6 protein-coding genes and 2 pseudogenes (1 of these 8 running past the window's edge) are annotated in these 57,671 nt (G+C 74.5%); 3 read left to right on the top strand and 5 right to left on the bottom strand.

Features of this window, described 5'->3' with window-relative positions; genetic code table 11:
- From ACLJQZ_RS41180 to ACLJQZ_RS41160, 5 genes and pseudogenes are all read right to left on the bottom strand, one after another.
- Positions 1-1,444, bottom strand: a pseudogene (locus ACLJQZ_RS41180) (type I polyketide synthase) (its annotated part extends 1,499 nt beyond the left edge of the window); the annotation flags it as partial.
- A gap of 210 nt (positions 1,445-1,654) precedes the next feature.
- A pseudogene (locus ACLJQZ_RS41175) lies at positions 1,655-4,627 on the bottom strand (type I polyketide synthase); the annotation flags it as partial.
- An 81-nt stretch (positions 4,628-4,708) separates the two neighbouring features.
- A complete protein-coding gene (locus tag ACLJQZ_RS41170; RefSeq protein WP_410626317.1) occupies positions 4,709-24,802 on the bottom strand; it encodes a type I polyketide synthase in 20,094 nt (6,697 codons plus the stop codon).
- A gap of 374 nt (positions 24,803-25,176) precedes the next feature.
- Positions 25,177-45,357, bottom strand: coding sequence for a type I polyketide synthase (locus ACLJQZ_RS41165; protein ID WP_410626315.1), 20,181 nt, complete (start codon positions 45,355-45,357; stop codon positions 25,177-25,179).
- A gap of 23 nt (positions 45,358-45,380) precedes the next feature.
- Entirely contained in the window at positions 45,381-53,777 is an 8,397-nt protein-coding gene (locus tag ACLJQZ_RS41160) for a type I polyketide synthase (protein WP_410626313.1), read from the bottom strand.
- A gap of 424 nt (positions 53,778-54,201) precedes the next feature.
- Between ACLJQZ_RS41160 and ACLJQZ_RS41155 the strand changes: the two genes are divergently transcribed.
- The 3 genes from ACLJQZ_RS41155 to ACLJQZ_RS41145 are packed head-to-tail and all read left to right on the top strand — an operon-like array spanning position 54,202 to position 57,365.
- Positions 54,202-55,593: a glycosyltransferase gene (locus ACLJQZ_RS41155; protein WP_410626311.1), complete on the top strand. Its 1,392-nt coding sequence runs from the start codon at positions 54,202-54,204 to the stop codon at positions 55,591-55,593.
- Between the two features lie 25 nt (positions 55,594-55,618).
- Positions 55,619-56,608 (top strand): ATP-binding cassette domain-containing protein, encoded by a 990-nt coding sequence (locus ACLJQZ_RS41150; protein ID WP_410626309.1) that lies wholly within the window; start codon positions 55,619-55,621, stop codon positions 56,606-56,608.
- Positions 56,598-57,365, top strand: coding sequence for an ABC transporter permease (locus ACLJQZ_RS41145; protein WP_326949528.1), 768 nt, complete (start codon positions 56,598-56,600; stop codon positions 57,363-57,365). The genes ACLJQZ_RS41150 and ACLJQZ_RS41145 overlap by 11 nt, the downstream gene beginning before the upstream one ends.
- Positions 57,366-57,671 lie beyond the last annotated feature (306 nt).

Raw genomic sequence — 57,671 nt, 5'->3', positions numbered from 1 at the left:
TGTTGGCAGCGGCGTAGTTGCCCTGCCCGGCGGTGCCGGCCAGCCCGGCGAACGACGAGAACAGGACGAACGCCGCCAGGTCGCGGTCGCGGGTCAGGTCGTGCAGGTGCCAGGCCGCGTCGAGCTTCGGCGCGAACACCGTCTCGAGCTTCTTCGGCGTCAGCGAACCGAGGACGCCGTCTTCGAGGGCGCCGGCGGTGTGGACGATCGCCCGGACCGACGGCTCGGCGTCGAGCAAGCGGGCCAGTTCGTCCCGGTTGGACACATCGCAGGCGCGGTACTCCACCACGGCGCCGAGTTCCGCGGCGAACTCCGCCGCGCCCGGCGCCGTACCGCCGCTGCGGCTCACCAGCAGCAGCTCGCGGACGCCGTGTTCGGTCACCAGGTGCCGCGCGATCGTCCGGGCCAGCGCGCCGGTGCCGCCGGTGATGAGGACCTTGCCCGCGTCCCGCCAGACCTCCGTCGGAGAGGCGTCGCCGCGCACGCGGGCCAAGCGGCCGACGTGCGGAACGCCGTCGCGCAGCGCCACCTGAGGCTCGCCCGAGGCGAGCAGACCGGGCAGCATCGGGAGCAGGTCGCGGATGGACTGGTCGCCGGACTCGTCGAGGTCGACGAGCACGAGCCGGCCGGGGTTCTCCGTCTGCGCGGAACGCAGCAGGCCCCACGCGGCCGCCGCCGACAGGTCGGCGCCTTCGCCGTCGCCGGTGGCGCCGCGGGTCACGAAGACGAGGCGGGTGGTGCGCAGCCGGTCCTCTTCGAGGAAGGCCTGGACCTGGCCCAGCACCCATTTCGTCAGGAGGTGGGCCGATTCCCGGGGGTCCTCGGGCCGCACGTGCACCAGCGGGACCAGGATCAGCTCGGGTGGTTCCAGGCCGTCGTCGAGGGCGGCCGACAGCGTGCCGATGCCGAGGAACGTCTCGACCGCGCGGCCGAGGGTGTAGACGGCGCCGGTGAGGCCGAACTCGTCGGCGCCGGCGACGACCCAGCTGCCGTCGGCCAGGCGGCCGGGTTCCGGCGCGGGCACGGCCTGCCACTCCCAGCGGAACAGGCTGTCGCCGAAAGGGGATGCGACGGCGACAGCGTCCGTGGCGGCCGCGCGCAGCAGCAGCGAGCCGACCGACGCGACGGGCTCCCCGGTCGCGTCGGCGAGGTCGATGCGGACGCTGCCGGTGCCGGACGGCACGATCCGGACCCGGGCCCGGGACGCGCCGACCGCGTACAGCTCGACATCGGTCCACGAGAACGGGAGCCGGCTCTGGCCGCCGTCGCCGGTGAATGACGTGGCGTGCAGCGCGGCGTCGAGCAACGCGGGGTGCAGGGCGCACGCGCCCGCTTCGGCACGGTTGGCCTCCGGCAGCGCGACTTCGGCGTAGATCTCTTCGCCGAGGCGCCACACCGACTCCAGACCACGGAAGAGCGAGCCGTAACCGAAGCCGTTTTCGGCGGCCTGGTCGTAGAATCCGGTCAGGTCGACGCGCTCGGCGCCGGGCGGCGGCCACTCGGCGGGGAACTCCCCCGCCGTCGGCTGCTCGCCGGCGCGCAGGACGCCGTTGGCGTGGCAGGTCCACGGCTCGTCGCCGTCGGTGTCGGGCCGCCCGTAGACGGCGAGGGTCCGGCGGCCGGCCGGGGTCAGCGGGCCGAGCACGAGCTGCGTCCGCACGGCCTGACCTGGGGGAACGATCAGGGGTACGGCGAGGGTCAGCTCTTCGACGACCGGGCAGCCGGCCTCGTCACCCGCGCGGAACGCGAGTTCCAGGAACGCGGTGCCGGGCAGCAGGACCGAGCCACCGAAGGTGTGCTCGGCCAGCCACGGGTGCGTCGCCACCGACAGCCGCGAGGTGAAGAGAAAGCCTTCGGTGTCCGGCAACGCCGTCACCGCGCCCAGCAGCGGGTGGTTCGCCGCACCGAGGCCCAGCGCCGTGACGTCGCCGGCCGGGAGCAGGCTGGTCTGCGGCCAGATGTTCGTGCGCTGGAAGGGATACGTCGGCAGCGGGACACGGCTGCCGGCAGGCACGTTCCAGTCGACGTCGGCGCCGCGGACGAAGGCGGCTCCGACGGCGACCAGGAACCGGTCCAGGCCGCCGTGGCCGAGCAGGAGCGTGGCCGACGCCGTGGCGCCGGTGCCCGACTCCTCGAGGATCGCCTGCAGGCCGAGGCTCAGCACCGGTTGCGGGCTCACCTCGACGAAGTGCCGGCCGCCGCGCTCCAGGGCGGCGTGGACGCCGGAGTCGAAGCGGACCGTGCGTTCCAGGTTGCGGTACCAGTACTCGCCGTCCAGCTCTGGGCCGTCGAGCCACTTTTCGTCGGCCGTGGAGAAGAACGGGATTTCCGACGTCGTGGGGTGCAGCTCGCCGAGCAGGGACACCAGTTCGTCGTGCAGCACGCGCACCTGCGGGCTGTGCGCGGCGAAGTCGATGCCCTCGACGCGCCAGCGCATCATCCCGGCCGCCGAGAGGCGCTTCTCCAAGGTGGTCAGCGCGCCCGGCTCGCCCGCGACGGTCACCGTGCGGGGGCCGTTGACCGCGGCGATCGACAGCGTGCCGTCGAAGTCGCCGAGCAGGGCGCGGACGTCCTCTTCGGACGCCATCACCGACAGCAGGCCGCCGTGGCCGGCGAGCCGGTCGCCGATCAGGCGGCTGCGCAGGGTCACGATGCGCGCGGCTTCGGGCAGCGGCAGGGCGCCGGCGAAGCAGGCGGCGGCGATCTCGCCCTGCGAGTGGCCCAGGACCGCGGCCGGGCGGACGCCGTAGGAGCGCCAGAGGTGCGCGAGCGACACCATCACCGAGAACAGGACGGGCTGCACGACGTCGACGCGGTCGACCGAGGGCGCGCCGTCGGCGCCGCGCAGGACGTCGAGCAGCGACCAGTCGACGAAGGGGGCGAAGGCTTCGGCGCACTCCTCGATGTGACGCCGGAACACGGGCGCGGTGTCGAGGAGGCTCGCGGCCATCTCCGGCCACTGCGAGCCCTGGCCGGGGAACACGAACACCGGCCCGGCCGTGGTGGTCGCGGCGCCGGTGGCCGCGTACGGCGACGGCACTCCGGCCGCCAGCGCGGACAGGCCTTCGCGCAGGGTGGCGACGTCGGTGCCGGCCACGACGGCGCGATGGTCGAAGCGGCTGCGGGCCAGCAAGGTGCGGGCGATCGCGGCCGGGGGCTGCCCGGTGTGCTCGTCGAGGTGGGCCAGCAGGCCCGCGGCCTGGGCGGCCAGTGCTTCCGGCGACTTGGCCGACAGCACCCACGGCACCGCGGGCGGTTCGGCGGAAACGGCCGGTGCCTCGGCGGGCGGGGCTTGTTCGAGGACGACGTGGGCGTTGGTGCCGCTGACGCCGAACGACGAGACGGCGGCCCGGCGCGGGGCCCCGGTGCGCGGCCACGGCCGGGACGTCGTCAGCAGCTCGACGTCACCCGCGGCCCAGTCGACGCGGGATGACGGCGTCTCGGCGTGCAGGGTGCGCGGCAGGACGCCGTTGCGCATGGCCAGGATCATCTTCATCACGCCGCCGACACCGGCGGCGGCCTGGGTGTGCCCGATGTTGGACTTCAGCGAGCCCAGCCACAGCGGGCGGCCCTCGGGCCGGTCCTGGCCGTAGGCCGCGATCAGCGCCTGGGCTTCGATCGGGTCGCCGAGCGACGTGCCGGTGCCGTGGGCTTCGACGACGTCCACTTCGGACGGTGAGAGTTTCGCGTCGGCCAGCGCCTGGCGGATCACCCGCTGCTGGGACGGGCCGTTGGGGGCGGTGAGGCCGTTGGACGCGCCGTCGGAGTTCACGGCCGAGCCGCGCAGCACAGCCAGGACCTCGTGGCCGTTGCGCCGCGCGTCGGACAGCTTTTCGAGCGCGAGCATGCCGACGCCTTCGGACCAGCCGGTGCCGTCCGCGCCCTCGGCGAACGCGCGTGAGCGGCCGGTCGGCGACAGCGCGCCCTGGCGGCTGTACTCGATGAACACCATCGGCGTCGACATCACGGCGACACCGCCGGCCAGCGCCAGCGAGCACTCGCCGCGGCGCAGCGCCTGGGCCGCGAGGTGCATGGTGACCAGCGACGACGAGCACGCGGTGTCGACGCTGACGGTCGGGCCCTCGAAGCCGAACGTGTAGGAGATGCGGCCGGAGGCGACGCTGCCGGCGCTGCCGTTGCTCTGGTAGCCCTCGAGGTCTTCGGTGACGCCCTGCAGCGCGATCGCGTAGTCGTTGTACATCACGCCGACGAACACGCCGGTGTCGCTGCCGCGCAGCGTGTGCGGGTCGATCCCGGCGGATTCGCAGGCCTCCCAGGACGTTTCGAGCAGGAGCCGCTGCTGCGGGTCGGTGGCCAGCGCCTCGCGCGGGCTCATCCCGAAGAACGCCGGGTCGAAGCCGCCGGCGCCGTGCAGGAAGCCGCCCTCGGCGGTGGCCGACGTCCCGGGGGCGCCGGGTTCGCCGAGCAGGTCGGCCAGGGGCCAGCCGCGGTCCTCCGGGAAGCCGGAGATCGCGTCGACCCCGCCGTCGACCAGCCGCCACAACGCTTCGGGTGTGTCGACGTCGCCGGGGTAGCGGCAGCTCATGCCGACCACCGCGATGGGTTCACCGCCCGCGGATTCCGCCTCCACCAGCCGCTCGCGCGTGCGGGTCAGGTCGGCGGTCACCCGCCGGAGGTAGTCGAGGAGTTTGGCCTCGCTCATCGAACCATCCGTTCGGTCCGGCTGCGGCGTCTCGGTCGCCACTGGTCACCTCACACCCAGGTCGTTATCGATGAACGCGAACAGGTCGTCGGCGGTGCTGAGCTCCGGGACCGACGAGTCCCCGGCGTCGCGGGCGTCGCCCGAGCCGGTCCACTTGACGAGCAGGGCCTGCAGCCGCACGGTGATCGCGGCGCGGGCGTCGTCGTCGGCGTCGACCGCGGACAGCAGGTTTTCGAGCTTCTGGAGTTCCGCCAGTGCCGGGCGGGCGGCCGCGCCGTCGCCCAGCGCGGACGTGACGAGCAGATCCGCCACCCGCGTGATGGTCGGGTGGTCGAAGACCAGCGTCGCCGGCAGCCGTAGCCCGGTGCGGGCTTCGAGGCGGTTGCGCAGTTCCACCGACGTCAGCGAGTCGAAGCCGAGTTCGGTGAAGCTGCGGTCGGGCCCGACGGCGTCATCGTGGCCGAGCACGGCCCCGACCTGCTTGCCGACCAGCCCGATCGCGAACGGCAGCCGGTCGTCCTGGGGCAGTTCGGCCAGCCTCGTGGCCAGGTCCGCTCCCCCGGGTTCGAGGGCCGCGGCGGCCGCGCGCCGCGGTGCGGTAGTGACGAGACCGCGCAGGGCCGGCAGGAGCGGGTCCTGCCCGCGCAGCACGGCGAGGTCGAGCCGCAGCGCCGCTACCGCGGGTGACGCCGTGGCGAGGGCGGCGTCGAACAGCGCGACGCCCTCTTCGGTGGCCAGCGGGGGCATGCCGGACCGCTGCATCCGCGCCAGTTCGGCGTCGGTGAGCGCGCCGGTCATGCCGCTGCCGGCGTGCCAGGCGCCCCAGGCGATCGAGACGGCCGCCTGGCCCGCGGCGGCCCGCTGGTGGGCGAGCGCGTCGAGGAAGGCGTTGGCGGCGGCGTAGTTCGCCTGCCCGGCCGCGCCGAGCGTGCCCGCGATCGAGGAGAACAGGACGAACGCGCTCAGGTCGCGGTCGGCGGTGAGTTCGTGCAGGTGCCAGGCGGCGTCGACCTTCGGCGCGAACACCGTGCCGAGCCGCTCGGGCGTCAGGGCACCGAGGACGCCGTCGTCGAGAACGCCGGCGGCGTGCACGACGGCGGTCAGGTCCGGCACCGTGCCGAGCACGGCGGCCAGGGCCGCGCGGTCGGCGGCGTCGCAGGCCGCGACGCGGACGTCCGCGCCCAGCTTGGCGAGTTCGTCGACGAGGTCACCGACGCCCGGGGCGACGTCGCCGCGGCGGCCGAGCAGCAGCAGGTGCCGCACGCCGCGTTCGGTGACGAGGTGCCGGGCGAACGTCGCGCCGAGCCCGCCGGTGCCGCCGGTGATGAGGACGGTGCCGTCGGGGTCCCACAGCGCGGGTCCGGCGGTGGCTTCGGCGGCGGCCAGGCGGGCCGTGTGGAGGTGACCGTCGCGCAGCGCGACCTGGGGTTCGCCGGCCGCGAGAGCGCCGGCGACGGCAGCCGACGGGAGGTCGCCGTCGTCGAGGTCGAGCAGGACCAGGCGGCCCGGGTTCTCCAGCTGGGCCGCGCGCAGCAGGCCCCAGACGGCGGCCTGCGCGAGGTCGACGTCTTCGGTGCCCACCGCGACGCCGTGGCGCGTGACGACGACGAGAACCGCACCGGCGGCCCGGTCGTCGGCGAGCCACTGCTGGGTCTGGAGCAGGACGTCGGTCGTGACGGTCCGGACGGCGGCAGGCACCGGCATGCCAGGCGGGGCCGCGGTGACCGGCAGCAGCACCACCGGCGGCACGGGCTCGGCGGACTCCAGCAGCGCCGCCAGGCTCGGGTACTCGACGGCTCCTTCGGCCGTCAGGCCCGGTCCGGCGATCGCCGACGTGCCGGCGGTTACCAGCGTCGCTTCCGGCAGCAGTGGCCAGGTGAGCCGGTAGCCGGTCGTGGTGCGCGCCGGGGCGGCGATCCCGGTCGGGACGGCCCGCAGCGCCAGCGACTTCACCGCGACGACGGGCGTGCCGTCCACAGTGGACGCGGTGAGGGCGATGGCGTCGCCCTCCTGCGGCGTGATCCGGACCCGCAGGCCGGTCGCGCCGGCCGCCAGGAAGGACGCGCCGGACCAGCTGAACGGGAGCCGTCCGGCGCCGTCCGCGGACAAGCGGGTGAGCGACGCGGCGTGCAGCGCGGAGTCCAGCAGCGCGGGGTGGACGACGAACGACGCGGCTTCGTCGCGGTCGTCCTCGGCGAGGGCGACTTCGGCGTAGACGTCTTCGCCGTGGCGCCAGGCGCGGGTCAGGCCCTGGAACATCGGGCCGTAACCGAGGCCGCGCTCGGCCATCGTGTCGTAGAAGCCTTCGAGGTCAACGGCTTCGGCGCCGTCCGGCGGCCAGGTGATCGGGTCGGTGGGCTCGACGTCGGCGGCGGGCACCAGCGTGCCGCTCGCGTTCCGGATCCAGGCCGCGTCCGGGTCGCCGTCGGCCCGCGAGTAGATCCGCAGCGAGCGACGGCCTTCGTCGTCCGCTCCGGCCACGGCGACCTGCAGGACCACGCGGCCCGCGTCCGGCACGACTAGCGGCACTTCCAGGGTGAGCTCGTCGACCTGCGGGCAGCCCGCCTGGTCGCCGGCGCGGACGGCGAGTTCGAGCAGCGCGGTCCCGGGGACTACGACGGCGCCGCCGACGGTGTGCCCGGCCAGCCACGGCTGCGCCGCGACCGAAAGCCGGCCGGTGAACAGCAGCCCACCGGTGTCGGGCAGCTCGACGGCCGCCCCGACCAGCGGGTGCCCGGCCGCCCACAGCCCGGCGGCGGAGACGTCGCCCGCTTGGGCGAGCAGGCCCTGCGGCCAGATGTGCTGGTGCTGGAACGCGTAGGTGGGCAACGGGACGGTTCGCGCGGGGCCGAACACCGCGGGCCAGTCCGCGGTGACGCCGGCGACGTGCAGCCGCCCGAGTGCCTCGGTCGCCGCGGTGGCTTCGGGCCGGTCACGGCGCAGGAGCGCGACAGTGGTCTGGCCGGCGTCGAGCGACTCGGCGGCCATGGCCGCCACGGTGCCGTCCGGGCCGATCTCGGCGAAGACGGTGACGCCCAGCTCGGCCAGGCGGCGCACGGCGGGCCCGAACCGCACCGGGCGGCGGACCTGCTCGACCCAGTGGTCGGCGGACGCGAGGACTTCGGCGGTGACCAGGTCGCCGGTGACCGTCGAGACGATCGGCACCGACGGCGCGGCGGCCGTCAGCCCGGCGACGACCTTGCGGAAGTCGTCGAGCATCCCGTCCATGCGGGGTGAGTGGAAGGCGTGGCTGACACGCAGGCGGCGGATCTTGCGGCCGTCCGCGGCGAACCGCGCGGCGATCTCCTCGACGCGCCCGGCCTCGCCGGACAGGACGACCGACGACGGCCCGTTGACCGCGGCGAGGGCGACCTCGTCCTCGCGGCCGTCGAGCAGCGGCCGGACCTCGTCCTCGGTGGCCTGGACGGCGACCATCGCGCCGCCTTCGGGCAGCTGCTGCATGAGCCGGCCGCGCGCCGCGACCAGCGTGCAGGCGTCGTCGAGGCCGAAGACACCGGCGACGTGGGCGGCGGCGATCTCGCCGACTGAGTGCCCGGTCAGGTACTGCGGCTCGACGCCCCAGGAGCGGACCAGCCGGTAGAGGGCGACTTCCAGCGCGAACAGCGCCGGTTGCGCGTAGCGCGTCTCGTCGAGCGCGGCGGCGGCTTCGGTGCCTTCCTCGGCGAAGAGCAGTTCGCGCAGCGGGCGGTCGAGTTCGCGGTCGAGCCGCGTGACGACCTCGTCGAGGGCGTCGGCGAACGCCGGGAAGGCGTCGGCCAGCTCGCGACCCATCCCGGCCCGCTGGCTGCCCTGGCCGGCGAAGAGGAACGCCGGCACGGCTTCCCCGGACGTCCCGGTGACGAGACCGGCCGAGGAGCCACCGCGGGCCAGAACATCAAGCCGCGCTTGAAGTTCTTCACGGGTGCTGCCGACGATGACGGCCCGCTCGGCGAAGTGCGTTCGGGTGGTGGCGAGCGCGAGGCCCAGGTCGGCGGCGGACGCGGGGTGGGCCTGGGTGTGCGTGAGCAGCCGTTCCGCCTGGTCGCGCAGGGCGTCCGGGGTGCGGCCGGAGAGCAGCCACGGCACGACCGCGGGTTCCGGCCGGACGTCCACCGGCGCGGGTGCGACGGCGGGCGGCTGCTCGATGACGGTGTGGGCGTTGGTGCCGCTGATGCCGAACGACGAGACGGCGGCGCGGCGCGGACGGCCGCGGTCGGGCCAGGCGCGGGACTCGGTGAGCAGCGCGATCGTGCCGTCCGACCAGTCGACGTGCGTGGACGGTTCGGTGACGTGCAGGGTGCGCGGCAGCGTGCCGTGCCGCATCGCCTGGACCATCTTGATGATCCCGGCGACGCCGGAGGCGGCCTGGGTGTGGCCGAGGTTCGACTTGATCGACCCGAGCAGCAGCGGGTCGGCGTCGCCGCGTTCCCGGCCGTAGGTGGCCATCAGCGCCTGGGCCTCGATCGGGTCGCCGAGGGTGGTGCCGGTGCCGTGGGCTTCGACGACGTCAATGTCCGAAGTGGACAGTCCGGACGCGGCCAGCGCCTGGCGGATGACGCGTTGCTGCGAGGGGCCGTTCGGAGCCGTGAGGCCGTTGGAGGCGCCGTCGGAGTTGACGGCCGAACCCTTCACCACGGCCAGGATGTCGTGGCCGTTGCGGCGGGCGTCGGACATCCGTTCCAGCACCAGGATTCCGGCGCCTTCGGACCAGCCGACGCCGTCGGCGGTGTCGGAGAAGGACTTGCAGCGGCCGTCGGCGGACAGGCCGCGCTGGCGGCTGAAGCCGATGAACGTGCTCGGGGTGGACATCACCGTGACGCCGCCGGCGAGTGCGAGGGAGCATTCCCCGTTCTGCAAGGCGCGGGCCGCGAGGTGCAGTGCGACCAGCGACGACGAGCACGCCGTGTCCACGGTCAGCGTCGGGCCTTCCAGGCCGAGCGCGTAGGCGACGCGGCCGGAGGCGACGCTGGGTGCGCTGCCGTTGCCCTGGTAGCCCTCCGTGTCCGGGCTGCCCTGCAGCAACATGCCGTAGTCGGAGTACATGACGCCGACGAACACACCGGTCCGGGACCCGCGCAGCGACGCCGGATCGACGCCGGTCCGCTCGACGGCCTCCCACGACACTTCGAGCAGCAGCCGCTGCTGCGAGTCCGTGGCCAGGGCTTCACGCGGGCTCATGCCGAAGAACGCCGGGTCGAACTCCCCCGCCTCGTGCAGGAAACCGCCGCTGCGGGTGTAGGACGTGCCGGGGTGGTCGGGGTCCGGGTCGTAGATGCCTTCGACGTCCCAGCCGCGGTTGGCCGGGAAGTCCGAGACGGCGTCGACGCCGCCGTCGACGAGGCCCCACAGGTCCTCGGGCGAGGTGACCCCGCCCGGGTAGCGGCAGCCCATGCCGACGATGACGATCGGGTCGTCGTTGACGGCCTTCGCCGGGACGACCACCTGGGCGGGCACGTCGGCCTCGCCGGCGATCTCGCCGATGAGGAACGCGGCCAGCGCGGCGGGGCTCGGGTAGTCGAAGGTGAGTGTCGCGGGCAGCCGCAGGCCCGTCGCGGCGTCGAGGCGGTTGCGCAGTTCGACCGCCGTCAGCGAGTCGAAGCCGAGTTCGCGGAACGGGCGGTCGGCGGAGATGCCGGCCGACGTGCTGTGCCCGAGCACCGCGGCGACCTGCCCGCGGACCAGGTCGAGCACCGCGCGGGACCGTTCGGCCGGGTTCATCCCGGCGAGGGGGTCGTCCAGCCGCGGCAGATTGGCCGCGGTCTGACGCACCGGCGTCCGGACCAGGCCGCGCAGCAGGTGCGTGACCTCGGGCTGGACGCTGAGCGCGGCGAAGTCGAGCCGGACCGGCAGCACGGTGTCGAGGCCGGTGGCGCAGGCCGCGTCGAACAGGGCCAGGGCCTGTTCGGGTTCGAGGGCGGGCATGCCGGACGCGGCCATCCGCCGCAGGTCGGTGTCGGTGAGGGTGGCGGTCATGCCGCCGGCGCGGGACCACGCGCCCCAGCCGAGCGACAGCGCCGGGAGGCCGGCGGCGCGACGGCGCCGCACGAGAGCGTCGAGGGCGGCGTTGGCCGCGGTGTAGTTCGCCTGCCCGGCCGCGCCGAAGGTGCCCGCGACCGAGGAGAACACGACGAACGCGGCGAGGTCGCCGGTCAGGTCGTCGAGGTGCCAGGCGGCGTCGAACTTCGGCGCGAACACCGTGTCGAGCCGCTCGGGGGTGAGGGAGCCGAGGATGCCGTCGTCGAGGACGCCGGCGGCGTGCACGACCGCGGTCAGGGGATGCGCGGCCGGGATCTCCGACAGCACTCGCGCGAGGTCGGCGCGGTCGGCGACGTCGGCCGCGGCGGCCGTGACCTCGGCGCCCGACTCGGCCAGTTCGGCGATCAGGTCCGCCGCGCCCGGGGCGTCCGGGCCGCGACGGCTGACGAGCAGCAGCCGCCGGGTGCCGTGGGTGGTGACGAGGTGCCGGGCCAGGGTCGCGCCCAGTCCCCCGGTGCCGCCGGTGATCAGGACGGTGCCGTCGCCGTCCCAGGCGATCGGCGTGACGTCGTCGCGGCGCGGGGCGCGGGCGACGCGGGCGGCGGTGATCTCCCCGGCCCGCACGCGCACCTGAGGCTCGCCAGTGGCGAGGACGGCGGCGAGAGAGTCGGTGTTGTCCACGTCAGCCAGGACGAACCGGCCCGGGTTCTCCCGCTGCGCCGAGCGCACGAGGCCCCAGACCGCGGCGGCCGCGAGGTCGGTGTCGGCCTCGGTGGTGACGAACACCAGCCGTGAGCCGGTCAGTTCGGGAGCCGCCGACCAGGCCTGCAGCAGGGCGAGCGCGTCGGCTGTCGCGGCACGGACGCCCTCGGGATCGCCGGTGTGGGCCGGAACCGGGTAGACGACGACCTCGGGTGCCGCCGCGACGACCGCGGCGAAGTCCGGCAGGTCGACGCCGAGAACGGCCCAGGCCGGGCCCGCTTCGACGTCCGGGCGGGGCACCGGGATCCAGTCGAGGTGGTAGAGCGAGTCGGCGTCGTGGCCGACCTTCGCGACGGCCGCCGGCCGCAGCACCAGCGAGTCGACGGTGGCGACCGGGTCGCCGGCCGCGTCACGCAGTTCGATGGCGACGGAGTCCTCGCCGCGCCGGGTGATCTTGGCACGAACGACCGCAGCGCCGCTCGCATGAAGAGTGACGCCGCTCCAGGCGAAGGGCAGGCGGCCACCGTCCACCTCGGTCAGTCCGGCGTGTTCGGAGGCGTGCAGGACGGCGTCGAGCAGCGCCGGGTGGACGCCGAACGCCGCCGCGTCGCGCTCGGCTTCCTCGGGCAGGACGACGTCGGCGAAGACCGCGTCCTGGCCGCGCCAGACGGCCTTGAGGCCGCGGAACAGCGGGCCGTAGGCGAACCCGCCGGAGGCGAGGCGCTCGTAGAAGCCTTCCAGGGAAACGGGTTCTACGTCGGCCGGCGGCCAGGTGCGGTCGCCGTCGGTGGGCTGCGTCGTGCCGGTGCCGAGGCGGCCGCTCGCGTGGCGCGTCCACGGCTGCTCGCCGCCGCCGGCGGGGCTGGAGTAGACAGCGAGGTCGCGGTCGCCCGCGGACCCGGCCGGGCCGACGACGACCTGCAGGCGCACGGCGCCCTCGGACGGCAGGACCAGCGGGACTTCGAGGGTGAGCTCGTCGACGCGGGCGCAGCCGACCTGGTCGGCGGCGCGGATCGCGAGGTCGAGGTACGCGGTGCCGGGCAGCAGGGCCGCGCCGAGCACGAAGTGGTCGGCCAGCCACGGGTGCGTCCGCAGGGAAAGCTGGGCGGTGAACAGGAAGCCACCCGAGTCGGGCAGTTCGACACCGGCGCCGAGCAGCGGGTGCCGGGCGGCGGCCAGGCCGACCGAGCCGAGGTCGCCGGGGACCGCGCCGGTGGTACGCGGCCAGTAACGCTCGCGCTGGAACGGATACGTGGGCAGGTCCGGGCCGGGACCGGCGGCCGGGCCGAAGAAGGACGTCCAGTTCACGGCCACACCCGCCACGTGCAGGCGGCCCAGCACCCGGACGAGGGCGGTCTCTTCGGGCTGGTCGCGGCGCAGCAGCGGGACGCACGCGACGTCGGCGTCGAGGGATGCGGCGGTGGCGGCGGACAGCGAGCCGTCGGGGCCGAGTTCGACGACGGCACCGGCGCCGTACTCGCCGAGCGCGGTGACGGCGTCGGCGAACCGGACGGGCCGGCGCACGTGGTCGACCCAGTACTCCGGTGAGCGCAGTTCGGTGGCGTCGGCGAGGCGGCCGGTCACGGTGGACACGATCGGCAGCCGGGGCTCGCCGAACTCCAGGCCCGCCAGGACGGCGGCGAAGTCCTCGAGCATCGGGTCCATCAGCGGCGAGTGGAACGCGTGGCTGACCGCGAGCTGCCGGACGCGGAACCCCGCGGCGGTCAGGGCGGTGCCGCTCTGCTCGACGGCGTCGGCGGTGCCCGCGATGACGACGGCGTCGGGGCCGTTGACGGCCGCGATCGACGTGCCGTCGGCCAGGAGCCCGCGGACGTCGGCCTCCGGCGCGCGCACCGAGGCCATCGCCCCGCCGGCCGGGAGCGCGGCCATCAGCCGGCCGCGGGCGGCGACGAGCGTGCAGGCGTCGGCGAGGGACAGGACCTCGGCGACGTGGGCCGCGGCGATCTCGCCGACGGAGTGCCCGACGAGCCAGGACGGCTTGACGCCGAAGGATTCCAGCAGCCGGAACAACGCGACGCTCAGGGCGAAGGTGGCGGGCTGGGTCCAGTCGGTCCGGTCGAGCAGCGCCGCCTCGGGCGTGCCCGGCTCGGCGAACAGGACTTCCCGCAGCGGGCGGTCCAGGTGCGGGTCGAGGTGGGCGCAGACGGCGTCGAGCGCGTCGGCGAACACCGGGAACCGCTGGTACAGCTCGTGGCCCATGCCGGGACGCTGGGCGCCTTGACCGGCGAAGACGAACGCGCTCTTGGCCCGCGACCGCGCGGGCGCCGCGGCTGGGGTCTCCCCCGCGGCGAGGGCGGCCAGTTCGGCCAGGGGGTCGTCGCCGACGATGGCCGCGCGGTGTTCGAACGCCGTGCGCGTGGTGGCCAGCGCCCGGGCGAACCCGGCGGGCGCCGGCTCGGTGGACAGGAGGTCGTGCAGCTGCCCGGCCTGCGCGGCGAGGGCTTGCGGGGTGCGCGCGGACAGCAGCAGGGGCACGGTCGCTGGTTCCGCTGTGACGGGAGCTTCGAACGCGGGCGCCTGCTCGAGGATCGCGTGGGCGTTGGTGCCGCTCAGGCCGAACGACGAGACACCCGCGCGGCGCGGGCGGCCGGTCTCGGGCCAGGTCTGGTGCTCGGTCAGCACCTTCACGGCCCCGGCGGTCCAGTCGACGCGGCTCGAGGGCTCGTCGACGTGCAGCGTCCGCGGCAGTTCGCCGTGGCGCAGGGCCAGGATCATCTTGATGACCCCGGCGACGCCGGCCGCGGCCTGGGTGTGGCCGAGGTTGGACTTGACCGCGCCGAGCCACAGGGGTTCGCCGTCGCGATCGCGGCCGTACGTGGCGAGCAGGGCCTGGGCCTCGATCGGGTCGCCCAGGACCGTGCCGGTGCCGTGGGCCTCGACCGCGTCGACGTCCGATGTGGACAGTCCGGCGTCGGCCAGGGCCTGGCGGATGACGCGCTGCTGGGCCGGGCCGTTGGGGGCGGTGAGGCCGTTGGACGCGCCGTCGGAGTTGACGGCCGTGCCGCGCAGCACCGCCAGCACCGGGTGGCCCAGCTCGCGAGCCGTGGACAGCCGCTCGACGACGAGCATGCCGGCGCCTTCGGACCAGCCGGTGCCGTCGGCGGCGTCGGCGAAGGGCTTGCAGCGGCCGTCGGCGGCGAGGCCGCCTTGGCGGGCGAACTCGGCGAAGGAGTTCGGGGTGGACATCACGGTGACGCCACCGACGAGCGCGGCGCCGCACTCGCCGCGGCGTAGGGCCTGCGCGGCCCAGTGCAGCGCGACCAGCGACGACGAGCACGCGGTGTCGACGGTGACCGACGGGCCTTCGAGGCCGAGGGTGTAGGACAGCCGCCCGGACATCACGCTCGCGGTGTTGCCGGTGGCGAGGTGACCCTGGACGTCTTCGCCGGAGGTGGCGAGCAGGTTCACGTAGTCCTGGCCGTTGGTGCCGACGAACACGCCGGTGTCACCGCCGCGCAGGGTGGCCGGGTCGATCCCGGCGCGCTCCAGCGCTTCCCACGAGACTTCCAGCAGCAGCCGCTGCTGCGGGTCCATCGCGACGGCTTCGCGCGGCGAGATGCCGAAGAAGTCCGCGTCGAAACCCGCCACGCCGTCGAGGAAACCGCCGGTCAGCGCGTACTCGTACCCCGAGGCCAGCATGCCCAGGTCCCAGCCGCGGTCGGCCGGGAACGCCGTGATGCCGTCCTCGCCGCCGGCCAGCAGGCGCCAGTAGTCCTCGGGCCCGTCGACGCCGCCGGGGAAGCGGCAGCCCATGCCGACGATGACGATCGGGTCGTCGTCGGCCGCCGCGCCGCCGGTCACCAGGCGGACCGGCGTTTCGAGGGTGCCGGCCAGCTCGCCGAGCAGGTACTCGGTCAGCACTTCCGGGGTCGGGTGGTCGAAGACCAGCGACGGCGGCAGGTCGAGCCCGGTCGCCAAGGTCAGGGTGTTGCGGAGTTCGACCGCGGTGAGCGAGTCGAAACCGAGGTCGCGGAACGCGCGATCGGCCGCGACACCGCCGGTCCCGGCGTGCCCGAGGACCAGGGCGACCTGTTCCAGCAGCAGGCCGAGCAGGAAGTCGAAGCGGTCGTGCTCGGGCACGGCCGCCAAGCGGGCGCGAAGGCCTTCGTCGCCGCGCGGCGACGAGCCGCGCAACGCCGCCAGGACGTCCTTCGCCGCCGGGATGCCGCTGAGCAGCGGGCTCGGCCGCAGCCCGGAAAGCACGGGTGCGTACCGGGTCCAGTCGATGTCGGCGACGGCGATCGTGGTGTCGTCGTGCCCGAGCACCCGCTCCAGCGCGGCGCCCGCGCGGTCCGGGTCCATCGGCGCGAGGCCACCGCGACGGGCCCGCTCGGCGACACCGGCTTCGAGCATGCCGTCGCCTGCCCACGGGCCCCACGCGACCGAGGTCGCGGTCAGGCCGAGGCCGCGGCGGTGCTCGGCGAGCGCGTCGAGCGTCGTGTTCGCGGCCGCGTAGACCGCCTGGCCGGCCGACCCCAAGGTGCCGGCGACCGACGAGAACAGCACGAAGTTCGCGAGGTCCGCGGTGCGGGTCAGCTCGTGCAGGTGCACCGCTGAGGTGACCTTGGCGCGGTGCACGGCGGCGAACCGCTCGGGGGTGAGCGAGTCGAGGACGGCGTCGTCGAGCACACCGGCGGTGTGCACGACCTCGATCAGCGGCCGGTCTTCGGGGATGGTGGCCAGCACGGCGGCGAGGGCGTCGCGGTCGGCGACGTCGCACGCGGCGATCGTCACCTCGGCGCCCAGCTCGACCAGCTCGTCGCGGAGTTCCGTCGCGCCGGGCGCGCCGGCGCCGCGGCGGCTGAGCAGCAGCAGGTGGGTGCGGCCGGCGCGGGCCAGCAGCCGGGCCGTCACGGCGCCGAGCGCGCCGGTGCCGCCGGTGATCAGGGTGGTGCCGCCGGTGACGTCGGCGCGGGACCGGCGGGTGGTAGCCGGAGCGGCGACGAGGCGGCGGCCGAACACCCCGGCCGGGCGGATCGCCAGCTGGTCCTCGCCGTCGGCACCGGCCAGCGCGGCGGAGAGACGTCCAGGCACCTCGGCGTCGAGGTCGCCCGGGAGGTCGATCAGGCCGCCCCAGCGCTGGGGCAGTTCGAGTGCCGCGGCACGGCCCAGGCCCCAGACGGCGGCCTGAGCGGCGTGGGCGACCGGCTCACCGGGCGAGACGGCGACGGCTTCGCGGGTCACGCACCACAGCGGCGCGCCGATCCCGGCGTCGCCCAGGGCCTGCAGCAGCGTGGTCGTCGCGGTCAGCCCGGCCGGGACGCCGGGGAAGCCGGATTCGTCCAGCGCCAGCAGGGAAAGCACCCCGGTGACGGCGTTCGGCAGCAGTGCGGCGACCTCGGCGCGGTCCAGCGCCGGGTCGAGGGCCAGGGGTTCGGTGCCGAAGTACCCGGCGACGGTCGTGACCCACGGGTTGTCGGCCAAGGCAGCCGGGACGACGACGAGCCACGAGCCGAGGGTGCCGGAGCGGCCGGGGTTGACCGGGGTCCAGGTGGCACGGTAGCGCCATCTGTCCACAAGGGACTCGTCGGCGCGCGACCGGCGGTAGGACGACAGCGCGGGCAGGATCGCGCCGAGCGAGGCGTCGTCGACGTCGAGGCGGGCGGCCAGGCCGGTGACGTCGTGGCGGTCCACGGCGTCCCAGAACTCGGCGTCGCCGCCGCCGGCCGGCTGGGCCGGGGCGGTCGGCGGCCAGAACCACTCGTGCTGGAAGGCGTAGGTCGGCAGGGCGACGCGGCGGGCGCCGGTACCGGCGTAGAAGGCGGGCCAGTCGACGCGGACGCCCTCGACGTACAGCTGCCCGAGGGCGCCGCTGAGCGTCTCGACGTCGTCGCGGTTGCGGCGGGCCACGGCGACCGCGGGCACGTCGGGGAGGATCTCGGTGACCATCGCGGACAGCACGGCGTCCGGCCCGACCTCGATGAACAGGCCGGTCCCAGCCTCGCGCAGCCGGGTGGTGACGGCGCCGAAGCGGACGGGTTCGCGGACGTGGGCGACCCAACGTTCCGGGTCGGTGACGTCGCCGTCGGCGATCAGCGGCACCGTCGGGGCGCTGAAGGTCAGTCCCGCCACGACCTCGCGGAACGCGGGCAGCATCGGGTCCATCAGCGCCGAGTGGAACGCGTGCGAGACCGTCAGCCGCTTGGTCTCCTCGAAGTGGCTCGCGGCGGCGAGCACGGCCGCCTCGGCGCCGGAGAGCACCACCGAGCGCGGCCCGTTGACGGCGGCGAGCGCGACGTCGTCGCCCAGGTACGGCGCGACCTCGTCTTCGGTGGCGCGGACGGCGACCATCGCGCCGCCCGGCTCGAGCTGCTGCATCAGCGACGCGCGCGCCGTGACCAGCGTGCAGGCGTCTTCGGCGGACAGCACCCCGGCGACGTGCGCGGCGGCGATCTCGCCGACGGAGTGCCCGGCGACGAAGTCGGGCCGGACGCCCCAGGCGGCGAGCAGCTTGGCCAGCGCGACCTCGACCGCGAACAACGCGGGCTGGGCGAACTCGGTGCGGGACAACGCCTCGGCGTCTTCGGACCACAGGACGTCCCGCACACGGGCGTCGAGGCGGTCGAGCAGCTCGTCGAGGGCGGCGGCGAAGACCGGGTACCGCTCGTACAGCCCGCGGGTCATCCCGGGCCGCTGGGCACCCTGGCCGGTGAAAACGAACGCCGTCTTCGGGATCGACTTTGCTTCACCCAGGCTGACCAGCGGAGACGGCCGCCCGGCGGCCAGCGCGGCCAGGCCGTCGGCGGCCGACGCGGCGTCGGTCGCGCGGACGACGGCGCGGTGGTCGAACGCCGACCGCGTGGTGGCGAGCGAGAACCCGAGGTCGGGCAGCGAGGTCGCGCCGACGACGTCGAGCAGCCGGGCGGCCTGGTCGCGCAGCGCGTCCGGGGTGCGGCCGGTGACGACCAGCGGCACGCAGGCCGGTTCGGTCGCTTCGACGACGACGGCGGCGGCCGCTGCGGCGGGCGGCTCTTCGATGATGGTGTGGGCGTTGGTGCCGCTGATGCCGAACGACGAGATGCCCGCGCGGCGGGGGCGGCCGGGCGAGGGCCACGGCTGGGCGTCGGTGAGCAGCTCGACGTTCCCGGCGGCCCATTCGACGTGCGTCGAGGGCTCGGTGACGTGCAGGGTGCGCGGCAGCGTCTCGTGGCGCATGGCCTGGACCATCTTGATGATCCCGGCGACGCCCGCGGCGGCCTGCGCGTGCCCGATGTTGGACTTGATCGAGCCCAGCCGCAGCGGGGTCTCGCGGTCCTGGCCGTAGGTGGCCAGCAGGGCCTGGGCCTCGATCGGGTCGCCCAGGGTGGTGCCGGTGCCGTGCGCCTCGACGACATCGACGTCCGAAGTGGACAGTCCGGACGCGGCCAGCGCCTGGCGGATCACCCGCTGCTGCGAGGGGCCGTTGGGGGCGGTCAGGCCGTTGGACGCGCCGTCGGAGTTGACCGCCGAGCCGCGGACCACGGCGAGGATCTCGTGGCCGTTGCGCCGCGCGTCGGACATCCGTTCCAGCACGAGAATGCCGGCGCCTTCGGACCAGCCGACGCCGTCGGCGGTGTCCGAGAAGGACTTGCAGCGGCCGTCTTCGGCGATGCCGCGCTGACGGCTGGAGGCGATGAACGAGCCGGGCGTCGACATCACGGTGACGCCGCCGGCCAGGGCCAGGGAGCACTCCCCCTGCCGCAGGGCCTGCGCGGCCCAGTGGAGCGCGACCAGCGACGACGAGCACGCGGTGTCGACGGTGACCGTGGGGCCTTCGAGGCCCATCGTGTAGGCGATCCGGCCCGAGGCGACGCTCGGCGCGCTGCCGTTGCCTTGGTACGCCTCGGCTTCCGGGCTGCCCTGCAAAAGCATCCCGTAGTCGGAGTACATCACGCCGACGAAGACGCCGGTGCGGGAACCGCGCAGCGAGACCGGGTCGACCCCGGCGCGCTCGACGGCTTCCCAGGAGACCTCGAGCAGCAGGCGCTGCTGCGAGTCCGTGGCGATGGCTTCGCGCGGGCTCATGCCGAAGAACGCCGGGTCGAACTGCCCCGCGTCGTGCAGGAAGCCGCCGCTGCGGGTGTAGGACGTCCCCGGGTGGTCGGGATCGGGGTTGTAGAGGCCTTCGACGTCCCAGCCGCGGTTGACCGGGAAGCCGGACACCGCGTCGACGCCGCCGTCGACCAGGCCCCAGAGGTCTTCCGGCGAGCCGACGCCGCCCGGGTACCGGCAGCCCATGCCGACGATGACGATCGGGTCGTCGGACACCGGCCGCAACGTCGTCGGCGTGTCCGTCGTCGCTTCGGCGGCGCCGGTCAGTTCCCGGTCGAGGTGGGTGGCCAGGGCTTCAGGGGTCGGATAGTCGAACACGAGCGTCGCGGGCAGGCGCAGGCCCGTCGCGGCGTCGAGGCGGTTGCGCAGCTCGACCGCGGTCAGGGAGTCGAAGCCGAGGTCCTTGAACGCGCTGCGGACGTCGACGGTGTCGGTCGCCGCGTAGCCGAGCACGAGGCCCGCTTCGGCGCGGACGAGGTCTTCGAGGACGCGGGCCCGGTCGGCCGGGTCCAGCGCGCCGAGGCGTTCGGCCAGCGCGGACGCCGGCACCGCGCCGGCCGCCGGTCGGCCACCACCGGGCACGAGGCCGCGCAGCAGCGGCGGGATCCCCGGGCGACCGCGCAGGGCGGCGAGGTCCACGCGCATCGGCAGCACGGCGGGTTCGTTCTCGGCCAGCGCCGCGTCGAACAACGCGAGGCCCTGGGCGGGATCGAGGGACGGCAGGCCGGCGGCGGCGAGGCGCCGGTGGTCGGCGTCGGACAGGTGCGCGGCCATGCCCGCGTCACCGGCCCAGGCGCCCCAGGCCAGCGACAGGCCCGGAAGCCCTAGCACGCGACGGCGCTGGGCGAGCGCGTCGAGGAAGGCGTTGGCGGCGGCGTAGTTGCCCTGGCCGGGGCTGCCGAGCACGCCGGCGGCCGAGGAGAACAGGACGAACGCGCCGAGGTCGTGGTCGCGGGTCAGCTCGTGCAGCGCCCAAGCCGCGTCGACCTTGGCACGGAAGACGGTGGCGACGCGCTCGGGCGTCAGGGTTTCGATGACGCCGTCGTCGAGGACGCCGGCGGTGTGCACGACGGCGCCGAGCGGGTGCTCGGCCGGAATATCGGCCAGCAGGGCGGTCAGGGCGTCGCGGTCGGCGGCGTCGCACGCCACCACCGACGCCTGTGCGCCGAGCGCGGCCAGGTCGGCGACGAGGTCGGCCGCGCCGGGGGCGTCCGGGCCGCGGCGGCCGGCGAGCAGCAGGTGCCGGACGCCGTGCTCGGTGACCAGGTGCTTCGCGACCAGACCGCCCAGTCCCCCGGTGCCACCGGTGACGAGCACCGTGGCGCCGTCCGGGATCCGCGGCGCGGACGGCTCGTCGCCGACGGGCAAGCGGGCCAGCCGCGGCAGCACGATGCCGCCGTCGCGGATCGCGGCCTGGGACTCGCCGGAGCCGAGCAGCCGCGGCAGGACCGCGGCCAGGTCGTCGGGATCGGTGACGTCGACCAGCACGAACCGCTCGGGGTGCTCGGCCTGGGCCGCGCGCACGAGGCCCCAGACCGCGGCGGCGGCGGGGTCGACGTCGTCGTCCGGGAGGACCGCCTCGGCGCCGCTGGTGACGAACACCAGCCGTGAGCGGGCGAAGTCCTCGTCGGCCAGCCAGCTCTGCAGCAGTTCGAGGGCCCAGGAGGTGGCGGCGTGAGCCGCGGCCGCGTCGCCCTCGCCGGTGGGCGGGAGCGGGGCCAGCACGACGGCGGGCGGGGTGTCGGCGGCGATCCGGATCGTGCGCAGGTCGTCGAACACGGCCGGGGCGGAGAAGCCGAAGTCCGCGCCGTGGCCCAGGAGCACCCAGTCCGCGTCGTCGGCGGGCTTGGTCATCGAGACGGCGGGGACCGGCGTCCACACCGTGCGGAACAGCGAATCGTGGCGGGTGGCGCGGACTTCGCCCGCGCTGACCGCGCGGAAGGTGAGCGACTCCGCCGCCAGCACGGGGTTGCCCGCGGTGTCGGTGACCTCGACGGACACCGCATTGTCGCCCGCCGGGGCGAGCCGGGCCCGCAGTGTCGAGGCGTGCGAAGGGTGCACGCCGACGCCGCGCCAGGAGAACGGGAGGCCGTCACGGTCTTCGTAGTGGGCCGACGCGTGCAGGACCGCGTCCAGCAGCGCCGGGTGCAGGCCGAACGACGACGCCTCGGCCTCGTGCTCCGGCGGCAGCGCGACCTCGGCGTAGATCTCCTCGCCGACGCGCCAGGCGGCGCGCAGGCCGCGGAACGCCGGGCCGTAGTCCAGGCCCTGGTCGACGAGCCCGTCGTAGAAGCCGTCGAGGACGATCGGCTCGGCTCCGGCGGGCGGCCACTGCGGGCCGACCGTGGCGACCACGGCGCCGCCGACACCGAGGCGGCCGCTCGCGTGCCGCACCCAGGTCTGGGCGTCGCCGTCGTCCTGCTGCGAGAAAACGCTCAGCGAGCGGCTGCCGTCGACGTCGGGCGGGCCGACGACGACCTGCAGCCGCACCCCGGTCGTCGCGGGCAGGACCAGCGGGGCCGCGAGGGTCAGCTCTTCGACGCGCGCGCAGCCGACCTGGGCACCGGCGCGGCCGGCCAGCTCCAGGAACGCCGTGCCGGGCAGGAGTTTCGCGCCGAGCACGACGTGCTGGCCCAGCCACGGCTGGCGGTTCACCGACAGCTGGCCGGCGAACAGGAACCCGCCCGATTCGGGCAGCTCCACGGCGGCGCCGAGCAGCGGATGCCCGGCCGCGTCGAAGCCGAGCCGGCTGAGGTCGCCGCCGGTGCCGGCTTCGAGCCAGTAGGTGCGGCGCTGGAAGGCGTACGTCGGCAGCTCGATCGTCCGGGCGCCGGTGCCCTCGTGCCACGCCGTCCAGTCGAACTTGCCGCCGCGGACGTGCCAGCGCGCCAGGGCGGAGAGCAGTGTGGTGGTCTCGTCGCGGCCACGGCGTGACGCCGGGATGCAGTCGGTGTCGAGCGTGGGGTCGAGCAGCTCGGCCGTCATCGCGGACAGCGTCGCGTCCGGGCCGACCTCGAGGAACGTGCGGGCGCCGCGCGAGACGAGGTCCGCGACGGTGTCGGCGAACCGGACGGCGTCGCGCACGTGCGCGACCCAGTAGTCCACAGTGGACACGTCGCCGTTCGCGGCGAACGGGATCGTCGGGGCGGCGAACTTCAGCCCGAGCAGCACCCCGCGGAACTGGTCGAGGATCGGGTCCATCAGCGGCGAGTGGAACGCGTGGGACACCTTGAGCCGCTTGGTCTTCTCGAACTGCGCGGCGACGGCCAGCACCGCGTCCTCGGTGCCGGAGAGCACCACCGCCTGCGGGCCGTTGACGGCCGCGATCGCGACGCCGTCGGTCAGCAGCGGCAGCACGTCGGCCTCGGCGGCCTGCACGGCGACCATCACGCCGCCGTCCGGCAGGGCCTGCATGAGCCGGCCACGGGCGGAGACGAGGGTGCACGCGTCGGCCAGGGACAGCACCCCGGCGACGTGGGCCGCGGCGATCTCGCCGACCGAGTGGCCGGCGACGTAGGCGGGCCGCACCCCGAGGGATTCGAGCAGGCGGTAGAGCGCGACTTCGAAGGCGAAGAGGGCGGGCTGGGCGACGCCGGTGCTGTCCAAAGCGGACTCGCCGTCACCGGTCAGCGCGTCCCGGACGGCCGGGTCGAGCAGCGCGAGGATCTCGTCGAGGGCCGCGGCGAACGCCGGGAACGCGGCCGCGAGGGTGCGGCCCATCCCGGCCCGCTGCGAACCCTGACCGGTGAACAGGAACGCCGCATCGCCGGTGTGCAGGGCCGAACCGGTGTGCACCCCGGGAACGACGTTTCCGGCGGCGAGCGCGCGCAGGCCGTCGAGGAGCTCCTCGCGAGTGGTGCCGGTGACGACGGCCCGCTGCGGGAACGCGACGCGGGTGTCCGCCAGCGAGCAGGCCACGTCGAGGGCGGTGACGTCGGCGTGGTCGTCGAGGTGCGTGAGCAGACGCGCGGCTTGATCGCGGACCGCGTCCGCGGTGCGCCCGGAGATCGGCCATAAATATCCGGCGGGCGCGCGCTGCGGCTCGGCGGCTTCGACGGGGGTGTCGCCGGGTTGTTCCAGGATGATGTGCGCGTTCGTGCCGCTGATGCCGAACGACGACACGGCCGCGCGGCGCGGCTTCCCGGTCTCCGGCCACGGCCGCTGCTCGGTGAGCAGCGAGACGGCGCCGGCGGTCCAGTCCACATGGGACGTCGGGGCGTCGACGTGCAGGGTCTTGGGCAGGACGCCGTGGCGCATCGCCATGATCATCTTGATGATGCCGCCGACGCCGGCCGCGGACTGCGTGTGCCCGACGTTCGACTTGAAGGACCCCAGCCACAGCGGCCGGTCGGTCGGCCGGTCGCCGCCGTAGGTGGCCAGCAGGGCCTGGGCCTCGATCGGGTCGCCGAGCACCGTGCCGGTGCCGTGGGCCTCGACGGTGTCGATGTCGGCGGGCGCGAGGCCCGCGTTGTCGAGGGCCTGGCGGATCACACGCTGCTGCGACGGGCCGTTGGGGGCGGTGATGCCGTTGGACGCGCCGTCGGAGTTCACCGCGGACCCGCGAAGCACGGCGAGCACCTGGTGCCCGTTGCGCCGCGCGTCGGACAGCCGCTCCAGCAGCAGCATCCCGGCGCCTTCGGAGAACCCGGCGCCGTCGGCCGCGTCGGCGAACGACTTGCAGCGGCCGTCGGAGGCGAGGCCGCCCTGCCGGTCGAACTCGCCGTACAGACCGGGCGTGGCCATCACCGTGACGCCGCCGGCCAGCGCCAGCGAGCACTCGCGGGCCCGCAGCGAGCGGGCGGCCCAGTGCAGCGCGACCAGCGACGACGAGCAGGCGGTGTCGACTGTGACGGCCGGGCCCTCGAGGCCGTAGAAGTAGGCGATCCGGCCGGAGATGACCGAGCATTCGGTGCCGGTGACCAGGTAGCCCTCGACGCCGTCGGGCAGCGCGGCGAGGCCGCGGCCGTAGTCCTGGGACGCCGCGCCGACGAACACGCCGCCGGTGCTGCCTTCGAGGCTCCCGGGGTCGATCCCGGCCCGCTCGAACGCTTCCCAGGCCAGCTCCAGCACGATCCGCTGCTGCGGGTCCATCGCCAGCGCTTCCCGCGGCGAGATGCCGAAGAACGCCGGGTCGAAGTCGCCGGCCTGGTGCAGGAACCCGCCCTGGTGGGCGCTCTCGGGCCAGCCGCGGCCGTCCGGGAAGCCGGACACCGCGTCGACCCCGTCGGCGACCAGCCGCCACAGCTCGTCCGGGGATTCGACCCCGCCCGGGTAGCGGCAGCTCATCGCGACGATCGCGACGGGCTCGCTCGACGTCGAGAGGAGATTCTGGTTCTGTCGCCGCAGCTGCTGGTTCTCCTGCACCGCGACGCGCAACGCCTCGACAACTCGATCGGACCCGGCCGGCATAGTCTTCTCCACGGTGAGCGCATCGGTGTTGACGGTTACCTGGGTAGCGCCACCGCGTCGGCGTTCTCCTCTGGACCGGCGGCGGGCGAACGTCCTTCTTGGCGAGTGAGTCAACCGCACGGCAGACCCGGAAACGTCTAGTTGTTGCCCGTCACCGGGGCCGCCATCCGGCCTAGACCCGCTGCTCCGGTCCCGTCCGCCCGCGCCGTGTTGGCCACTCCGGTCGCCGTGTTGGCCACTCTCGTCGCCGTGTTGGCCACTCCGGTCGCCGTGTTGGCCACTGGCGGCCGACCGAGGTGACCGGAACGGCCAACACACCGGCCGGAGTGGCCAACGCACTGACCGGAACGGCCAACACGGCGGTCGGACGGCTCTTAGTCCTGTCCGCCCAGCACGAAGCGGACGAGATCGTCCGCATCCATGTCGCCGATATCGCCGTCGTCGCCGGTGTCCGCCGCGGATTCCTCGTCGTAGGTCCGCTCCGACCGGTCGACCGCCTCCACGAGCAGGTCCATCAGGCCCAGCGAGCGGAGCTGGTCGAACGAGACCGCCGCCAGGAACTTCCGGACGCGGGTCTCCTCTTCGGACAGCGGGCCGTCGTCGACGTCACCGAACAGCTCGCGGTGGAGGTGCCCGGCGATGGCGTTCGCGGTCGGGTAGTCGAACACCAGCGTCGAGGCCAGCCGCACGCCCGTCCGCTCCGCCAGCACGTTCCGGACCTCGACGGCGGCGAGCGAGTCGACACCCATCTCCCGGAACGCCTGCGCCGGCTCGATGTCCGACCCGTCGCTGTAACCGAGCAGCTCGGCGGCGATCGACCGCACCAGCGTCAGCAGCGCCTCGCGCCGCTCCGCCGGTTCCAGGTGGGCCAGTTCCTCGTGCAGGGTCGCCTCGGCCACGACGGCGTCGCGTTCGACGATCGTGTCCGCGCCCAGCGCCTGCCGGACCTCCGGCAGCTCGCTCAGCAGCGCGCTCTGGCGGGGCAGGGTGAACGTCTGGGCGAAGCGGCTCCAGTCGAAGTCCGCGGCCAGCACGGAGCCCTGGAAGCCCAGGGCGCGGCCGAACGCCGTCATCGCCTCGGCCGGGGCCAGCGGGACCAGGCCGTGGCGCTGCATGTGGTCGAGCATGTCGCCCTGCATCGCCATCCCGGTCTCGCCCCACAGGCCCCAGCCGAGCGAGGTGCCGCGCAGCCCGCGGCGCACCCGGTCCTCGGCCAGCGCGTTCAGGTAGGCGTTGGCCGCGGCGTAGGCGCTCTGCTTGCCGCTGCCGAGCATGCCGGCGACCGACGAGTACAGCACGAAGAAGTCGAGCTCCCGGTCCCCGACGAGCTCGTCGAGCAGCCGGGCCCCGGCCACCTTGGACTTGAGGACGGCTTCGACGTCGTCCAGGGTCAGGGCGACGACGTCGGCGCCGCCCTGCGGGACGCCGGCGGAGTGGACGACACCGCGCAGCGGGTGCTCGGCCGGGATCGCGTCGAGCATCGCGGCGAGCTGGTCGCGCTCGGCGACGTCGCAGGCCACGACGGCCGCCTCGGCGCCTCGCGCGGCCAGGTCTTCGACCAGCTCGGCGGCACCCGGCGCGTCCGGGCCGCGGCGGCTGGTCAGCACCAGCCGCTTGACACCGGCGTCGGCGAGCCAGCGCGCGGTCTCCGCGCCGAGCGCGCCGGTGCCGCCGGTGACCAGGACCGTGCCGGGCCCGGCCAGTGCCGGGGTGATCACCGGGGTCTCGGCCGCGGTGGTGCGGCGCAGCCGCCGGCCGAGGATCCGGCCGGTCCGCAGGCACACCTGGTCCTCGCCGTCGATCCCGGCGAGCACGAGCGGCAGGTTCTTGAGGTCGGCCTCGCTCGGTTCGGCCGTGAGGTCGACCATGCCGCCCCAGGCCGCGGACAGCTCCAGCGCGACGGTGCGGCCGAAGCCCCACACCGCGGCCTGCTCGACGGTGTCCGGCGCCGCCGGATGGTCCTCGACGCCCAGTGCCTCACGGGTCAGGCACCACAGCCGGACCCCGGCGCCGAACCGGTCGACCTCCTGGACCAGCGCCTGGACCAGGACGGCGGTGAGCGTCATCCCGGCCGGAGCGGTCGGCGCGCCCGGCAGCGGTTCGGAGCGCAGGGCCAGCAGCGACACGACGCCGTCGAACGAGCCGGGCAGCGCCTCGATCCGGGCCGCGAGGGCGACCGGGTCGGGTTCGACGACCGGCAGCACCGTGACGTCACCGGGCAGCGCGCCGAGCACCCGGCCGACCCACGGCTGGTCCTCGGTGCCCTCGGCCACGACGGCGAGCCACCGGCCCGGCACCGCGGCTTCCGCCGGCACCTTCAACGGCGTCCAGTCGATCCGGTACCACCAGCGGTCGATCGCGGCGTCGCTGCGCAGCTTCTCCCGCCACGACGTCAGGGCGGGCAGGACGGAGTCCAGGGCCGTCCGGTCGACGTCCAGCACCGAAGCCAGGGTGTCGACGTCGGCGGCGGCGACCGTGCTCCACAACCGCGCGTCCGCCGCGCTCTCCCCCGCTTCGGGCGCGGCCTTCGGCTGGGCCTCGGGCCAGTAGTTCTTGCGCTGGAAGGCGTAGGTCGGCAGCGGGACGCCGGTGGTGACACCGGCGCGGTCGAAGTAGGCGCGCCAGTCGATCGTGACGCCCTGGGCGTGCGCCCCGGCGACCGCGGTCACCATCCGGCGCCAGTCACCCTCGCCGGTGCGCAGGGTCTCCTGGAACACCAGCGGCTCGCCGGTGGGGTCCATGGTCTGCTCCAGCGCCATCTTCAGCACCGGGCTCGGGCTGGGCTCGATGAACGCCGCGGTCCCGTCGGCCACCATCGCGGCGGACGCGTCGCCGAACAGCACGGTCTGGCGGATGTTGCGGTACCAGTACCGGGCGTCCAGCTCGGCGGTGTCCAGCAGCTCGCCGGTCACCGAGGAGTAGAACCGCACGGTGCTGCTGCGCGGCGTGATCGGGGCCAGCTGCTCCAGCAGGTCGTCCTCGAGCAGTTCCACCTGCGGCGAGTGTGCGGCGAAGTTCACCCCGGCCAGGCGCCAGCGCATCATGCCGGCCGCCGAGAGGCGCTTCTCCAACGCGGTCAACGCGCCTTCGTCGCCGGAGACGGTGACCAGCTTCGGCCCGTTGACCGCGGCGATCGAGACCTCGTCACCGAGGTCCGCCACCAGGGCACGGACGTCGTCGGCCGGCGCCACGACCGACAGCATCACGCCGGTGCGGGCGAGCTTCTGCCTGATCAAGCGACTGCGCAGGGCAACTACCCGGGCGCCGTCGGACAGGCTCAGGGCACCCGCGACGCAGGCCGCGGCGATCTCGCCCTGCGAGTGCCCGACCACGGCGGCGGGCTCGACGCCGAACTCGCGCCACAGCGCGGCCAGCGACACCATCACCGCCCACAGCGCGGGCTGGACGATGTCGACCTCCTGCAAGGCCTCGTCGTCCTCCAGGACTTCGAGCAGCGACCAGTCGACGAACTCGGACAGCGCCGCGGCGCACTCGGCCATCGTCCCGGCGAAGACCGGGGACGCGGCCAGCAGGTCGCGGGCCATCCCGGCCCACTGCGAGCCCTGGCCCGGGAAGACGAACGCCGGGGCGCGGGTGCCGAAGGTGCGGCCGGTCACGACGTCCGGCGCGGCTTCACCGGCGGCGACGGCGGTGAGCGCGGCCGTCAGCCCCGCCCGGTCCTCGCCGACCAGGACGGCCCGGTGCGCGAACGCCGACCGCCCGGCCAGCGCGCGGCCGATCGCGGCCGCGTCGGCCTGCTCGGGCAGGTGCGCCAGCACCCGTTTCGCCTGGCCGCGCAGGGCCGCCGACGTCCGACCCGAGAGCACCCACGGCACAATCGCCGGCGGCGTCTCCGGGGCCGGCACAGGGGCCGGCTCGGGGGCGGCTTCGAGCACGGTGTGGGCGTTGGTGCCGCTGATGCCGAAGGACGACACCGCCGCGCGGCGGACGCGGCCGGCGTCCGGCCACGGCCGGGCCTGCGACAGCACCTCGACGCCGCTGTCCTGCCAGTCCACGTGGGACGACGGGGTGGCCGCGTGCAGCGAGCGCGGCAGGACGCCGTGGCGCATGGCGAGGACCATCTTGATGATCCCGGCCACGCCGGCGGCGGCCTGCGTGTGCCCGATGTTGGACTTCACCGAGCCGATCGGCAGCGGGTGCTCCCGGTCCCGGCCGTAGGTCGCGATGAGCGCCTGCGCCTCGATCGGGTCACCGAGCTTGGTGCCGGTGCCGTGCGCCTCGATCGCGTCGATGTCCGAAGTGGACAGTCCGGACGCGGCGAGCGCCTGGCGGATGACCCGCTGCTGCGACGGCCCGTTGGGCGCGGTGAGGCCGTTGGACGCGCCGTCGGAGTTGATCGCCGAGCCGCGGACGACCGCGAGGATCTCGTGGCCGTTGCGCCGCGCGTCGGACATCCGCTCCAGCAGCAGCATCCCGACGCCCTCGGCGAAGCCCAGGCCGTCGGCGTCGTCGGAGAACGCCTTGCAGCGGCCGTCGGTGGCGAGGCCGCGCTGGCGGCTGAACCCGACGAACGTGCCGGGTGTGGCCATCACGGTCGCGCCGCCGGCCAGCGCCAGCCCGCACTCGCCGTTGCGCAGCGCCTGCGCGGCCAGGTGCAGGGTGACCAGCGACGACGAGCACGCCGTGTCGACGGTCAGCGTCGGGCCTTCGAAGCCGAACGTGTAGGCGACGCGGCCGGAGGCGACGCTCGGCGAGCTGCCGTTGCTCTCGTAGCCGTCGGTGTCGGCCATGTGGTTCAGCGTCAGGCCGTAGTCGTTGTACATCACGCCGACGAACACGCCGGTGCGGCTGCCGCGCAGGGTGGCCGGGTCGATCCCGGCGCCCTCGACGGCCTCCCAGCCGGTCTCCAGCAGCAGCCGCTGCTGGGCGTCGGTGGCCAGCGCCTCGCGCGGGTTCATCCCGAAGAACTCCGGGTCGAACTCCCCCGCGTTGTGCAGGAAGCCGCCTTCACGGGTGTAGGTCGTGCCGGGGTTGTCGGGGTCCGGGTGGTACAGCGAGGCGATGTCCCAGCCGCGGTTGGCCGGGAACGCGGTGATCGCGTCCCGCTCCTCGGTCAGCAGCTGCCAGAGGTCTTCGGGCGAGGAGACCCCGCCCGGGAACCGGCAGCTCATGCCGACGATGACGATCGGGTCGCCCGCGACGGCGGCGGGCACGGCGGTTTCGTCGGTCACCGCGCCGGAGCCGAGCAGCGCTTCCAGGAGGTGCCCGCCGAGCGCGGCGATGGTCGGGTAGTCGAACACGGCGGTGGCGCTGAGCCGGACGCCGGTCGCGCCGTCGAGCCGGTTGCGCAGCTCGAGGGCGGTCAGGGAGTCGAAGCCGAGCTGCTGGAACGTCTGGTCCGCGTCGAGCCCGCCGGTGTCGGCGTGCCCGAGGACCTGGGCGACCTGCACGGTGATCAGCTCGCGCAGGGCCCGGACGCGCCCGGCCTCGTCGAGCGCGCCGAGCCGGCGGACGAGACCGACCGCGGCTTCGCCACCCGCCGCTGCGGCGGACCGCCGCAGCGGGACGCGGATCAGGCCGCGCAGGATCGGCGGCACCTCGCCCATCGCCCGCAGCACGGGCAGGTCGAGGTGGACCGGCGCCAGGTCGGGCACGCCCGCGGCCAGGGCCGCGTCGAACAACCGCGTGCCCAGCTCCGCCGGGATCGCCGGGGTGCCGGCGCGGGCCATCCGCGCGAGATCGGCGTCGGTCAGCGCGCTCGTCATGCCGCTGCCCGCGGCCCACGGACCCCAGGCGAGGGAGGTGGCGGGCAGGCCTTCGGCGTGACGGCGGCGGGCGAGCGCGTCGAGGAACGCGTTGGCCGCCGCGTAGTTCGCCTGGCCCGCGGTGCCGACGGTACCGGCGACCGACGAGAACACCACGAACGACGTCAGGCCGAGGTCCCTGGTCAGCTCGTGCAGGTTCCACGCGCCCCGTGCCTTGGGCCGCAACACGCGGTCGAAACGCTCGGCGGTCAGGGAGTCGAGGACGCCGTCGTCGACGACGCCCGCGCTGTGCACGACGGCGGTCAGCGGGTGCTCGGCCGGGATCCCGGCCAGCAGCGCGGCCAGGGCGTCGCGGTCGGCGACGTCGCACGCGGCGACGGTCGCTTCGGTGCCGTGCGCGGCGAGTTCGGCGATCAGCGCGGTGACCTCGTCGACGTCGCCGCCGCTGCGGCTGACGAGCAGCAGGCGGCGCATGCCGTGCTCGGAAGCCAGGTGCCGGGCGAACAGCGCGCCCAGTCCCCCGGTGCCGCCGGTGATCAGGACGGTGCCGTCGGGGTCGCCGAAAGCCTCGGCTTCGGCCACGGCGACGCGAGCGAGCCGGCCGCCGTGCACCTGGCCGTCGCGCAGGACGACCTGCGGTTCGTCGGTGGCGAGGGCCGCGGCCAGGCCGGTTGTGTCGTCGGCGAGGTCGACCAGTGTGACGCGGCCCGGGTGCTCGGCCTGCGCGGAGCGGACGAGCCCCCAGACGGCCGCCGCGGCGGGGTCGCCGTCGGTGGCCCCGCGGGTGAGGACGACGAGTCGCGTCTCCCGCAGCCGATCTTCGGCCAGCCACTCCTGGAGGAGAGCGAGGGTGCGGGTGGTCAGGGCGCGAGCCGACTCGGCCGCGTCGTCGTGCGGCTGGTCCGGAAGCGGGAGGACCACCAGGTCCGGTGCGGCCGCGGCGGCCGCTTCGACGTCGGCGAAGGCCGTCTCGATTCCCGCTGTGGTCCGGAGTTCGGTCGTGTCGCCCAGGACCCCGGCGGTGACGAAGCCGGGCGGCGTCGCGGTCAGCGGGGTCCAGGTGAGCCGGTACAGGTGTTCCTGGCCCACCGGGCCGGGACGGGACGCGGTCAGCGGGCGCAGCCGCAGCGACGCGGCCTCCGCGACCGGCTGCCCGGCCGGGTCGGCGACGGCGATCGCGACACCCGCGCCGGACCGGGAGATCCGGACCCGGACGGTGGCCGCGCCGGTCGCGTGCAGCTGGACGCCTTCCCAGGCGAACGGCAGCTCGGCGGCGCCGCTTTCGTTGCCCAGCAAGCCGATCGCGTGCAGGCAGGCGTCGAACAGGGCCGGGTGCAGGCCGAACGCGCCGGCCTCCCCCGCCTCGTCGCTCGGGAGCGCGACGTCGGCGAAGACGTCGTCGCCGAGCTGCCACGCGGCGGTCAGGCCACGGAAGGCTCCGGTGTAAGCCAGACCGGCGTCGGTGAGGCGCTCGTAGTGGCCGTCGAGGTCCACCTCGGTGGCACCGGCAGGCGGCCACTCCGCGGCGTCGAAGGTGGCCGCCGGACGTGCCGGGCCGAACACGCCGGTGGCGTGCTGGATCCAGGCGAGGTCGTCGGCGTCTTCCGGTCGCGAGTAGACGGTGAGGGCGCGACGGCCGTCGCCACCCGGCTCGGCCACGCGCAGCTGCACCTGGACGCCGCCGCGGCCGGGCAGGACCAGGGGCGCGGTGAGCGTGAGCTCTTCCAGGCACGGCGTCCCGGCTTCGTCACCGGCGCGCAGGGCGAGTTCGGCGAAGACGGTGCCGGGCAGCACCACGCTGCCGCCGACGACGTGCCCGGCCAGCCACGGGTGCCCGGACACGGACAGCCGGCTGGTCAGCAGGATCTCGCCCGACCCTGCCGGGCGCACCACGGCGCCGACCATCGGGTGGCCGCCGACGCCGAGGCCCGCGGCCGTGGCGTCGCCGCGGGGCGTCGCTCCGCCCTTCGGCCAGAAGCGTTCCCGCTGGAACGCGTACGTCGGCAGCGCGGTCCGCCGGCCACCGGCCAGCACCGCGGCCCAGTCGACCCGGACGCCGGTGACGTGCAGGCCGCCGAGCCCGGCGAGCGCGGCCCGCGGCTCGGGGATGTCCTTGCGCAGCAACGGAACCGTGACGACGTCGGACGGGAGGGTCCCGGCGGTCATCGCCGACAGGACGCCGTCCGGGCCGAACTCGGCGAAGACGCGGACGCCGCGCCCGTGCAGCGCCGTGACGCCGTCGGCGAAGCGGACCGTCCGGCGGACGTTGTCGACCCAGTGGTCCGGGCCGACGGCTTCCAGCAGCTCGCCGGTCACCGTGGACACGAGCGGGATCCGCGGCGAAGCGTAGGTCAGGCTCTCGGCCACCGCGCGGAACTCGTCGAGCATCGGGTCCATCAGCGGCGAGTGGAACGCGTGGCTCACCTTCAGCTGCGTCGTCTTCTCGAACTGCGCGGCAACGGCCAGCACGGCGTCCTCGAGGCCCGCGAGCACGACGGCTTCGGGGCCATTGACCGCCGCGATGGCGACGTCGTCGCCCAGCAACGGGCGCACTTCGTCTTCGGTGGCCCGCACGGACACCATCGCGCCGCCGGCGGGCAGCGCGCCCATCAGCGAAGCGCGGGCCGCGACCAGGGTGCAGGCGTCGGCCAGGGACAGCACGCCCGCGACGTGCGCGGCCGCGATCTCCCCCACCGAGTGCCCGAGCACGTAGTCCGGGCGCACGCCCCACGACTCGGCGAGCCGGAACAACGCGACTTCGAGCGCGAACAACGCGGGCTGCGCGGCGGCGGTCCCGGCCAGCGCGCGGGAGTCCTCGCCCCAGACGATCCCGGACCAGTCGCCGGGCAGCAGTTCGACGACCGCGTCCCAGGCCTGCGCGAACGCGGGGTACCGGGCGTAGAGCTGGCGGCCCATGCCGAGGCGCTGGGCGCCCTGGCCTGCGAACAGGGCGGCGAGCTTCGCCGTCTCGTCGGCGTGGCCGGTGACGACGGCCGGGTGCGGCTCCCCCGCGGCCAGCGCTTCGAGCGCGGCGGCGAGTTCGCCGCGGTGCTCGGACAGCACGACCGCGCGCTGGTCGAAGGCGGTTCGGCCGGTGGCGAGGCTGTAGCCCGCGTCGACGCGGTTCAGTTCGGTCGCGTGCTCCGCCAGCCGGGCGGCCTGCGCCCGCAGCGCGGGTTCGGTGAACGCGGACAGCGGCCACGGCACGACACCGGCGTCGGGCGGCGCGTCCGGCAGGTTCGCGTCCGGGGCCTGCTCGACGATCGTGTGGGCGTTGGTGCCGCTGATGCCGAACGACGACACCGCCGCGCGGCGCGCCCGGCCGGTTTCCGGCCAGGGCCGGTTCCCGGTGACGACCTCGACGTCGCCGGCGGCCCAGTCGACGTGCGTGGACACCTCGCCGGCGTGCAGGCTCGGCGGGACGACGCCGTGCCGCAGCGCCTCGACCATCTTGATGATGCCGGCGACGCCGGCGGCGGCCTGGGTGTGGCCGATGTTGGACTTGACCGAGCCCAGCAGAAGCGGGGTTTCCCGGTCCCGGCCGTAGGTCGCGAGCAGCGCCTGGGCCTCGATCGGGTCACCCAGCGTGGTGCCGGTGCCGTGCCCTTCGACGACGTCGACGTCCGAAGTGGACAGTCCGGACGCGGCGAGGGCCTGGCGGATCACGCGTTGCTGCGACGGGCCGTTCGGCGCGGTGAGGCCGTTGGACGCACCGTCGGAGTTGACCGCGGAACCCTTGACCACCGCGAGCACCGGGTGGCCGTTGCGGCGCGCGTCGGACAGGCGTTCCAGCAGCAGCATGCCGGCGCCCTCGGACCAGCCGACGCCGTCCGCGTCGTCCGAGAAGGACTTGCAGCGGCCGTCGGCGGAGAGGCCGCGCTGGCGGGAGAAGCCGACGAACGTGCCCGGGGTGGACATCACGGTGACGCCGCCGGCCAGGGCGAGCGTGCACTCGCCGCTGCGCAGGGCTTGCGCCGCCCAGTGCAGGGCGACCAGCGACGACGAGCACGCCGTGTCCACGGTGACGGCGGGTCCTTCGAGGCCCAGCACGTACGAGACGCGGCCGGAGGCGACGCTGCCCGCGCTGCCGTTGCCCTGGTAGGCCTCGAGGTCGCCGCCGGAGACGAGGCTGTTGTAGTCGTTGTACATCACGCCGGCGAACACGCCGGTCCGGCTGCCGCGCAGGACGCGCGGGTCGATGCCGGCCCGTTCGATCGCCTCCCACGAGACTTCCAGCAGCAGCCGCTGCTGGGTGTCGGTGGCGACGGCTTCGCGCGGGCTCATCCCGAAGAACGCGGCGTCGAACTCGGCGGCGTCGTGCAGGAAGCCGCCGTGGCGCGTGTAGGACGTGCCCGGGTGGTCCGGGTCGGGGTCGTAGAGGGAGTCGACGTCCCAGCCGCGGTCGGACGGGAACTCGGTGATGGCGTCGGTGCCGCCGGTGACCAGCTCCCACAGCTGCTCGGGCGTGGTGACGCCACCCGGGTAGCGGCAGCTCATCGCGACGATCGCGATCGGCTCGTCGAGCAACGGCGCAGTGACCCGCGCGGCGTCCTGGTGGTCGTCATCCGCGCCGGCCAGCTGGCCGGTCAGGTGCCGGGCCAGGGCGGTCATCGTCGGGTAGTCGAAGACGGTCGTGGCCGGCAGCGCGACGCCGGAGGCGGCGGTCAGCTTGTTGCGCAGGTCGACGGCGGTCAGGGAGTCGAAACCGAGCTCCTGGAACGTCTTCGCGGCCGGGATCGCGGCGGCGTCGGCGTGCCCGAGCACGAGCGCGACCTGGCCGCGCACGAGGTCGAGTACGGCCTCGGCCCGCTCGTGTTCGCTCAGCCCGGCCAGGCGGCGCACCAGGCCCGCCGCGGCCGGACCGCCGCCGGCGAGACGGCGCCCGGACACCCGGACCAGGCCGCGCAGCAGCGGCGGGATCTCCGGCTGGGTCCGGATCACCGGGAGGTCGAGGCGCACCGGCAGCAGCACGGCGCGGTCGGTGCTCAGCGCGCGGTCGAATAGCCGGATGCTCTGCTCCGGCTGCAGCACCGGCATGCCGAGCCGGGCCATCCGCTCGATGTCGGCGTCGCTCAGCGCCCGGGTCATCCCGGTCGCGGCGGCCCACGGGCCCCAGCCCAGCGACTGCGCGGGACGTCCTTCGCCGGTGCGGCGCAGGGCGAGCGCGTCGAGGAACGCGTTGGCGGCGGCGTAGTTGGCCTGCCCGGCGCCGCCGAAGGTACCGGCGACCGAGGAGAAGGAGACGAACGCGGCGAGGTCGAGGTCGCGGGTCAGCTCGTGCAGGTTCCAGGCCGCGTCCACCTTCGGGCGCAGCACGGTCGCGAGCCGCTCGGGGGTCAGCGACCCGAGGACGCCGTCGTCGAGCACGCCGGCGGTCTGCACGACGGCGGTCAGCGGGTGCTCGGCCGGGATACCTACCAGGAGGGCTCGCAGGGCGTCGCGGTCGGCGATGTCGCAGGATCGGACGTCGACGTCGGCGCCGGCCTCGGTGAGGTCGGCGACCAGTTCGGGGGCGCCGTCGGCGGCCAGGCCACGACGGCTGACGAGCAGCAGGTGCCGGGCACCGCGCTCGGTGACCAGGTGCCGGGCCAGCAGCCCGCCGAGACCACCGGTGCCGCCAGTGATGAGCACGGTGCCGTCGGGGTTCCAGGAGGCGGCACTTTCACGTGAAAGTGCCGCATCGGCGCGGGTGAGGCGGGCCGCGCGCAGGTCGCCGTCGACCAGCGTGACCTGCGGTTCGCCCGTGCCGAGCGCGGACGGCAGCGCGGCCAGGGACTCGGCGGTGCCGTCGAGGTCGACGAGCACGATGCGGCCCGGGTGCTCGACCTGGGCGGTGCGGGCGAGGCCCCAGACGGCGGCCGCGGGCAGGTCGGCGCCGGTCGTCGCGCCGCGGGTGACGAGCACCAGCCGCGCCGCGGCGAACCGCTCGTCGGCCAGCCAGTCCTGCAGCAGGGCCAGGACGTGCGTGGTCAGTTCGTGCGTCTCCTGGACCACGTCGGCGTTCTCGGCCCCGGCGACCGGATACACGACGAACGGCGGGACGTCCCCGTCGAACGCGAGCGGGCCGGAGACGCGCGCCGCGTCCGGGAAGATTCCGGCGACGCCGAGCTGGTCAACACCCGCGACGGCGACCGCGCCGGACTCGGGGGCGCCGGGGGTGAACGGGATCCAGTCGAGCTGGAACAGGGAGTCGCGGTCGGCGGTGTCGTCGATCGCGCCGGACGGCAGCGGCCGCAGCACCAGCGAGCGCACGGACGCGACGGGGGTGCCGTCGAAGTCGGTGACCTGCAAGGCAACCGCGTCGTCCCCGGCGGGCGAGATCCGCACGAGCACCGAGGTCGCGCCGGCCGCGTGCACCGAGACGCCTTCCCACGAGAACGGCAGCGAACCGGGCCGGACGGCGGTGCTGAACGACGTCGCGTGCAGGCAGGCGTCGAGCAGCGCGGGGTGCAACCCGAACGACGCCGCGTCGGCGTGTTCGTCCTCCGGCAGCTCGACCTCGGCGAAGACGTCCTCGCCGTGCCGCCACACCGCGGTCAGGCCGCGGAAGGCCGGGCCGTACTCGAAGCCCTGGTCGGCGAACCGGTCGTACAGGTCGGCCAGGTCCGCTTCGGCCGCACCGTCGGGACGGCGGACCGGCTCCGGCGCGGGTTCGGCGGTGGCCAGCAGGGTGCCGCTCGCGTGCCGGGTCCACGGCTGGTCGATGGCGTCTTCGCGGCGCGAGTAGACGGTGATCGGCCGGTCGCCGGCTTCGTCGGGCGGGCCGACGGCGACCTGGACGTGCGTGCCGGCCTCGTCGGCCAGCACCAGCGGCGCTTGCAGGGTCAGTTCGCCGACGCCCGGGCAGCCGAGCTGGTCGCCCGCGCAGACGGCGAGTTCGAGCAGCGCGGTGCCGGGCAGCAGCACCGAACCGGCGATCCGGTGCCCGGCCAGCCACGGGTGCGTGGCCAGCGAAACCCTTGCGGTGAACAGGAACCCGCCCGACTCGGGCAGTTCGATCCCGCCGCCGAGCAGCGGGTGGGCGACGGCGCCGAGGCCGATCGCGCCGACGTCGCCGGGCAGCGTGGCCATCCGCGGCCAGAAGCGTTCGTGCTGGAAGGCGTAGGTGGGAAGGGCGAGCTGCCGGCCGCCGACGAAGTACGCGTCCCAGTCGACGTCGACGCCGTGCGCGTGGACCGCGGCGAGCGCGTCGACGAGCGTCTCGACGTCCTCGCGGTCGCGGCGCAAGGCCGGGACGGCGATGGCTTCGGCGGGCAGGACGGCGGCGGCCATGGCGCTGAGCACGCCGGCCGGGCCGACCTCGAGGAACGCCGTGACGCCGTCGGCGAGCAGGGCCGCGACGCCGTCGGCGAACCGGACGGCCCCACGGACGTGGCGCACCCAGTACTCCGCCGTGCCCAGTTCGTCGCCGGCGATCGCGCCGGTCAGGTTCGACACCACCGGCAGCTCGGCCGGGGCGTACTCGACGGTCTCCGCGACCGCGCGGAAGTCGTCGAGCATCGGGTCCATCAGCGGCGAGTGGAACGCGTGGCTGACCTTGAGCCGGCTGGTCCGGTGACCGTCCGCGGCGAAGGTCGCGGCGATCTCCGTGACGGCGTCTTCGTCGCCCGATAGGACAACCGACTCCGGCCCGTTGATCGCGGCGATCGACACTCCGGCGCGGCCCTCGATCGCCTGGACGACGGCGTCTTCGGGGGCACCGATCGCGACCATCGCGCCGGTCGCGGGCAGGGCAGCCATCAGGCGGCCACGGGCCGCCACCAGACGAGAGGCGTCGGCCAGGGAGAAGACCCCGGCGACGTGCGCCGCGGCCAGCTCGCCGATCGAGTGGCCGAGCAGCAGGTCCGGCGTGACGCCCCAGGAGCGCAGCAGGCGGTACAGCGCGACCTCGATCGCGAACAGCGCGGGCTGCGCGACGTCGGTGGGTTCGAGCGACGCGTCGGCGTCGAACATGCGCTCCCGCAAGGAGAGCCCGAGCTCCGGGTCGAGGTGCGCGCAGACGTCGTCGAGGGCCGCGGCGAACGCCGGGAACCGCTCGTACAGCTCACGTCCGGCTCCGGCGCGTTGCGCGCCCTGGCCGGTGAACAGGAACGCCGTCCGGGCGCCCGGGGTGGCCGGGGCGGGCACGTCCGCCCCCGCCGCGAGGGCGGTGAGCGCGGCGACCGGGTCGCCGGTGAGGACCGCGCGGTACTCGAACGCGGTCCGGGTGGTGGCCAGTGACCAGGCGACGTCGCGGGGGTCGGCGTCGCCGATCGCCGTCAAGAGCCGTTCGGCCTGGGCGCGCAGGGCTTCGGGGGTCCGGGCGGCCAGCAGCCACGGCGCGGGCCGGTCGTCCCGGGTCACCACGGGTGCCGGTTCGGCGGCCGGGGCCTGCTCCAGCACGACGTGGGCGTTGGTGCCGCTGATGCCGAACGACGACACCGCGGCGCGGCGCGGGCGGCCGGTCTCCGGCCACGGCCGGGTGTCGGTCACGAGCTGGATGTCGCCGGCCGTCCAGTCCACGTGGGACGACGGCGCGTCGATGTGCAGGCTCTTCGGGACGATGCCGGCGCGCATGGCGAGCACGGACTTGATCACGCCCGCGACGCCGGCGGCGGCCTGGGTGTGGCCGAGGTTCGACTTGACCGAGCCGAGCAGCAGCGGCTGGAACTCGTCGCGTTCCTGGCCGTAGGTGGCCAGCAGCGCCTGCGCCTCGATCGGGTCGCCGAGGGTGGTACCGGTGCCGTGGCCTTCGACGACGTCCACTTCGGACGGTGTCAGCCCGGCGGCGCCGAGCGCCTGGCGGATGACGCGCTGCTGCGACGGCCCGTTCGGGGCGGTGAGGCCGTTGGACGCGCCGTCCGAGTTGACGGCGGAGCCGCGGACCACGGCGAGCACGGGGTGGCCGTTGCGGCGCGCGTCGGACAGCCGCTCCAGCACGAGGACGCCGACGCCCTCGGACCAGCCGACGCCGTCGGCACTGTCCGCATAGGACTTGCAGCGGCCGTCGGCGGCGAGGCCGCGCTGGCGGCTGAAGTCGATGAAGGTGCCCGGCGTGGCCATCACGGTGACGCCACCGGCCAGGGCCAGCTCGCACTCGCCGCGTTGCAGGGCGGTCGCCGCCATGTGCAGCGCGACCAGCGACGACGAGCACGCGGTGTCGACGGTGACAGAGGGGCCTTCCAGCCCGAAGACGTAGGAGATGCGGCCGGACAGCACGCTGCCCGCGTTGCCGGTGCCGAGGTACCCGAGCGAGTCGGCCGGGAACTCGACGTTCGCGCCGAGGTAGTCGTGGTACATGATCCCGGCGTAGACGCCGGTCCGGCTGCCGCGCAGGGTGCCCGGCCGGATGCCGGCGCGTTCCAGGGCCTCCCACGACGTCTCCAGCAGCTGGCGCTGCTGCGGGTCCATCGCCAGGGCCTCACGCGGCGAGATGCCGAAGAAGCCGGGGTCGAAACCCGCGACGTCGTCGAGGAAGCCGCCGTCGCGGGTGTAGCTGGTGCCCGCGTGGTCGGGGTCGGGGTGGTAGATGGCCTCGACGGGCCAGCCGCGGTCGCCGGGGAAGCGCGAGATGCCGTCGCCGTCGCCGACGACGAAGTCCCACAGCTCGTCCGGGGACGTGATGCCGCCCGGGTAGCGGCAGCCCATCGACACGATGACGACCGGGTCGGACTCGACGGCGGCCGCGGTGCGCACCGGCGTCCGGTCGACCGCTTCGAGGGAGCCGACGAGTTCGTCGTGCAGGTGGCGGGCCAAGGCGAGGACCGTCGGGTAGTCGAAGACGAGCGTCGCGGGCAGCCGCAGGCCGGTCTCGGCCTGCACGGCGTTGCGCAGCTCGACCGCCGACAGCGAGTCGAAACCGAGGTCGGCGAACGACTGGGCGGGCTCGACCTGGCTGATCGAGCTGTACCCGAGCAGGCCGACGACGTGCGTGCGCACCAGGTCGACCAGCGCGCGCTGCCGGTCGGCCGGAGCCAGCGCGGCGAGCCGGGCGGTCAGGCCAGAGTCGGCCTTCGGACGGCGGCGGGCCGAGCCGCGCACCAGGCGTCGCAGCAGCGGCGGGACCTCGGGCGCTCCCGAAAGCGTGTCGAGGTCGAGGCGCACCGGAGCGAGCAGGGCGTCGTCGGCGCCGAGCGCGGCGTCGAACAGGCCCAGCGCCTGGTCCAGGGCGAGCGGCGGAGTGCCGGCGCGGGTCATCCGCTCGATGTCGGCGTCCGCGAGGGTGCCGGCCATGCCGAGGTTGCCACCCTCGGACGCCCACGGTGCCCACGCGCCCCAGGCCAGCGAGACGGCCGGAAGTCCTTGTGTGCGGCGGTGGTCGGCGAGGGCGTCGAGGAAGGCGTTGGCGGCGGCGTAGTTGCCCTGCCCGGCCGCGCCGAAGACGCCGGCGACGGACGAGAAGAGCACGAACGCCGTGACGCCGGGCAGGTCGGCGGTCAGTTCGTGGAGGTGCCAGGCGGCGTCGACCTTGGGCCGCAGGACGGCGTCGACCTGCTCGCCGGTGAGTGACGGGAAGGTCGCGTCGGCCAGGACGCCCGCGGTGTGGACGACGGCCGTGATCTCGTGGCCGGCGAACACCGCGGCCAGGGCGTCGCGGTCGGCGACGTCACAGGCGATCGCCGTGGCGTCGGCGCCCAGCTCCGCGAGGTCCGCGCACAGGCGGTCGGCGCCCGGGGTGTCCGGGCCGCGGCGGCCGAGCAGCAGCAGCCGCCGGACGCCGTGTTCGGTGACGAGGTGCCGGGCGACCTGGCCGCCGAGCCCGCCGAGGCCACCGGTGACGAGCACCGTCGACGTCTCGTCGACCACCGGCGTCGCATCGGTGGTGACGGCGGCGCGCGCGAGCCGGGGCACGCACAGCTTTCCCTCGCGGATGGCGATCTTGGGCTCGCCCAGCGCCACCGCGGCGCTCAGCAGCTCCGCGGACGCGGGGTCGTCGTCCAGCTCGACCAGGGTGATCCGGTCCGGCTGCTCGGCCTGGGCCGAGCCCAGCAGACCCCACAGCGGTGCCGTGACGAGGTCGCCGTGGGTCACGACGACCAGGCGCGAGCGGGCGAACCGCTCGTCGGCCAGCCAGTCCTGGACCGTGCTCAGAGCCGTGTGAACGGCTTCCCGGACCGCAACGGGGGTTTCGCCGTCCGGGACGACCGGGGTGTAGCGGAAGACCGCTGGGACCTCGCCGACGTCGTCGCCGAGCGCGGGCCAGTCCGCGACGGCGGGGGCCGCACCGGCCGGGACCGGGACCCACTCGACCGTGAAGAGGGATTCGTGGCGGGCCTTGCGACCGGTGTTCGTCGAAACCGGGCGCAGCGCGAGGGAGTCCACCGTCGCCACGGGCTCACCGGCGGCGTCGGAGACGTTCAGGGAAACCGAAACCGGGTTGGTCGCGTCGATCCGGACGCGCAGCGCGGACGCGCCCGCGGCGTGCAGGGTGACGCCGGACCACGCGAACGGCAGCAGCCGGTCCGCGTCCTCGGCCCGGCCCGCCGCGCCGAGCGCGTGCAGGGCCGCGTCGAGCAGCGCGGGGTGCAGGCCGTACGAGTCGGCCGCGGTTGCCTGACGCGGGCGCGAGACTTCGGCGAACACCTCGTCGCCGCGCCGCCAGACGCGCTCCAGGCCCTGGAACGCGGGCCCGTAGCCGAAGCCGACCGACGCCAGGCCGTCGTAGAAGCCGGTGATGTCGACCTCGTCCGCACCGGTGGGCGGCCACGCCTCGGGTGCCGGGACGGTGACCGGCTCCCCCGGAACCAGGACGCCGCTGGCGTGCCGCTCCCAGGCCGTGTCCTCGGGTTCGTCGTCGAGTCGCGAGTGGACGGTGATCGGGCGGCGGCCGGCGTGGTCGGCCGCGCCGACGATCAGCTGCAGCCGCACCCCGCCGCGCTCTGGCACGACCAGGGGCGCTTCGAGGGTGAGTTCGGCGACCTGCGGGCAGCCGACGCTGTCGCCGGCGCGCACGGCCAGCTCCAGGAACGCCGTGCCCGGCAACAGGATCGAGCCCATGATGACGTGGTCGGCGAGCCACGGCGTCGCCGCCGCGGTGAGCCGGCCGGTGAACAGGTAGCCCTCGCCGTCGGCCAGGCCGATCGCGGTGCCGAGCAGCGGGTGCCCGGCCGCGGTGAGGCCGAGGCCGGCCGGGTCGGTGGCGGCCGCGCCGGGCGGGGTCGCCTCGGGCCAGTAGCGCTCGTGCTGGAACGCGTAGGTCGGCAGGTCCACCCGGGTCGCGCCGGTCCCGGCGTAGAACCCGGCCCAGTCGACGGGCACCCCGGCGACGTGCAGTGTGGCGAGCGCCGTGGCGGCGGAGAGTTCCTCCGGCCGGCCGGAGCGCAGCAGCGGGACGCAGCGGACGTCGTCGCTCACGGTCTGCTGGGCCATCGCGCTGAGCACGCCGTCCGGGCCCAGCTCGACGAACCGGGTGACGTCGCGTTCGGCCAGCCAGCGGACGCCGTCGGCGAAGCGGACGGCTTCGCGGACGTGCGAAACCCAGTACGCCGGGTCCTGCAGCTCACCCGGCGTCGCGACGCGGCCGGTGCGGTTCGAGACCACCGGGATGCGCGCCTCGCCGTAGGTGATCCCCCGAGCTACCGCGGCGAACTCGCCGAGCATCGGCTCCATCCGCGGCGAGTGGAAGGCGTGGCTGACGCGCAGCCGCTTGGTCCGGCGGCCGCGTGCGGTCAGCTCGGCGGCGAGCTCCTCGATCGCCGTCTCGTCGCCGGAGAGCACGACGGAGTCCGGGCCGTTGATCGCGGCCAGCGAAACCGCGGCTTCGCGACCGGCGATCAGTTCGAGGGCTTCGGCTTCCGGGATCTCGGCGGCGAGCATCGCGCCGCCGGCCGGCAGCGCCTGCATGAGCCGGCCGCGCGCCGAGACGAGCGCACAGGCGTCCTCGAGGGAGAACACGCCCGCGACGTGGGCCGCGGCGATCTCGCCGACGGAGTGGCCGAGCAGGTAGTCCGGGCGCAGGCCCCACGACTCGGTCAGCCGGAAGAGGGCGACCTCCAGCGCGAACAGGGCGGCCTGCGCGTACTGGGTGTCGTCGAGGTTGCCGGCGCCGCGGACAACGTCGGTGAGTGCCGGGTCGAGGTGCGCGCACGCGGCGTCCCAGGCTTCGGCGAACACCGGGAACGCCTGGTACAGCTCGGTTCCCATGCCGACGCGCTGGGCGCCCTGGCCGGTGAACAGGAACGCGACGGCGCCCGCGGCGGCGACACCGGAGGGGCCGTTGCCCGCCGCGAGGGCGGCCAGGCCTTGGCGGAGGTCGTCGAGGCCGGCGCCGGTGACGACCGCGCGGTGCGGCAGCGCGGCGCGGGTGGTGCCGAGCGAGTACGCGAGGTCCAGCGGCGCGACCTCTCCATCCACAAAGGACAGCAGACGCGCGGCCTGCGCCCGCAGCCCGGCCGCGTTCTTGCCCGCCAGGGGCCAGTTCAGCACGCCCGGGACGCGGACGTCCGGCGAGGACTCCCGCTCGGGGATCGCCGGGGCCTGCTCCAGGATGATGTGGGCGTTCGTGCCGCTGAGGCCGAACGACGAGACGCCGGCGCGGCGCGGACGGCCGGTCTCCGGCCACTCGCGGGTGCCGGTGACCAGGGCCAGGCCGCTGGAGTCCCAGTCGAGGGCCGGGGTCGGCGCGTCGACGCCGAGGGTCTCGGGCAGTACGCCGTGCTGCAGGGCGAGCACCATCTTCAGCACACCGGCGACGCCCGCGGCGGCCTGGGTGTGGCCCAGGTTCGACTTCACCGAGCCGAGCCACAGCGGTTCCCCGGTGCGGTCACGGCCGTAGGTGGCGGCCAGGGCGCGGGCCTCGATCGGGTCGCCGAGCGTGGTGCCGGTGCCGTGGGCCTCGACCGCGTCGACGTCGGCCGGGGTGAGGCCGGCGCCGGCGAGCGCGGCGCGGATCACGCGTTCCTGCGCCGGGCCGCTCGGGGCGGTCAGGCCGTTGGACGCGCCGTCCTGGTTGACCGCGCTCCCCCGCATGACCGCGAGGATGCGGTGGCCGTTGCGTTCGGCGTCGGACAGCCGTTCCAGGACGAGGACGCCCGCGCCCTCACCCCAGCCGGTGCCCTCGGCGCCGGCGGCGAACGAGCGGCAGCGGCCGTCGGGCGCGAGGCCACGCTGGCGGCTGAAGGCGATGAACAACGTCGGGGTGGCCATGATCGTCGCGCCGCCGGCCAGGGCCAGCGAGCAGTCGCCGCGACGCAGCGCGTGCGCGGCCAGGTGCATCGCGACCAGCGACGCCGAGCACGCGGTGTCGACGGTGATCGCGGGGCCTTCCAGGCCGAGCGCGTACGCGACGCGCCCGGACAGCACGCTGGAGGCGTTCGCCGTGGACAGGTAGTCCTCGGCGCCTTCGGCCGCGCCGGCCGCGAGGTGGATGTAGTCCTGGAAGTTCGTGCCGGTGAACACCCCGGTCGACGAACCGCGCAGCGCGGCCGGGTCGATCCCGGCGCGCTCGATGGCCTCCCAGGAGATCTCCAGCATCAGCCGCTGCTGGGGGTCCATGACGAGCGCTTCGCGCGGCGAGATGCCGAAGAACGCCGGGTCGAAGTCACCGGCGTCGTGCAGGAAACCGCCGTGGCGCACGTACGACGTGCCGCGCGTGTTGCCCTCGGCGTCGTGCAGCCGGTCGACGTCCCAGCCGCGGTCGTCCGGGAACTCGGTGATCGCGTCGCGACCGCCGGACAGCAGCTCCCACAGCGCCTCGGGACTCGAGGCCCCGCCGGGGAAGCGGCAGCCCAGGCCGACGATCGCGATCGGCTCCTGGTCCGCCGTCTCGGCTTCGCGCAGCTTTTCGCGGGTCTCCTGCAGTTCCACGGTGACGCGCTTGAGGAAGTGCCGAAGCTTCTCTTCGTTGTCCATGAACCCTCGCCCATCGTGGCTGTTCACGAGATCCCGAACTCCTTGCCGAGCAGGTCGAACATTTCGTCGTCCGAAGCCGCGAGGACGACGTCGCCGGCGACGCGGTCGGACCGCATCCCGTCGAGCAGCCCGTGCAGCCGTCGGGTGAGGTCGTCCTTGCGGATGTCGCTGAGCTGGGCGCCCGCCAGCGCCCGTTCCAGCCGGTCCAGTTCTTCGGTGAGCGGATCGGCCGCCGGCCGGTCCGCCGGCACCAGCTCGGTCCGCAGGAACTGCGCGAGCGCGAGCGGCGTCGGGTGGTCGAAGACGATGCCCTGCGCCAGGTTCAGCCCGGTGCGGCGAGCCAGGAGGTTGCGGAACTCGACCGCGCTCAGCGAGTCGAAGCCCAGGCCGCCGAACTTGGCCTCCGGTTCGATCGCGTCCGGCGAGGAGTGCCCGAGGATCATCGCGGCCGCCGTCCGCACTGCGCGGGACAGCGTGCTGACCCGCTCCGGTTCGGACATCGCGGCCAGTTCGTCGACGAGCGAGGTTTCCGCGGCTTCCGGTTCGCGCCGCGCGGCCTCGACGGCGGCGCGGGCGGCCGGGACCCCGTCGAGCAGGTGCGTCATCCGCATCAGCGCCATGCCCGGCGCGTAGCGGCTCCAGTCGATGTCGGCGACGGTCAGCGAGACGTCGCCGCGGCGCAGGGCCTCGCCGAGGGCGAGGATCGCGCGTCTCGGCGCGAGGGCCGCGGCACCGCTGCGGCGCATGCGTTCCTGGATCGCCGGGTCGGCCGCCATGCCGACCTCGCCCCACGCGCCCCAGGCGACCGACGTCGCGGCCAGCCCGTCCCGGGCGCGTTGTTCGGCGAGGGCGTCGAGCACCGCGTTGGCGGCGGCGTAGCTGCCCTGGCCGGGCCCGCCGACGGTGCCGGCGATCGAGGCGAACAGGACGAACATGCTCAGGTCGTGGTCCGCGGTCAGCTCGTGCAGGTTGAGCGCGGCGGCGGTCTTGGGCCGCAGCACGGTCTCGAAGCGGCCCGGGTCGACGGCGTCGACCACGCAGTCGTCGAGCACACCGGCGGCGTGCACCACGCCGCGCAGCGGGAACTCGGCCGGCAGTCCCTGGATGAGGCCGGCCAGCGCGGTCTTGTCGGAGACGTCGCAGGCGGCGACGGTCACGCGGGCCCCGGCCTCCGTCAGGTCGTCGGCGAGTTCACGGGCGCCCGGCGCGTCGAGGCCGCGACGGCTGGTGAGCACGATGTGCCCGGCACCCTCGTCGGCGAGCCAGTGCGCGAGCTTGCCGCCCAGCGCGCCGGTACCACCGGTGACGATGACCGTGCCGTCCTTCGGGACGGCGGCCCGGTCCGACACCGGCGCTCCGGCCGGAGCGGGGACGAGACGGCGGACGTGCGCGCCACCGGGGCGCAGCGCGAGCTGGTCCTCCTCCCCCGCCGCGGCCAGCGTCGCGGGCAGGCGGGTGAGCGCACGGGGGTCGAAGTCGGCGGGCAGGTCGACGAGGCCGCCCCAGCGGCCGGGGTACTCCATCGCGGCGACCCGGCCCAGGCCCCAGACGGCGGCCTGCGCCAGGCTCCCGGCGGCGTCGGCCGGGCCGATCCGGACGGCGCCGGTGGTGACGCACCACAGCGGCGCGTCGACGCCGGCGTCGCCGAGGGCCTGGACGAGCGCGGCTGTCGTCGCGAGCCCGGCGGGCACCGACGGCGTGTCGGCCGCGGGTTCCTCGTCGAGCGCGAGCAGGGACAGGACTCCCGCCGGGCGCGGGAAGCTTTCGAGCAGGGCGGTGATCCGGTCGTGGAGGACGTCGCGGTCCGGGGTGTCGACGACGAGCCGGACGGTGTCGGCGCCGAGCGCGTCCACGATGACGTCGATCCGTTCGTCGCCGTCGAGGGCGGCGGGTACGGCGACCAGCCAGTCTTCGCGGCGCGGCGCGGCGGTGGCCGTCAGGGGCTGCCAGTCGACGCGGTAGCGCCAGCCGTCGGTGATCGTGCGGTCGACGTGTCCCTTGCGCCGTGCGGAGAGCGCGGGCAGCACGCGGGCGAGTTCGTCGGCGTCGGCGTCGAGTTCTGCGGCCAAGCCGGTGAAGTCGGCGCCCTCGAGGGCGGCCCAGAACTCTTCGTCGCCGCCGCTCTCCACCGGTGCGACGGTGGCCGCCGGCTGCGGCCAGAACCGCTCGCCCGCGAACGGGTAGGTCGGCAGCGCGACGCCCCGCGCGTCGGCCCCGGCGAAGAACGCGTCCCAGGCCACGTCGACGCCGTCGGCGTGCAGTCGGGCCAGCGCGGTGACGACCGTCGTCTCTTCGTCGCGGCCCGCACGCAGCAGCGGCACGAGCAGGGCGTCGTCCAGGGTCTCCGCGGCCATGCCGGACAGCACGCCGTCCGGGCCGACCTCGACGAACCGGGTGACACCGCGGGCGGCGAGGTCCACGACGACGTCACCGAACCGGACGGTCTGGCGGACGTGGTCTACCCAGTACTGCGCGGTGGCCAGCAGCTCGCGCTCGGGCCGCCCGGTCACGGCGGACACGATCGCCCGCCGCGGCACGCGCAGGTCGAGCCCGGCGACGACCTTGGCGAAGTCGTCCAGCATCGGTTCCATCAGCGGCGAGTGGAAGGCGTGGCTGACGGTGATCCGCCGCGCCTTCTCGAAGTGCGCGGCGACGGCTTCGGCGGCCGCTTCGGTCCCGGCGATCACGACGGACGCGGGCCCGTTGACGGCGGCGAGCGAGACGTCCGGGCCGAGCAGCGGCTCGACCTCGTCGGCGCTCGCCCGCAGCGCGATCATCGCGCCGCCTTCGGGCAGCTCCTGCATCAGCCGCGCCCGGGCGGCGACGAGCGTGCACGCGTCTTCCAGGGACAGCACCCCGGCACCGTGCGCGGCGGCGATCTCGCCGATCGAGTGGCCGGCGAAGTGGTCGGCCCGCACGCCCCAGGACTCGATCAGCCGCAGCAGCGCGACTTCCAGCGCGAAGATCGCGGGCTGCGCCCAGCCGGTCGTGTCGAGCAGCGCGGCGTCGTCGCCGAAGACGACGTCACGCAGGGAACCGTCGAACTGCGCGCAGACCTCGTCGAAGGCGTCGCGGAAGACCGGGAACCGGGTGTGCAGCTCGCGGCCCATGCCGAGCCGCTGCGAGCCCTGCCCGGTGAACAGCAGCGCGAGGCCACCGTCGCGGGCCGTGCCCTCGACGACGTTCCCCGCCTCGTTCCCGGCGGCCAGCGCGGCCAAACCAGTGCGTAGCGCGGCCGGGTCGGCGCCGACGACGACCGCGCGGTGGTGCAGCGCGGCGCGTCGGGTCGCGAGGGCGAGCCCGGTGGCGGCGACCGACGTGGTGTCCGCGTCGATCAGCCGGGCGGCCTGCGCCTGAAGCGCGGAGCGGCTCGCCGCGGACAGCACCCACGGGACAACCGCGGGTTCCGGATCCGGCTTCCGCGCCGGGGCGGCCGGGGCCTGTTCCAGGACGACGTGCGCGTTCGTGCCGCTGACACCGAAGGCGGAGACGCCGGCGCGGCGCGGGTGTTCGGCGGCGGGCCACGGCGTCGGCTCGGTGACCAGCTCGATGGCGCCGGTCGTCCAGTCCACATGGGACGACGGGGCGTCGACGTGCAGGGTCGGCGGCACGACGCCGTGCCGCATCGCCTGGACCATCTTGATGATCCCGCCGACCCCGGCGGCCGCCTGTGTGTGGCCGATGTTGGACTTGAACGAGCCGAGCAGCAACGGGTGCTCGCGGTCCTGGCCGTAGGTGGCCAGCAGCGCCTGGGCCTCGATCGGGTCACCCAGCGTGGTCCCGGTGCCGTGTGCTTCGACGACGTCGACGTCCGAAGTGGACAGTCCGGCGTCTTCCAGGGCGGCGCGGATCACCCGGCGCTGGGACGGGCCGTTGGGGGCGGTGATGCCGTTGGACGCGCCGTCGGAGTTGACCGCCGAGCCGCGCACCACGGCGAGGACCTCGTGGCCGTGGCGGCGGGCGTCGGAGAGGCGTTCGACGACGAGCATGCCGACGCCTTCGGCCCAGCCGGTGCCGTCGGCCGCATCGGCGAACGCCTTGCAGCGCCCGTCCGGGGCGAGGCCGCCCTGCTGGCTGGTGCCGAGGAAGTAGTTGGCGCTGGACATCACGAGCACGCCGCCGACGAGCGCGAGCGAACACTCGCCGCCCCGCAGCGCCTGGCTCGCGAGGTGCAGCGCGACCAGCGACGACGAGCACGCCGTGTCGACGGTCATCGACGGGCCTTCGAGGCCCAGCACGTAGGACACCCGGCCGGAGACGGCGCTCGCCGCGTTGCCGAGGCCCGCGTGCGCGCCGACGTCGGCGTCGCTGCCGGCGAGCACGCTCGCGTAGTCCTGGCCGTTGGTGCCGACGAACACGCCGGTCGCGCTGGCGCGCAGGCCGAGCGGGTCGATCCCGGCGTCTTCCAGGGCCTCCCACGACGTCTCGAGCACCTGGCGCTGCTGCGGGTCCATGGCGAGGGCCTCGCGGGGCGAGATGCCGAAGAAGGACGCGTCGAAGCGGTCGATCTCGTCGAGGAAGCCGCCGTAGGTCGTGGCGGACGCGCCCGCGGCGAGCGTGGCGAGGTCCCAGCCGCGGTCCGCGGGGAACGGGCCGACGGCGTCGTCGCCGTTCGAAACCATGGTCCAGAGGTCGGCCGGGGACCGGACGCCCCCGGGGTAGCGGCAGCTCATCCCGACGATCACGACCGGGTCGTCACCGCGCGCTCGCGTGCGGCGGACCGGGCCGGTGCGCTCGGCTTCCCCGAAGAGGCCGGCGAGCAGCAACCGCGCGACGTCGGCCGGGGTCGGGTGGTCGAACACGAGCGTGGCCGGGAGTTCGAGGGTCGTCGCGGCGGTCAGGCGGTTGCGCAGTTCCACCGACATCATCGAGTCGAACCCGAGGTCGGTGAACGGCTGGCCGGTGCCGACCGCGCCGCTGTCGCCGTGCCCGAGCACGGCCGCGACGGTGGTGCGCACCAGGTCTTCGGCTGCCCGGGTGCGGTCGGCCTCGCCGAGGTCGGCCCAGTGCCCGGCGAGCGGGCTCGACGCGACGCGCGCTACCGGCCCGGCGGCCAGGCCGGACAGATCCGCCAGTCCGGTGCCACCGGTGAACTCGACCTCACCGGCCAGGAACACCGGCCGGTCCGCGGAGTCGAGCAGCGCCAGGCTCACGGACGTACCGTCGAGCGGGGCGATGCGCACCCGGAGCCTCGTCACACCCGGCACGTGCAGGGAAACGCCGCGCCAGACCCGGGGTTCCGGGGTGGGCTCACCATCGGCCACACACGCGCGTAAGGCCTCGGACAGCAGCAGCGGGTGGAGGTCGAATTGCCCGTCGAGGGTGTCCGGCAGGGTGATGTCGGTGCGATAGGCGCCTTCGGTCAGTACCGCGGGTTCCGGGCCGGGGCCGGCGGCGAGGGTGCCGGTGGCGTGGTGGGTCCAGTCCGGCACGTCGGCGCCGGCGGGCGCGCTGTGGACGTCGATCGGGCGGCTGCCGTCGGGCCAGGGCGGGCCGACGCGCACCTGCAGGACCAGGGCGTCGGACGGGCCGAGCACCAGCGGCGCGGTGAGCGTGAGTTCAGTGATCTCCGGGCAGCCGAGGTTTCGGGCCGCGCGCAGGGCGAGTTCGAGAAAGCCGGTGCCGGGGAACGTGATCCGGCCACCGTCGAGGTGCGCCGCGAGCCACGGCTGGGTGACCAGGGACAGCGTGCCGGTGAGCAGCGACTCGGTGGTTCCGGCGACGTCGAGGGCGGCGCCGAGCAGCGGGTGGCGAACGGCGGCGAGGCCCAGCCCGGCGGCGTTGCCGGCGCGGACGGTGAGCGTGGGCCAGTACCGATCGCGCTGGAACGGGTAGGTGGGCAGGTCGACCAGGCGGGCCCCGGCGAGCACGGCCGTCCAGTCGACGGTACCGCCGCCGACGTGCAGCGCGGCCAGCCCGGTGACCAAAGCGGTGTCCTCGTCGTGGTCACGCCGGGACAGGGGCACGACGACGGCCGCGTCGACCAGGCCGGACAGCACGGCGTCCGGGCCGATCTCGGCGAACCGCGTCACACCGGCTTCGGTGAGCCGGGACAGGGCGTCGCCGAAGCGGACGGTGTCGCGGACCTGCTGGACCCAGTACTCCGGGTCGGTGACATCGCCGGCCGAGACGACCGGAACGCGCGGGGTGGCGAAGGCGAGTTGCGCGACGACCTGGCGGAACTCGTCGAGCATCGGTTCCATCAGGACCGAGTGGAACGCGTGCGAGACGCGCAGGCGGCGGTGCTTGGCGAACTTCGCGGCGACCGCGACGACGGCGTCCTCGACGCCGGAGAGCACGACCGACTCCGGGCCGTTGACGGCGGCGATGTCGACGCCGTCCTCCAGCACCAGCTGAACGTCCACTTCGGACGCGCGCACGGCGACCATCACGCCGCCCTCGGGCAGCGCGCCCATCAGCCGGGCGCGCGCGGCGACCAGCGTGCAGGCGTCGTCCAGGGTCAGGACCCCGGCGACGTGTGCGGCGGCGATCTCGCCGACCGAGTGCCCGGCGACGTGGTCCGGGCGGACGCCCCAGGTGCCGAGGAGCCTCGCCAGCGCGACCTCGAAGGCGAAGAGAGCGGGCTGCGCGAACTCCGTCCGGTCGATCCGGTCGTCACCGAGGGCGTCACGCAGGTTCGGGAACCGCTCGACGATCTCGTCGAAGGCGGCCGCGAACGCCGGGTAGACCTCGGCCAGGCGGCGGCCCATGTCGCGGTGCTGCGCGCCCTGGCCGGAGAACAGGAACGCCGTCTCGCCGCGGACCGCGGACGCCGTGGTGACGCCGGTAGCCGCACCCTTGTCGAGCCAGCCGCGCAGCGCTTCCCGCAGGGTCGTGGAGTCCGGGCCGACGGCGGCCAGGCCGTGTTCGAACCCGGCGCGCGTCACGGCCGTGGACAGAGCGACGTCGGCGGCCGGTGTGGTGTCGGTCGTCGCGGCGAGAAGGCGCTCGACCTGGGCCCGCAACGCCGTCTCGGAGCGGGCCGAGGCGAACCACGGCACCGGACCCGTGGTGGTCGTGGGCTCGGCGGTTTCGGGTTCGGGGGCCTGCTCGACGATCGTGTGGGCGTTGGTCCCGCTGACTCCGAACGACGACACCGCCGCGCGGCGCGGCCGGTCGGTCTCGGGCCAGGACACCTGCTCGGTCACCGGGGTGACGGCGCCGGCGGACCAGTCCACCTGGGACGACGGCGTCTCGGCGTGCAGCGTGCGCGGCACTTCGCCGTGGCGGATCGCCATGACCATCTTGATGATCCCGGCGACCCCGGCGGCGGCCTGGGTGTGGCCGAAGTTCGACTTGACCGAGCCCAGCAGCAGCGGGGTCTCGCGGTCCTTGCCGTAGGTCGCGAGCAGCGCCTGCGCCTCGATCGGGTCGCCCAGTTTCGTGCCGGTGCCGTGGGCTTCCACGACGTCGACGTCGTTCGTCGTCAGGCCGGACGCGGCGAGCGCGGAGCGGATCACGCGCTGCTGCGACGGTCCATTGGGGACGGTCAGGCCGCTGCTGGCGCCGTCGGAGTTCACGGCGGTGCCGCGCAGCACGGCGAGCACCGGGTGGCCGTGGCGTTGCGCGTCGGAAAGCCGTTCCAGGACGAGGATGCCGGCGCCTTCGGACCAGCCGACGCCGTCGGCGCCGTCGGCGAACGCCTTGCAGCGGCCGTCCGGCGCGAGGCCGCCCTGCTTGCTGAACTCGGCAAACGCTTCGGGCGTCGCCATGACCGTGACGCCGCCGGCGAGGGCCAGGGAACACTCGCCGGAGCGCAGGGACTGCGTCGCCCAGTGCGCGGCGACCAGCGAAGACGAACAGGCCGTGTCGACGGTGACCGAGGCGCCTTCGAACCCGAAGGCGTAGGCGATCCGGCCGGACAGCACGGCGGCGGTGTTGCCGGTGCCGGTGTGCCCTTCGACGGTCTCGCCGGACGCGGCGAGGAGCTTGCCGTAACTCTGGCCGTTGGTGCCGACGAAGACGCCGGTACGGCTGCCGCGCAGGCTCGCGGGGACGATCCGGGCGCGTTCGAGGGCCTCCCAGGTGACCTCCAGCAGCACGCGCTGCTGCGGGTCCATGGCGAGGGCCTCGCGCGGGGAGATGCGGAAGAACCCGGCGTCGAAGCGGTCGGGCTCGTCGACGAAGCCGCCGCGCCAGGCGTCGACGTCACCGAGGCTGACGGTGCTGCGGTCGACGCCGGCGAGCAGCGCGTCCCAGCCGCGGCCCGCGGGCAGCGGGCCGATCGCGTCGGTGCCGGCCGCGACGAGGTCCCACAGCTGCTCCGGCGAACAGACGCCGCCGGGGAACCGGCAGCCGATCCCGATCACCGCGATCGGCTCGGCCGCGGCCGTCTCGAACTCGCGGACGCGCTGCCGGGACCGGTGCAGGTCGGCGGTGACGCGCTTGAGGTAGTCACGAAGCTGGCTCTCGCTAGCCATCCTGGCCTCTCGGTGTCGTCCGGACGGGTCCGGCGGCGCCGGATCCCGGGGCCGGGTCCGGATTCCGCATCGCGTGAGTCAAACCCACCCCGCGCCCGCAAACCCTTAGTCTTTCCGGCCGCACCCCACGCCGGGAGCGGCCACCACACACGCGGGAACAGCCAACACACCGCCCGGAGCGGCCAACACAAGCGCCGGAACGGCCAACACGCCGACACCCCGGCCGTGTCGGCCACTCCCGGCGCCGTGTTGGCCCCTCCGGGCAACGTGTTGGCCGCTCCGGGCAGCGTGTCGGCCGCTCCGGGCGCCGTGTTGGCCGCTCCCCCAGCGCCGCGGACCGCGCGCAACAGTAGGTAAATCACGGAAACACCGCTGTTACGGTCGCCCGGTCCGCGCGCTCCCCGTCCGTGAAAGGTGCTCGACCATGAGCCGAGATCGGCGCCCGATCCTCTTCGTCAGCTCGCCGGACAGCGGACTGATCAACCCCCAGCTGGTGCTCGCCGCCGAGCTGGCGCGGCGGGACGTTCCCGACCTGTACTTCGCGACGAGCGACAACCGCCGTGACGAGGTGGAGGCGATCGGGACGGTCGCGTTCCGCTCGCTCGGCGCCCCGATCCCCGAGCTGTCCTCGGGTGCCTGGGACGACGAGACCTACGCGGCCGTCACCCAGCAGTCCCGCTGGAAGGCGCACAAGGCGCTGATGCGCCAGACCTTCGACACCCGGTTCCGCAACGCGACCTACCGCGCGCTCGAAGAGATCGTCCGCGAGGTCGAGCCGGCGCTGATGGTGATCGACTCCCTGCTGCACGCGGGTTTCGAGCTGGCCGTCACCTACGGGATCCCGTACATCGTGAGCGCGCCGTTCTCGCCGAGCAACCTCGTCAACAAGCTCCCGAAGACCTACCCGGCCCCGCACTCCGGGCTGCCGCAGGACATGACGCCCCAGCAGCGCCGGGAGAACAACGCCTTCCGCCGCCGCCGCGGCCGTCTCTTCATCGCGGACTCGGTGCTGCGCAAGCGGGTCGTCGAGTACGTCAAGTCCAACAAGGAGCTCGGCGTGTCGCGGCTGGCCGCGAAGTACACGTCCCGGATCGACCTGGCCCAGCTGGTGTTCAGCTACACGCTGGCCGAGCTCGACTACCCGCTCGAGGTCCCGGAGCACTTCCGGATGCTCGGCGCGATCCTGCCGCCGATCCCGGAGCTGCCGGACGAGCAGGACGTCAAGGGCTGGCTCGACCGGCACGAATCCGTCGTGTACATGGGGTTCGGCACGGTCGCCCGGCTGGGCGCGACGGAGGTCGCGAACCTCGTCGAGGTCGCGCGGCGCCTCTACGGCGACCACTCCGTGCTGTGGCGGCTGCCCGCCGCGGCCCACAAACTGCTGCCGGACGACCTGCCCGCGAACCTGCGGATCGAGAAGTGGCTGCCGTCGCAGCTGGACGTCCTCGCTCATCCGCACGTGCGTGCCCACTTCACCCACGGCGGCGGCAACGGGTTCGTCGAGAGCCTCTACTTCGGCAAGCCGCTGCTGACCCGCCCGCTGTTCGTCGACTGCTACGACCAGGCCGTGCGCGGCCGGGACCTCGGCGTCGGCCTGGTGGTCGACCGGCCCGAGATCGTCGACGTCGACGACACCGTCGCGAAGCTGACCGAAGTGCTGCGGAACCCGGAGTTCACCACCCGGGCCCGGGAAATCGCCCGGCTGCAGCACGAACCCGGCCGCGGCCGCGAAGCCGCCGCCGACCTGCTGCTGTCCCTCGTCACCGGCGAGCCGGCCGCGCAGTCACCCACCCCGTCGGCCCGGCTCGCCCGGTGACCGGCCGGCGCACCCGGAGGTATCGATGATCAAGGCCCAGGGACTGGCCCGGACGTTCACCGCGCAGGGCCGCACGGTCGAGGCGGTGCGCGGTGTCGACCTGGACGTCGGCGCCGGCGAGATCGTGGCGTTCCTCGGCCCGAACGGCGCCGGGAAGACCACGACCATGCGCATGCTGACGACGTTGATCAAGCCGACGGCCGGCACGGCCACCATCGCCGGTGCCGATCTGCTCACCGAGCCGACGAGCGTTCGCCGGCACATCGGCTACGTCGCCCAGGGCGGCGGCACGGTCGAAGAGCGCAAGGTCAGCGAGGAACTGGTGCTGCAGGGCCGGTTGTACGGCCTGAACAAGACCGACGCGACCGAGCGGGCGCGGGACATCTCGCACCAGCTCGACCTCGACGGCCTGCAGGACCGCCTCACGGTGACGCTCTCGGGCGGCCAGCGGCGCCGGCTCGACCTGGCGCTCGGCATGGTCCACAGCCCAACGCTGCTGTTCCTCGACGAGCCGACCACCGGCCTCGACCCGCAGAGCCGCGCCCACCTGTGGAGCCACATCCGCCGGCTGCGCGACGAGCAGGGCGTCACGGTGTTCCTCTCGACGCACTACCTCGACGAGGCCGACGCGCTGGCCGACCGGATCCAGATCATCGACAACGGCGTGATCGTCGCCGAGGACACCCCGGACGCGCTGAAGTCCCGGCTGCTCGGCGACGGCGTCGAGGTCACGGTGCCCGAGGAGCTCGCGGACCACGCCGAGCTGGTCGTCGCCGGCCTGGGTTCGGCGGAGCGCCTGCGGCGCGACGGCGCGACCCTGCACTTCCAGGTCGCGCACAGCGAGGAGGTTCTCTCACCGCTGGTCCGGGCGCTGGACCGGGCGGACATCCCGCTGGTCGCGCTGCGCGTCCAGCGGCCGACGCTCGACGACGTGTTCTTCACCCTGACCGGCCGGAGCCTGCGCGAGCCGGCCACCGCCGGACTCGAACCCGACGGAGTCACCGATGCTGCGTGAAGCGATCCTGATCTACCGCAGCGAACTGGCCGTCACGCTGCGGAACAAGCCGTACCTGATGATGGGCATGATCCAGCCGGTGCTGTACCTGGTGCTGTGCGGGCCGCTGCTGGCCGTGCTGGTGACGCGCGCGCCGGGCACCCCGGCGGGCACGTCGTGGGTGGACCTGACCCCGGCGCTGATCGTCCAGATCGCGGCGACCAACGGTATTTACGGCGGTTACATCCTGCTGAGCAACCTCCGCAACGGCACCCTGGACCGGCTGCGCGTCACCCCGGTGAGCCGGACGTCGCTGAGCCTGGGCAAGGCCCTGCCGTCGGTGACGCTGTCGCTGATCCAGAGCGTGATCATCCTGGTCCTGGCGGGCGGCGTCTTCGGCGTCTCGCTGAGCATCGTGGGTGTGCTGCTGGTGCTGGCGATCGCGGCACTGACGTCGATGACGATCGCCTGCTGCTCGCACGCGATCGTGCTGAAGCTGAAGAACGAGGACGCGTTCTCGTCGCTGGTGAACATCGCGATCCTGCCCCTGACGCTGCTGTCGGGCATCCTGCTCCCGATCACCCCCGACCGCGCGCCGACGTGGCTGTACGTCCTGTCGCGCTTCAACCCGCTCGCGTACATCGTGGACATCAGCCGGGCCAGCTTCCGCGAGACCCTCCCGCTGGTCCCGACCCTGATGGGCGCGGTGGTCATCATCGCGCTGGCGGCGTTGGCCCTGCGCTGGAACACCCGCACCTTCCAAACCGAGACCGCCTGAGTTCTGCCCTCACAGCCGGGCCGGGGACACGCTCCCCGGCCCGGCTTTTTTGCTACCCGCACCCGTGTCGTCGCCCCAATCACGCGTGTCGACCCTCTGATCACGCGAGTCGACCCTCCAGTCACATGATGACCGGGACTGTTCCAAGATCGGTGTTTCCGGTCCGACACGCCGGGCTGAGGTCCGGCGGGATGGGCACTGTGAGTGATGACATCGGACCTTGTGAGTCCACGTAAGCGTGAGTCCAAGCCGGCGCGGGAGCAGTCGCCGGAGCAGGCCGCTGCGGCGGCGATGGTGGCCGAGGCG

The sequence above is a fragment of the Amycolatopsis sp. cmx-8-4 genome (assembly GCF_046548675.1).
Classification (GTDB): domain Bacteria; phylum Actinomycetota; class Actinomycetes; order Mycobacteriales; family Pseudonocardiaceae; genus Amycolatopsis.
This window is presented reverse-complemented; position numbering and strand designations above follow the sequence as displayed.

Excerpts from the sequence above, each read along its gene's own strand:
- ACLJQZ_RS41170 (WP_410626317.1), bottom strand. The coding sequence starts at position 24,802 with ATGCCGGCCGGGTCCGATCGAGTTGTCGAGGCGTTGCGCGTCGCGGTG.
- ACLJQZ_RS41165 (WP_410626315.1), bottom strand. The coding sequence starts at position 45,357 with ATGGACAACGAAGAGAAGCTTCGGCACTTCCTCAAGCGCGTCACCGTG.
- ACLJQZ_RS41160 (WP_410626313.1), bottom strand. The coding sequence starts at position 53,777 with ATGGCTAGCGAGAGCCAGCTTCGTGACTACCTCAAGCGCGTCACCGCC.
- ACLJQZ_RS41155 (WP_410626311.1), top strand. The coding sequence starts at position 54,202 with ATGAGCCGAGATCGGCGCCCGATCCTCTTCGTCAGCTCGCCGGACAGC.
- ACLJQZ_RS41150 (WP_410626309.1), top strand. The coding sequence starts at position 55,619 with ATGATCAAGGCCCAGGGACTGGCCCGGACGTTCACCGCGCAGGGCCGC.
- ACLJQZ_RS41145 (WP_326949528.1), top strand. The coding sequence starts at position 56,598 with ATGCTGCGTGAAGCGATCCTGATCTACCGCAGCGAACTGGCCGTCACG.